The sequence below is a fragment of the Burkholderia cenocepacia genome, assembly GCF_900446215.1.
GTDB classification, from domain to species: domain Bacteria; phylum Pseudomonadota; class Gammaproteobacteria; order Burkholderiales; family Burkholderiaceae; genus Burkholderia; species Burkholderia cenocepacia.
The window spans coordinates 575,835-633,505 of record NZ_UAQZ01000007.1 but is presented as its reverse complement, the minus strand read 5'-3'; the positions used below and the strand labels follow the sequence as shown (position 1 = coordinate 633,505).

Genomic DNA, 57,671 nt, shown 5'->3' with positions numbered 1-57,671 from the left:
CCGCAAGGCGTGTATCGCGACGGCCGGCTGCTGCTCGCGGATCCCGGCCCGATCGAGACCCACAGCGACGCATATCGTCAGACCCTCGCGGACGTCGACGATCAGATCACGCTGCTCGAACGCGGGATCGAGCGCGGCGACGTGAAGCTCAAGCGCCCGGACGTGCAGATGCGTGCCGGCGGCGCGCCGCTGCCGAACCAGGTCAGCGCGTTCGCCGAACAGTCGGGCACGCTCGCGCAGCAGATGCGCCTGCTCGGCAGCGACCGTTCGCGCGTGAACGCCGCCGGCAAGCGTCCGGGCGGCGGCCGCTACACGCGCAAGGCGCTCGAAGCCGAGGCGAGCCGGCAGCTCAATGCGTTCGAGGCCCGCTACGACGTCGATCTCGGCAGTCGCGCCGACGCGCATCCGCGCGATGCGGGCGATCCGCCGAACGACCACGGCGGCCGCGACAAGCCGCGCGACGACGCGCCGCGCTCGATGCGCGAGATCCAGGCGCAGCGCGTCGCGTGGTCGCGCGCGCACGTCGAGCGCAACGCGTCGCCGTTCGGCGCCGCGACGCCGGCGCTCGACGCGCTGGGGCTCAGGCGACGCGGCCTCGTGTCGATGGATGAAGCCGACCGTCTCGCGATCGTCCATGCCGACACGCAGCCCGACGGCACGCTGCTCGGCCCCGACGGCCGGCCGATCGATCCGCACGGCTTCTCGCTGCTGTCGGATGCGCCGTACGCCGGCCAGCGCGTGGTGATCCTGGCCGCGCGGCACGCGAACGAAGGCGCGGCCGCGCAACTGGCGAACCTGTGGCAACGCCCCGTCTACGCGGTGCATCCGGACGCCGTCGGCGCAGACGGCGGACTGACCGACCTGTCCGGCATGAACCGCTACGTGCCGGCCGCTTACGAGCAGCCGGCGCTCGGCGAGCTGTCGGTCACCGGCGGCCAGCTGCACGTCGCGGGCGATCCCGCGCGCACCGTCGATCCCGCCGACCATCTCGGCCCGCTCGTCGGCTCGGGGCTCTACAAAACGGTATTCGACGGCGGCACGGGCCAGGCGATCGGCTTCTTCCGCGACACGTCGCCGGACGGCGTGGAAGTCGCGCACGAGGAAATCGGCGCCGAACAGGGCGGCCTGCGTGAACTGAAACGGCTCGACCTGCCCGTCAGCACGGTCGACGGACCGTTCTCGCACCTGGGCCGGGTCGGCGTCGTGTACAAGCCGGCGGCACTGCTGAGCAGCGCCGCGATGGAAAAAGGGCTCGGCCTGCCCGGCGTGGTCCGGCGCAGCGGTCTCGACGATCTCGCGAACATTCGCAACGTCACGCAGCGGCACGGGCTGCTGTACGACTTCCAGGTGCTGTTCGGCCGCCATGGCGAAGTGCTGCTGCACGACCCCGGCCAGGTACTGCACAAGGCGGACCCGGAAGGCGACGTCGTCGAGCGGATCGACGGCGTCATCGACACGATCCAGCGCGGCATTGCGACGGGCCGCATTCGCCTCGCCCATCCCGCCTACGCCGAAAGCGGCGCGTACGCGCAACGCCCGGGCATGCTCGGGCGCGTCGTGCAGCGGTTCCGCGGCCGCGTGCTGCTGATGCGCGCGCACGCGATCGCGCGACAGTCGCCGACCTTCCGCGCGCAGATGCGGCTGGCCCGCAGCGACGGCTGGACGATCCGCGTCGGCACGCCGGGCGGCGGTCATTACGCGGACGCGGACACGCGCACGATCGTACTCGACGGCAATACGCGCCGCGCCGGCACGCTCGTATTCGTGTGGGGCCACGAACTGCAGCACAGCGTCGATCTCGCGACCGGCGCGCTGGCCGCCGAGCACGCCAGCCCCGAAGCCGCCGTGGCCGCGCTGCTGAAGTCGGATGCGCGCGCGGAGGTCAACGCGTACACGATCCGCAACGAAATCCTCGCCGCCGGCGGGCCCGACATCGCGACCCACGCGACGTTGCCCGACGCGCTCGCCCGGGCGACCGAGCATGCGCTGACGAGCCGCGACCCGGCCGCGCTCGACGCCCTCGCGGACACGTTCGGCGACATGCGCACGTCGACGCCCGGCAATCCGACCTATCGCGAGTACTACGGCGAACAGGTTCGCGCGGCGGCCGGACGCCCCGTCGCGGCACGGCTCGCCGCGCCGGCACGCGCCCGCCATGCGGTCGACGGCCACGCGATGAAGCACGCACGCGCGTGGCTCGACGCGCGCGACATGCGCACGCTGACGCGCGCCGAAGGCCAGCACGCGCCCACGCTCGGGCACCTGGTGCAGCAGACCGGCACCGACACGGCGCTGCTGATCGCGCGGGCCGGCCAGCCGACGCCCGACGCGCCGCCGACGTTCGTCGCGACGGCGCACGTCGATGCGAATGGCGCGATCCAGCGCCTGCGCTTTCTCGGCAACGCGCTGAACGCCGAGGAGCGACAGGCGCTGAAGCAGGCGCTGTCGAGCGCGATGGAACGCAGCGATCCGGCCGGCACCGCCGCCGCGCGGCGCGCGTTCGATTTCCATGCGTCGCCCGTCACGCACCGCGAACTGGTCGCGCTCGGCGGCCCGGCGAAGGTCAAGCCCGCGCGTGAAGGCGAGACAGTCGAATTCACGCGGAACGGGCGCGTGCGCGACGCGTACGTCGATGCGATCGACGCGCTGTCGAATGCGCCGCATTTCGCACGCGCGAAACAGGCCGTCGCGGCGGCCGGCCACGCCGACACGATCTACGTCGTCGACAAGGCAACCGGCAAGATCGCCGGTCATGCGCGCTACGACTCGGCCACCGGTGTCTGGCAATACCGGGAAAACGCCCCGCATGCACGGACTCACGTGACGGAGCGGCCGCTCGCCGCCGCGTATCCGCAGCGCGGCCGCATCCGGTTGCGGCCGAACGGCAAACTGCACGGCGTGCCGCTCACGCGGGCCCGCACGCGCGGCATGACGTTCTTCGTCAGCAGCGTCGAACCGGCCACGCTGGCGCGGGTCGGCGACCGCTTCGACGCGCCGCGACCACCGAAGAAGGACAAGACGGAAGTCCTGCCGCGCCGCGGCCTGCACTATGGCGGCCATGTGGCGATCAGCGGCATGCACGGCCTGCGGCGCCGCTTCGCGTCGCTGACCGGCACGGGCGCCGCGATCGCACTGCGCCGCGCCCGCGCGATCGCGACGCTCGGCCGCGCATCGCCAGCCACGCGCCCGCTGCCCGCCGGCGGCACGCGCACGCCCGCGACCACCGCGCTGGCGCCGGCGCCCCGCGCGTTCGAAGCCGGGCTGCTGCCCGCCGCGTCCGGTCATGCGCTGGATTTCAGCGGTCACAACGTCGTGCACCTGCTCAGCCTCGCGAAAGCGCGCGGCCTGGTGCCCGGCAAGCATTTCATCTACGTGTATGGCGGCGGCGAGCGCATCGCGTACCGGCTCGGCAAGCCGCGCGCGGTGATCACGGCCAACGCGCAAGGCGAACTGACCTGGCATGACAACTGGCGCAAGCCCGACAGCCCCGGCGTGCCGCTCGACGCGTCGCCGATCGGCGGCGGCCCGTACGGCGGCGATACCCATCTGCTGCTGACCGAACTCGCGCCGGATGCGCTTGCGGAGCACGCGCGCGGCACCCGGCTCAAGACGCTCGAGACCCGCCTCGCAACCGTCGACGCATGGGCGAAAGACCCGTCGCCGCACATGTCCGACGCGCGGCGCGACTGGGGCGCGGCCGAGGCGCGGCGGCTGCGGTCGCAACGCCACGCGGCGCTGCAGTCGATCCGCCGCGCGAACGCCGCGGCCGCGCGCAACGGGCAAGCGGCATCCGGCCATCCGGTGCTCGACGTGCGCACCTATCAGCCGTCGCTCGTCAGCACGACGCAGGTCGAATCGCTGCAGCGCTATGGCGACGGCAACGCGTCGGCCCTGCTCGCGCACTACGACCGGATCGACGCGCTCGTGCAGCACGCGCGCGATCCGCGCGCCGCGCCGCTCGAACTCGACGATGCGGTCAACGGCGTGCCGCCCGCGATCATGGCCGACGCCCAGGCGTTGCGCGACACCGGCATGCCGCTGTACGTCGCGCGCGACTGGTCGGGCGGCGGCTCGCGCTATGCGCCGATCCCGCTCAGAAGAAAGGTGCTGAGCCGTTTCAGCACCGCGCTCGCGACCGATCGCGCGCTGCGCCGGCGCCTACTCGCCGCCGATCCCGCGTACCAGCAGCGCGTGGTGCCGATGAGCCGCGCGTTCCGGCTCTCCGACGATCCCGCGAAATTCGTCGCGCAGATCGAGCGGCACGGCGGCGTGATGCCGGCCGTGACGATCGTGATCGACCCGCACACGCTCGCGGCCACGCGCGGCGCGAAGCACGACCCCGCCGTCGTGCACGACGCGAAGTCGATCGGCGACCACAAGGACGCGACGATCGACTACTGGACCGGCACGATCACCGGTGCGAACGGCAAGTCGATGCGTATCGACGACCTGGCCGAGCAATACGTGCACAACTGGCTCGATGCGTCGTCGAAGGCCGGTTTCCTGCTGCGCTTCGAAATGGCGCCGGCGCGGGCGCTGGTGTCGTCCGTCGACCACCGGCATCAGCCCGGCTCCAACACCGGCTATCACGACCACGCGCGGCTCGGCGCGCTGCTCGAATCGTGGAACCGGACGCACCTCGGCCAGCCCGCGCCGCACGTGATGGTGACGTTCCACGGCTGGGATACGGTGCCGGAGCCCGCGTCCGGCGCGAGCCACCTGGAACTCGCGAAATCGCTGCTCGACCATCCGGCGCTGCCGTGGGTGCACGTCGGCCTGTCGTACGCGACGCATGGCTCGGACTTCGTCGCGAACCAGGAACTGACGACCGCGCTCGCGACGCTGCTCGTCGAGCGCGCCAGGGCCAACGACCCGACGCTCGCGCGACTGCACGGCGCCGACGCGCTGACGCGCGTATACGACCGCGTCGACCGCACGACGCTGATGAACCAGCACGGCCTGCTGCTCGCGGAAGTCGACCGCATCGGCCGGGCGCGCGGCATGTCGCCCGCGCGGCTGGCGGCGTTGCGCCAGCAACTGTACGAAGGCAACACCACGCAACTGCTGCATCGCGCCCGCTATGCGACGTCGCGCTTCGCGGCGGACCGCTGGGCCGCCGACCCGCGCCGCGCGCCCGCGGCCAGCGACGCCGCCCGGATGTTTACCGAACGATGGCTCACCGACGTCGGCGCGCGGCTCGCGGCGCCGGAACAGATCGTCACGACGGACGGCGGCGGCGCCGGTGTCGAACCGCTGCAGGCCTGGCGCGAAACCGTCCTCGCGCCCGCGCTCGTCGCGGCCGATACGCAGCCGATCAGCGAAAGCCGGCTCGTCAGCGCGCAGACGAACGAGCCGATGCGTCCGGACGATCCGCTCGCCGCGGCCGCGGAACTGCATGCGCTGCGCCTGCATCAGCCGGACAGCTGGATCGCCGCGCTGCTGAACCGCAAGAACCTGCTGTCGATCGCGATCGGCGCGGGGGCCGGCTTCGCGGTCCATCACTTCGGCCTGACGCCGGACAAGTTCAAGCAGGCCGCGAACGCGGCGTTCGTCGGCGTGCGGACCGGCCGGCTCGTGCAGGCCGTGCACCAGGACACCGTGCGCGCGCTGCAAAGCGGCGACCCGCGGCTGTTCGATCGCGTGATCGACCGCTTCGTCGACGGCCTGAACAATCAGCTCGACGCGCACCAGATGCATGCCGAGCAGCGCAACGCGTCGCTGATCCTGCTCGCCGAGAGCGCGCGGGCGAAGATTCATCTCCAGCTGGAATTGCACAAGGCCGCGTCGCTGCCGGCGGACAAGACGCTGGAATACACGAAGATGATCGCCAACGACATGCTCCAGCAGATGCAGGGCGTGCTCGCGGGCACCTCGATCCAGCAGCTGCATTACGGCAATCCGCGCCGCTTCATGGGCAAGGCCGGACGCGCCGCCGCGATCGCCGGCTATGCGAGCCTCGGCGAGCTGTCGCTGCATGCGCTGCTGCAGAATCCGTCGGTGGTGCCGGCGCTGGGCGCGGCCGGCGCGCTGCTCGGCATCACGTATACCGGCCTCGTGCAGGGCAGCGCGTTCGCGCACCTGAGCATCGAACGGCGTAGCCGCGTCGTGCGGGGCATCGACCTGATGTCGGATCTCGCGAGCATCGCCGGCGGTGCGATCGCGCCATTCGTCGGCCCGCATCCCGCGATCCAGTCGGACTTGCCGATCGCGATTTCGTCGCTGTCGTCCGCGACGCTGCTCGCGCTCGCGCGCATCGACACGCATTTCCCGAACCTGCCGAAGCGGCTCACCGGCTCGATTCCGACGTCGCTCATGGTCGCGCCGATCCTGATCTATGTCGGCAAGTGGATCTACACCGCGTTCGAGGACGACGACGGCAAGGCGCCGCCATCCGGCACGCAGCAGCCGGGCGGCGGGGCGACCCAGCACGCCGTCGCCGTCGAACGCCCCACAGCCCTACATCGTCGTCGATGGCGATTCGCTATGGGTGATCGCGGACCAGCATCGCCAGTCGCTGCTGGACGCCGCGCACGTATCGCGTGCCGACCAGCAGGCGATGACGCGCGGCGAACAGGATGCGCGTGCGCTGAAAGAAATCCTGCAGCTCAATCCATCGGCCGCGCGCGATGCCACGCACTTGCCGGTCGGCACGCCGCTGGTGGTCGGATGACGGTCGGCCCGCCGCGCGTCACGGCGGCGGGCACGACGATGCCGTCACGCCGCGCGCTGCGCCTCCAGCCACGCCTGGAACATCAGCACCGTCCACAACTGGTGCTGCCAGTTCATCCGGCCCGTCTGGTGCTGGCGCCACAGCCGCTCGACCGCCGCCGCATCGAAGAAGCCTTCTTCGCGCAGGCGCGACGGCCGCAGCAGCGCCTCGGCCCAGTCGCGCAGCGCGCCGCGCAGCCAGTGGTCGACGGGCGCGCAGAAGCCCTGCTTCGGCCGGTCGATCAGCGCGGACGGCACGTACCGGTCGAGCAGCCGGCGCAGCAGCGCCTTCGACTGCCCTTCGGGCAAGCGCACCGACGCCGGCACGCGCCACGCGAATTCCACGACGTGATGATCGAGGAACGGCATGCGCGTCTCGAGGCTCACGGCCATCGCCGCGCGATCGACCTTCGCGAGGATGTCGGTCGGCAGGTACGTGAGCGTGTCGATCGCCATCGCCTGCTCGGCGAAGCTCAGATGCGCGGGCCACGCGGACACCGTGTCGAGCGGCGTCGGCGGCTCCTGCCCCGACAGCGCGATGCGCTCCGGGTGATGCACCGACGACATCAGCAGCCGGTACAGCCCGATGCGGCTTTCGGCCGTCATCACATGGCCGAGCTTGTGCAGGCGATCGCCGATGCGCGACGTCGATTCGCGCGCCTCCACGCCGCCACCCCACGCGCCCTGCGCGACGGCTGCCAGCTGGTCCGCGTGGTCGGGCCGCAGCGCGTGCAACGCGGCGGCGATCCGCGCGCGCACGGCGCCCGGCACGCGATGCAGCTTGCGCCACAGGCGCGGCGTCAGGAAATAGCGCGTGTAGCCGCCGAACAGCTCGTCGCCGCCGTCGCCGGACAGGCTTACCTTCACGTGCCGGCGCGTCAGTTCGGAGACGAGAAAGGTCGGGATCTGCGACGCATCGGAGAACGGCTCGTCGTAGATCGACGGCAGCTTCGGCACGACGCCGAGCGCATGGTCGGCGGTCACGTAAAGCTCGGTATGGCGCGTGCCGAGATGGCGCGCGACGGCCTTCGCATAACCGGCTTCGTCGTAGCCGGCCTCGTGGAAGCCGATCGTAAACGTGTCGACCGGCGTCGCCGATTGCGCCTGCATCAGCGCGACGATCGCCGACGAATCGACGCCGCCCGACAGGAACGCGCCGAGCGGCACGTCGGCCTCCATCTGCCGCGCGACGGCCTGCCGCAAGATCGCGTCGAGCTGGCCGACGGCTTCGTCGGGAGTGCCTTCGAACGGCTGCGCGCGGCCCGCCTCGATCACCTGTTCGAGCGTCCAGTACGCGCGCAGGCGCGGCGTGTCGCGCGCATGTTCGAACTGGATGTACGTGCCGGGCGGCAGCTTGCGGATGCCGCGATAGATCGTGTAAGGCGCGGGCACGCTCGACTGGCGCAGGTACAGGCACAGCGCGTCGCGGTCGACCGTGCCGTCGAAGCCCGGGTAGCCGCGCAATGCCTTCAGCTCGGACGCGAACACCAGCGCGTCGCCGATCCGGCCGTAGTAGAGCGGCTTCTCGCCGATCCGGTCGCGTGCGAGCGTCAGCACCCGCGACGCGCGATTCCACAGCGCGAACGCGAACATGCCGGTCGCGCGGCGCAACGTGGCCTCGACGCCCCACGCGACGATCGCCGCGATCAGCACCTCGCTGTCGGAGTGGCCGCGCCACGCCGGTGCGCGCCCCGCACGCTCGAGCTCCGCGCGCAGTTCGCGATGGTTGTAGATTTCGCCGTTGAAGACGAGGACGTAGCGGCCGCACGCGGAAGCCATCGGCTGCCGGCCGTGCACCGACAGGTCGACGATCGCGAGCCGCCGGTGGCCGAGCGCGATGCCGGCCTCCGGGTCGACCCAGATCCCCTGCCCGTCCGGCCCGCGATGCGCGAGGCTCGCCGTCATTCGCGCGAGCGTGCCGCGCGCTGTCTCCTCATCGAAGGCGACGCTATTCAGAAAGCCGTCGATTCCGCACATTGATTTGTCTGCCCCTGTTGACCAGTTCCGTCACGCACCGCGCAACCTCGCGGCCCGCCGTCGGGCATGACGGTCGAGCCATATTACGAAGAAATAAATCAGCAATAATTCACCAGTGAATGTCGGCACCGTCCGGAAAAAAATGGACGTCAAGTGCCGCGTGCGGATGGTCGCGCAAGGGGCCATATCGAATCCGGTGAGTTGGCCGGCAAGCGTTGCGGATGAAAAAAGGGCCGTATGCCGACGGCAACGCCGCCACGCCACGCCGCCGTCAACCGGCGCCGGTCGCCCATTTCAGCAACTGCGCGACCTCGCGGAAATGCTGCGGCTGGATCGTGCCGTTCTCGGGCGTCGTCTCGTACAGCGCCTGCGCGAGCCCGACGTTCGCGAGCGTCGGGCGCAGCGCGTCGCGGGCGAGCCGCACGATCCGCTCGGCCGCGTCGCCCTCGCCGCGCGCGAGTACCCACGGCAGCGAACCCATCCCGCCGTAGTAGAGCGCGACCGCGACGCGCGGCGAATAGACGACCACCGACGCGTAGCCGATCCGGTCGGGCAGCGACGCGAACTGCACTTCGCGCGCGAGCTGGCGGCGCTTCGCCTGGATGTGCGGATCGCCTTCGTCCTCCTTGTGCTCGCGCCGCACTTCGTCGATCGACATCTTCATCTTCTGGTTGAACTCGTGCCGCTGGTGCACGATGTCGATCAACGCCATCACGATGTAGATCAGCGCGGCCCAGCCGAACAGCAGCATCAGCAGCTTCACGATCAGCGCGAGGATCGAGACCGGCCGCGTGAAGCCCGACTGCACCGACGGATCGAGCGACTCGACGATCAGCCAGCCGAGCGTCGCGACGAGCAGCGCCGTCTTCAGCAGCATCTTCGCGAGATTGACGAGGTTGCGCAGCGACCACAGGTTCTTCATCCCCTCGGCCGGGTTGAGCCGCGACAACTGCGGCACGAGGCGGCTCCACGCCATCACGCCGCCCACCTGCACGAAGCCCGCGAGCAACCCCGCCAGCAGCCCGGCCGCGACGATCTGCGCGGACAGCATCGCCCAGTCGCGCGCGGCGCCGTCGATCAGCGCCGCGAGCCGCGCGGCCGGATCGGCCGCGCCGACCGCGTCGAACACGAGCCGGAACAGCGCCTGCAACCGCGCGAACAGCGAACCGATGCCCACCGCGAGCGCCACGCACACGCCGACGAAGAACGCCGACGACACCGTTTCCGCGCTTTTCGGCACGTCGCCTTTCTCGCGCGCCTCGCGCAGGCGCTTCGCGGTCGGCTTCTGGTCCTTTTCGGCCATCGCGGCTCCCGCGCGCTCAGCCGCCGCCGTGCGCGGCGAACAGCGCGCGCAGCAGCGCCATCAACCCGCTGTCGGGGCTCAGCAGCGCATGCAGCGACGCGTACACCACCGGCAGGAACAGGATCATCATCAGCATCGCGAGCGCGCTCTTCAGCGGCTGCGAGAACACGAAGATGTTGAGCTGCGGCACCGCGCGCCCGACCAGGCCGACGCCGAGCTCGACGAGCACCAGCACGATCGTGACCGGCGCGGCGAGCTTCACCATCCATTCGAAGATCGTGTCGGTCTGCCGCACGATGAAGGTCTGCAGCATCGACGAGAAATCGGGGCCGAGCGAGCCGATCGGCCACCAGGCGTACGACTGCGCGAACAGTTGCACGAGCACCTGCAGCCCGCCGGCTGTCACGAACAGCGCGATCGCGACGAAATTCAGGAATCCGGAAGTCGGGCCGCCCTCGTGGCCACCCATCGGATCGAAGAACGCGGCGCTGCCGCTGCCGGTCTGGAAATCGATCAGGTAGCCGACGCCCTGGATCGCGAACAGCACCGCGCTGAACGCGCCCGCGAGCAGCATGCCGACCATCGCCTCTTTCGCGACCAGCAGGCACCACATCAGGAACGGCAGCGCGGCCACCTGCGCGGCATCGATCGTCGGCGCGACGAACGCGGCGATCACGACCGCGATCCCGTTGCGCACGAGGCCCGTGATGATCTGCTCGTTGAACACCGGCACGATCAGCATGACCGGCAACAGGCGCGGCATCACGTAGAGCAGCGGCCGCAGCATGCCGGCGACGTCGTTGAAGCCCGCGGCCTGGTCTAGCATCGGCGCTCCGCGGCGGCGGACGGGGCGGAATCGTCGGGCATGGCGGGTGCGTCCGATGTATCGGATGCATCGGCTTCAGCGGCAGCGGCGGCGCCCGTCTCCACGTCGGTCATCGCCGCATCGAACGCGGCGGCGGCCTCCGGCGGCGTGGACCCGTGACCGGCCGCGTCGCCCGCGCCGGCCACCCAGGTGCCGCCGGTCGCGAAGCGCCGCACCGCGTAGCCGTCCGCGACGTCGTCGGCGTCGCGCTCGACCCGCGCGGCGCGCGCGTGCAGCGCTTTCTCGCCGGCTTTCTCCAGCTTGTCCTCGGCGGCCTTCGCCTTGCGTGCGGCGCGCTGCAGGTCGGCGAGCGTCGCCTCGTGGCCGCGATGCACGTGCGCGGCCTCGCTCACCGACGCGTTCGCGGTGCCGATATGCCGGTCGAACGTGCGCGTATCGGCCGCCGCGTTCTGCAACGCGCGGGCTTCGCGCACGTCGTCGGCCAGGCGCGTCTGGATCGCGGCCTTCGCGGCGACCTGCTGCGCGAGCTGCGCCTGCGCGGCCGCCAGCGCGCGCCGGCTCTGCGCGGCGATGCCCTGCTGGCGCGCGGCCGCGACGCGCGCGATCTGGCTGCGCATCTCGCGCACGCGCTTCAGGCGGGCAAGCGTCGCGAGCACGAGGCGGTCGTCGGCTTCAGACATGATCGTTCGCCAGCTTCGTCAGTTTCGCGAGCAGCGCGTCGAAGCGCACGTCCTCGTCCGACGCCTGCGCGCAGAACGCGCCGATCGCGTCGCGCGCGCGCAGCGCGAGATCGCCGAGCCGGTCGCTGCCTTCGCGATACTCGCCGATCTGCACGAGCAGCTCGATCTCCTGGTACTTCGCGATCAACTCGCGCACGCGCGCGGCCGCATGCTGGTGCGCGCGGCTCGCGACGAGCGGCATCACCCGCGACAGGCTCGCGAGCACGTCGATCGCCGGATAGCGATTCGCGAGCGCGATCTTGCGCGACAGCACGATATGGCCGTCGAGGATCGAGCGCACCTCCTCGGCGATCGGGTCCGATTCCTCGTCGCCTTCGACGAGCACCGTGTAGAGCGCGGTGATCGACCCGTGCGCCCCCTGCCCCGCGCGTTCGAGCAGGCGCGGCAACACCGCGAACGTCGACGGCGGGAAGCTGCGCCGCGTCGGCGGCTCGCCGCTCGCGAGGCCGACCTCGCGCTGCGCGCGCGCAAAGCGCGTCAGCGAATCGACCAGCAGCAGCACGCGCTTGCCCGCATCGCGGAAGTGCTCGGCGATCGCGGTCGCGACCAGCGCGGATTTCACGCGCTCCATCGCGGGGCGATCGGACGTCGACACGACGACGATCGACCGCGCGCGCACTTCCGGCGACAAGCTGTGCTCGATGAATTCGCGCACCTCGCGGCCGCGCTCGCCGACCAGCGCGATCACGTTCACGTCGGCCTGCGCGCCGCGCGCGATCATCCCGAGCAGCGTGCTCTTGCCGACGCCGGACGGCGCGAAGATGCCGACGCGCTGCCCGATGCCGAGCGTCATCAGCCCGTCGATCACGCGCACGCCGGTCGGAAACGGCGTGTCGATCATCTTGCGCGCGAGCGGGTTCGGCGGGTCCTGCTGCGTCGACACCCACGCGGCGCCCGTCACCGGCCCGCGATCGTCGAGCGGCCGGCCGAGCCCGTCGAGCACGCGGCCGAACAGTCCTTCGCCCACCGGAAAGACATGTTCGCGCCCGGACGGCACGACGGTCGTCTCCGGCGACAGGCCGGCCACGTCGCCGAGCGGCGTGAGCAGCGTCGTCTGCCGCGAGAAGCCGACCACCTCCGCGAGCAGCGTCGGCTGGTTCGGCGTGCGCAGCTCGCAGATCTCGCCGAGCCGCGCGCGGATGCCCGTCGCGTTCAGGATCTGCCCGACCGCGTGGTTGACGCGGCCCTGCACCGAGACCGGCGAGAAGAACGCGAGCCCCGCGTCGAGCTCGCCGACCAGGCGGCCGCGATCGAACGGCGCGTCGTCGTCGCCGAACGACGGCGGATCGTCGAGCGGCGCGCTCATCGCGCGGCCCCTTTCAGCGCGTCGCGGCGGATCGCCTGGCGCAGCGCGTCGATCTGCAGGTCGAGGCTCGCGTCGATCCGCCCGGACGGCGTCTCGACCGTGCACGCGTGGCGTTCGAGCTGCGCATCCTCGACGATGCGGATCTTCTGCCGGTTCGACTGCCCGGCGAACGCGCCGTCGAGCGCGTCGCGCATTTCGTCCGTACGGCCGGGCGCGACGCGCACGATCAGGAACGCCTCGTCGCGCACGAGCGGCGCGATCCGCGCGAGCGCGGCCTCGTACAGCTTCTGCGTGCTCATCTCGCCGACGATCGCGCGCACGGCCTTCACGACGATATCGGCCATCGCATCCTTCATCGTCTCCATCGTGCGCGTCGCGGCGAGCGCCTGCGTGTAGGCCTGCGCGGCCTGCTCGCGCTGCGCGCGGCGCATGCCTTCGTCGTAGCCGGCCGCCTGGCGCTTGTCGAATTCGCGCTGCGCGTCGGCGACGATGCGCGCCGCTTCTTCATGCGCGGTCGCGATCACCGCGGACGCATCGAGCAGCGCCGCGTATTCGCGCTCCTTGAGCACCTTGCGCTCGGACAGCAGCTGCAGGTTGTCGCTCGTGATCAGAAAAGCCAGTCCCATGACGCAAGCCTCTCGGGAATCAGAAACAGGAACATCAGTTCGCCGAACTGGTCGCGCTGCGCGCGGTTCAGCCAGTACGGCGCTTCGTCGTCGATCGCGCGGTTGAATTTCAGGCGCACGCGCCGCGCCACCGCGTCGCCGGCCACGCCGATGAAATCGGCGAGCAGGCGCCCGCCGCGCGCGCGGATCACGACCGGCAGCGCGGCGGGGTCGGCGCGCCACGGTTCGAGCGTTTCGGCGAGCGCGCCGAATTCCGGCGCGCGTTCGAGCGCGAGTTCGAGCGCATCGCCGCCGAGCCGCGCCGCGACTTCCGCGCGAATGCGCCGCCCCGCCAGCGCGTCGCGCAGCCATGCGCGATGCAGTAGCAGCCCCGCATACGCGGCCAGTTGTTCGAGCGCCGCGCCGGGCAGCAGCGCAAGCCGCGCGCACGGGCTCGCGACGTCGAAGTCGTGCCGGTCGGCCACGCCGTGCAGGTCGAGCAGGTGCCGCGCGAGCAGCTTGCGGCCGGCCGCGCCGAACGCGTCCGGCGAACGATAGCGCGCGGGCCAGTCGGCCGGCACGCGCGTCACGTGCAAATAGCGGTCGGGCCGCAGGTTGAAGTCGCAGACGAGCGCATGAAACGCGGCAGCGCGCGCGGCGGGCGGCGGCGCGAGCGGCTGCAGCCACGGCAGCGGCGCCGCGTCGCCCGCCTCGCCCGGCGGCAGCGCGTGCGGGTCGCTCATGCGCCGTCGCGCGCGCCGTCCGGCGTACGCAGCCCGCCGCCTGCCTGCTGCGCGGCCGAACCACCGCCGTTCGCGCCGCGCGGTGCGCCGACCAGGCCCGCGAGGCGCGCGCCGAACATCCCGCGCCGGGCGGCCGACAGTGCGATCACCGCGCAGGTCAGCAGGATCAGCGCGAACACCAGCCAGCCGAGCGGCGAGCGCAGCCGCAGGATGTCCGACACAGCGCTGCCGATGCCGTCCACGCGCGTCGCGCGCGCGGCGGCCGGTTGCAGGAACAGCGACACGTTGTCGTACTGCAGCCCTTCGATGCTGTGCGCGACGAGATCCTTGACCATCGGCGCCATCGCGCGCAGGTCGACGCCCGGCCGGTAGCGGATGTACACCGCGGCCGACGACGGCTTGATCTTGTCCGCGAGCGGATCGTTCTCCGGAATCACGACCTGCACGCGCGCGACTACCACGCCTTCGATGTCCTGCAGCGTGCGCGACAGGTCCTGCGACACGCCGTACAGATAGCGCACGCGCTCCTCGGCCGGGGTCGACACGAGCCCCTGCTTCTGGAACAGCTCGCCGAGGCTCGCATAGCTCGGCTTCGGCAGCCCGTTCGCCTGCAGCACCGTGAGCGCCGCCTGCATGTCGCCGTCCGCGACGCTCACGAGCCACGCGTTGCGGTCCGACGTGTCGCGCGCATCGTTGTCCTTCGACGCGCTGATGCCCGCGTCGCCGAGCACCGCGACCATCTGGTTCGCATCGCGCTCCGACAGGCCCGAGTACAGCTCCTTCTGGCACCCGGCCAACAGCACGAGCAGCCCCGCGAGCAGCGCGCGCGCCGCCCGGCTGCGCCACGCATGCGTGCGCGGCGTCGAATCGATCGTCGTCATCGTTTGTCCGCTTCAGGGCGCGCGGCCGTTGCAGGCACACGCACCGGCTTTCGTCACTCCTGCGTCTTCAGCACCGTGTGCGTGAAGCCGTTCGCCGCCTGCGCAACCGACAGGCTCAACTGGTATTCCGAAATCGTGGTGGTTGCCGTCCACTGGAAATCCATCGCCTTCACCATCGTCATCAGCGGATCGCTGCGGCTGTCCGCCATCGACGTCAGCATCTCGCTGCGGTGCTTGTCGATGTTCGCGTACCGCGAATCGAGATCGTTGCCGTAGGTGCGCAATCGCTCGACGAGCGACGACTGGTTCGCCTGCGCGGGCGTCATCTGCACGGCCGGCGCCGCATCCGCCGGTGCGCGCGACATCGCGACACCGGACGAAGACGGGGGTGCGGCCGACGACGCGCCCGGCTGCATCAGCGCATCGAACTGGCGCACCTGCGCCGGATCGGACGTCGCGCCCGTTTGCTGTGCGGCACTCGCGAGCGCGGCTGCGCCCGGCGGCGCCGCGCCTACGCCTGTTACCGACATGATCGTGTCCTCCTTGACCGGCAGGGCCGGAAACGGGCCGGCCGGCACGCACCCACGCCGCACCGGGCGCCCGTCACGGGCGGCCCCGGCATCCGGCGTCGCGCGGCACGGCCGGCGACCGGCATCACGCGCGGCCGGCGGAACTCAGGTGTTGCGCGACCTGGGCGTTCGCCGTCCCCTCCTGCGCGGTCACTGCGTTGCTGGTTTCGAACGTCGCAGTCGATTGCTGAACCTGGAAGTTGATCTTCGTCAGTTCGAGCTGCGTCTTGGTCAGGTCGTCCGCCTGTTGCTGGACTTGCTTCGTGTCGGTTGCGCTACCGGTGGGGGCAGTCATGTTTCGCTCCTTTACGTGACGTTCACTTGCGTTGCCGGCGGCGGCCCCATGCCCCGCCGATGACGTGACGCGCCGCCTGCCGGCGACGTGTCGCGTGATGCGCGCAGCGCGATTCGCGCTGCGCCTGATTCGTCGCGACGCTAGTGCGCCGCCTCCTTCGTCGATACACCGGCCGCCGGCTCGCGCGGCAACAGCGTCGGCCCCGGCACCGGCTGCGCGACGCCCGCCGCCGCACCGCTCGCGAGCGGCGCCACGGGCGGCGCCGGCGCCTGCTCGGGCGCACGCGTCGACGGGCCGCCGAGCGGCATCGTGATGCGCTGGCCGTTGCGTTCGAACACGACCTCGTCCGGGCCGATCGACACGACGGTCGCGCCCTCCTTCAGCCGCGCGCCTTCGAAATAGCGGCTGCCGTCGACCGTCTCGATGTAGCGCTGGTCGCCGTCGCCGGCGAACACGGTCGTGATCTCCGGAATGCCCGCCGTGCCGCCGAGCGTCGTCGCCGTGCGCGGCGCGGCCGCATCGGCATCGCGCACGTGATCGACCACCTCGAGCGCCGGGCGCGCGTCCTTCATGTAGTTGCGGATGCGCGGCTCGATCTGCGCGCGCGCGGCCGTGCCCGTCAGCTCGATCCGGCCGCGGCCGAGATACGTGACCGTCAGCGCCGTGTCGCTGAAATAGGTCTGCGCGGTCGCCACGAGATCGCTGACCACGTAGATGTTGCCGAGCGCCGCGTTGTCGACGCCCGCGACGATCTGCGCGACGCGCTCGCGCGCGGCCGGGTCGCTCACGTAGCCCGACACGATCACGCCGTCGTCGCGCGGCGCGACCGCCAGCTCCGGATACGCGTGCAGCAGTTGCTGCAGCCGGTGCGTGCGCGCGAGCACCGATTCGTGCTGCCACGGCAGCCGCCCCGACCACGCGACGAAGCCGTAGCCGAGCGCGCCGAGCAGCACGCCGACCCACAGCGCGACCAGCGCGATCACGAGCCGCCGGCTGCCCAGCCGCCGTAGCCCGCCCGTGAGCCAGCCGAGCCACGCGGCTTCGCGCGCGGCGTCCGGCGCATCGGTTTCGTCGGGCACCGCGACGCTCGCCTGCGCATGCCGTGCGATGCCGAGCCGGATCGAGCCGACCGTCACGACGTCGTTCGGCGTCAACGAGCGGCGGCCGGTGCCGAGCGGCTCGTCGTTGAACAGCACCGGCGCGCCGGCGTCGCCGCCGTGGTTCTGCACCGTCACCGCGAGCGCGCCGACCTGCAGGCACACCTGTTTCGCGCCGATCTCGCGATCGGGCAGGATCACCTCGCAGTCGGCCGCCGTGCCGACCCAGTTCGCGCCGCGCGCGAGCGACATCGTGCGGCCGTACATCGGCCCGCTCAGGAAGCACAGGTTCCACGGCGACGCGAGCGCGGCGGCCGAGCCGGCTCCGCCCGCCGCGCCGCCGGGCAATGCGCCGTCGCCGTGCGGATCAATGATGCTCGTCGACATGCGTGACCACTCCTGCGGTCGTCGCCGCGGGCTGCGACGCCGCCGTATCCTTCGGCGGCGGCAACGCGGGCGGACCGAATTTCGTGCCGGGCAGCGGCTTCGGCGTCAGCGGCACCGTGACGTCGTTGTCCGGCGGGCGATACATCGACATCCCTTCCTGGTTCGCCGGACCGTCGACGCCCGGATTCACCGGCGAGCCGTCCGGCGCATACATCGACGCGCTCGTCACGACCCGCGGCGTCAGCAGGTAGAACCGCTCCATGTGGTTGCCCGACTTGTCGGTGTACTTGAACAGGTTGCCGATCAGCGGGATGTCGGACAGCCAGGGCACGCCGCTCTTGTTCAGCCGCACCTCGTCGTCGTTGAAACCGGCGATCAGGAGGCTCTTGCCTTCGTCGATCATCGTCTTGGTGACGATGTTGCGCTGCTGGATCACCGGCACATTCGACACCGCCTGCCCCGGCACGATGTTGCCGTCCTGGATGTCGATCGACATCATCACGCTCTGCGGGTTGCCCGACACGGCCGCCGCGTTGCGGATCGCCTCGTCGACGATCATCGGCGTCACCTTGATGCTGGTGCCGGTCGTCACGCTGTACAGCGACGAATCCTGATAGCCCGGCACCTGCACGTAGAACTGCGTGAGGTTCTCGAGGATCGCCTCGGTGTTGTCGAGCGCGAGCACCTTCGGCTTCGATCGCAGTTGCGCCTGGCCTTTCTGCGCGAGCGCGTTCACGCGCGTGAGCAGGTAGTTGCGCAGCGACCCGCCGATCGACGCGGTCAGCGCGATGCCGGTCGGCATGAAGGCGCCCGTCTGCCCGGTTTCCGACGTGCCGATGCCGAACGTCAGCGGCGGATTGCCGGCGCCGTTGTACTGCGTGTTGCCGTTCAGCGCGTTCTGGCCGTTGCCGATCTGCACGTCGCCGTGCGTCGTGTGCAGGCGCCAGTCGATCCCGAGGCTGTCGAGCGAATCCTCGTTGATGTCGATGATCGTCACGTTGATCTCGACGATGCGCGGCCGCTCGTCGAGCTGGCCGATCAGCGACTGGTAGCGGTACATGTTCTCCGGCAGGTCGCGCACGATCACCGCGTTGATCGCCGGGTCGGCGACGATCTGCGGCAGCGTGTCGCCGCCGCCGTTGTTCGAGAACGGCGAGAAGCCGCCGCCCATGCTGCCGTCCGCCCCGCCATAACCGCCCTGCCGCGGGCCGCCGGAAATGTCGGGAAAGTCGAGCCGCGGCACCGCGATCGTCAGCCCGGAGCCGAGCTTCACCTGGCGCGCGGCCTGCCCGAGCGGCGTGCTGGACGGCGCCGCGGTCGTGCCGCCGCCCTTGCCGAACAGCCGGCGCAGGATCGTCGCGACGCCCGGCACCGTCACTTCCTTGCCCGAGCGGTTGATCGTGAAGTCGGACGCCCAGCCGTATTTCAGCCGGAACGCGCGGATGTCCGCATGCGCGCCGTTCGCCGACGGATCGCCAACCGAGCCGACCGCCTGCCGCACGAGCTCGACATAGCGGCGCGGGCCGGCCACGTAAACGCTGTTCGCACGATCGTTGATCACCAGCGTGTAGCGCTTGTCCGGAATCTGCATCGCCTGCAGCGCGCGGCCGATTTCGCCGGACGCATTCGGCGGGATCGGGATCATCTGCGTCTGCGACTGGTCGGCCGGATCGACGTACAGGAACGAGCCGTCGTAGTACCACGTGAGCCCGTAGGTCGAGCAGATCGTGTCGAGCGTCTGCTGCGGCGTGCCGGAGAAGCGGCCGCTGATCACGCCGTCGACCTTCGGGTCGACCACCGCCGTCACGCCCTGCGACGACGCGAGCTCGCGGATGAAGTCGCCGATCTTCTTGCCGTTCGCGACGATCGTGAACGGCTTGTTGCGCCAGCGCAGGTCCGCGGCGCGCGCATGCTGCGCGGGCGCCATGCACAGCGACGCCGTGAGCAGCGCGGTCGCGCACACGGCAAGCGCGGCCCGTTGCAGGCTGCGCGGTTGAAACCGGATCGAGGCGACGCGTCGACGCATCAAAGGACTCCTGTGGAAGAAACGAACATGCGTTCCAGCGCCTGCTGCGCGAAGCGCAGCACTTCGCCGCCGAGCCAGCCCGACAGCAGCACGAGCGCGACCATCACGGCGATCAGCCGCACCGCGATGCCGATATTGGCGTCCTGCACCTGCGTGACGGCCTGCAGGATCGCGACGACGAGGCCCGTGACGGTCGCGATCAGCACGATCGGCAGCGACAGCAGCAGCACGAGCATCAGCGCCTGGCGCGTCAGGTCGAGGATCGTCGAGCTCGTCATTGCACGGCCCCCGGCGCGCGCACGTCGGCGCCCGCGCCAACCGTGCCGTCGTCCGGCGGGTTCTTCACCCAGCCGACCGTATGCAACTGCACGTCCTCCTCGACTTCCTGGTACGACAGCACCGCGAGTTCGGGCAGCACCGGCTGCAGGATCGTCTTCACGTAGCGGCGCGCGCCGAGCGCGACCATCACCGCGAGCCGCGCGCCACCCTGCGCGTTGCCGTGGCCGCCGGGGCCGGCCGCCTGCGCGGCCTGCACGATCGCGCGCACCTGTTCGCCGATGTCCTGCTTGACCGCGCTCGACAGCGCGAGGAAATTGCCCTGCTTGGTGCGCATCACCGCGCTCTCGATCCGCTCCTGCAGGTTCTGCTCGAACAGCACGACCCGCAGCTGGCGCGCCGTGCCCGCGTGACGATCGGTGATCATCCGGCGCAGGTCGACGCGCACGAGCTCGACCAGCGCGATCACGTCGTCGGGCTCGTTCGGCGCCCACGTGATCAGGCTCTCGAAGATCACGCGCAGGTTCCGGATCGGCACCTGTTCGGCCAGCAGCCGGCGCAACACTTCGGTCACGCGCTGCAGCGGCACGAGCCGCGTCAGTTCGCCGACGAGCTCCGGATGATCGCGGCGCACCAGATGCACGAGCGCCTGCGTCTCCTGGATGCCGAGCAGCTCGTCCGCGTGCTGGCGCACGATCTGCTCGACGTGCGCGGCCAACGCGCTCTCGCTCGACAGCCACTTGCCGTCCGGCGCCGCGCCGTCGGGCTTGATCCACAGCGCGGTCGCGAACGGGCCGAACGCTTCGGCCGGCTGGCGCTCCGCGCGCTCGGGCAGCGGCGCGACGCCGTCCCACAGCAGCCAGCCCGGCTTCAGCGCGCCGTGCGCGACGAGCACGTCCTGCAGGTAGATCCGGTACGTGCCGGCCGGCGCGCCTTCGTCGTCGTTCAGCGTGATACGCGGGAACACCGTGCCGATGTCCGCGTCGACGCGCGCCTTCGCGCTCGACAGCGCCGCCTGCAATTGCGCGAGGTTCAGGTTCGTGCGCAGGTCGTCGGACAGCGACACCGCGATCAGCGACGTGACGCCCGCCGCGTGCGACACCTTCGCGGGCTGGCCGTCGTCGGCCGCGCCCACGCGCCCCGCGACATGAATCAGGTTGAAGCTCGGCGCGGACGTCTTGCGCTTCAGTTGCGAGAACGCGAAGGCGCCGAGGCCGAGCGCGATCAGCGCGAACGACCATTTCGGGAAACCGGGCACGACGAGAAAACCGCTCAGCACGAACGCCGCGATCAGCAACGCGCGCGGATGCGCACCCAGTTGCTCGCCGAGCTGTTCGCCGAGCTGGCGCTGCCGCGCATCGCGCGTCGCGACGCGCGTCGTCACGATGCCGGCCGCGATCGACACGAGCAGCGACGGAATCTGCGACGCCATCCCGTCGCCGACCGTCAGGATCGCGTAACGCTGCAGCGCTTCGCCGATGTCCATCCCGTGCATCAGCGTGCCGACCGCGATCCCCGCGACGATGTTGATGAACGCGATCACGAGGCCCGCGATCGCGTCGCCCTTCACGAACTTCATCGCGCCGTCCATCGCGCCGTGCATCTGTGATTCCTGCTCGAGTTTCTCGCGGCGCTCGCGCGCTTCGTCGGCGCTGATGATGCCCGCGCGCAAGTCCGCGTCGATGCTCATCTGCTTGCCGGGCATCGCATCGAGCGAGAAGCGCGCGCCGACTTCGGCCACCCGCTCCGACCCTTTCGCGATCACGATGAACTGCACGACCGCGATCACGAGGAACACCACGCCGCCCACCACCACGTTGTTGCCGACCACCAGCCGCCCGAACGCGTCGATCACGTGGCCGGCGTTCGCATGCAGCAGGATCAGCTTGCACGACGCGATGTTCAGCGCGAGCCGGAACAGCGTCGTAAACAGCAGCAGCGCCGGAAACGACGAGAAGCTGACCGCCGACGGCACGTAGGTCGACACCGTCAGCAGCACGACGCTCGCCGCCAGATTCAGCGAGATCATCCCGTCGAGCGCGGCCTGCGGCAGCGGCAGGATGAACAGCGCGACGACCGCGACGATGAAGGTCGCGAGAAACAGGTCGGCGCGCGGCGACGCGCCCCCGAGGCGCCGTCCGGACACGCCGCGGCCGGCGGAAAACAACCGCTGCCAGTCGCGGGGGAGCGCCTTCGGTTCAGCCATCGTGCCGTCGTCCTGTCGTTATCGCCGGCTGGCACGGGCAACCCTTCCCCGTGCTGCGCGGACCGTTGAATGGGACGAGTGTAGCGACGGGAAACGGCCGAAAAAGAAGCGCGCCTCGTAGCGTGAAAGCGCGTTTTCCTCAGACGATCGAATCGGACTACGAAACCCGGCGGCCGGCTCGGGCACGCGCCGCCGGAACCGCTTCCATCGCGCGCGGGGCCGCCGACGCGCGCCTGCGGCAGGGGTCGGGTCAGGACGGCAGCCGGCGCGCGGCGAGGTACGCGAGCTGCGCGCGGTTCTGTACGTTGAAGAGTTTTTCGAGCGAGCGGATGTGGTGCCCGACCTTGTGCAGCGACGTGCGCAGCGCGCTCGCGATCTCCTGGTCGGACAGCCCGTGCACGAGCCGGTCGAGCACCTGCTGCTGCTCGTCGCCGAGCGCGAAGCCGCGCATGCGCGCGACCCGCGCCTCGAGGAACGGCAGCGCGACGCGATGCACGGCCAGACTGACCGACAGCGCGCCGCCGATCACCCGATCGTCGATCCATTCGGTGCCGTGCGTTTCCGACGTCACGTTTACCGCGACGCGCAGGTCGAGCCGCGGCGCCGACAGGCTGAAGATCACGCCGCTGTTCATTGCGTGCGCACGCAAGTGGCCGGCGAGCGCCAGCACCTTGCGGTCGCCGCTGCCGTGCGCGGCCGCCTCGATCTCGTCGAGCCGCCACGCGACCGGGAAGCCGCTTTGCCGCACCTGCGCGAAGCGCGGGTCGCTTTCGTACAGCATCCCTTCGATGAACGGCTGCATGAACGTCGCCGGCGCGAGGTCGCGCAGCAGATGCGCGCGCAGAATGCGCCGCCCGATCATTTCGTACGCGCCGTAACCGAGCGTACTGAATCCGATTTGCCGCAATCGCGCATGGCATTGCGCGAAATCGAATGACGCAAGGTCGGTTTTACCGGACGTGATTTGAATACCGGTAAAAACGTCACGCTCGATTGCGTGATATTCGTTCGAATAAGCGGCGGCGGCCGCTATATCGGCTTGTGAGAACCACTCGACGCGTGGTGCGCCGTCAGCATATGTCATGAGGAGCCCGCCCTTTCCCAATATGTGAAACTGCGCCCCGTCACGATCTGGTCTTTTCTTTATGATTTTCTGGTCGTCGTTATATGCGCACGAACATGAACCTTTCGCCGCAATTAGTATTACGGCATATTACCCACACACCGGCATTTTTGTACAATGCCCCCGCGTTTCGTCAGGGATGACGATCGGCGCATATCACAACGATGCTCGGTCGCACCGCCGCGAATGCCGTACACGATACGGCCGCCGCCAGGCGATGCGCGTCGATTCCGAGGGATGGCTCATGTCCGATATTGCATTGCATGAAGAAGCGGTCGCCCCAACCACCTTGTCCCGCTCGTCGCGCGGATTGAACGCCTGCGCGGACACGCTGCGCGAGCGCACCGTGCAGGTCGTCTGGTGCGACGACGTGAAACGCGGCGACGTCGCGCAGCCGCACGCGCCGAAGCTCGGCGTCGCCGATACGCTCGCGCACGCACAGAGCACGGCCGAGCGCAACCGGATCGTCACGAGCCTGCTGCATCTGACAGGCTTCTCGACGTTCGCGTACTTCGCCCTCGAATTCGCGCGCGAGCGCGTCGAAAGTCTCTACCTGCACGAAGCATTCACGCCGGCCACCTATCGCGGCGACTACGTGCGCCACAACCATCACGACGTCGATCCGCGCACGCTCGGCGCGCGCGTGTGCAACATGCCGATCGTGTGGGACCTGCAGCAATTGCGCCGCGAACACCGCGAGCGCGACGACGACTCGTGCGTGAGCCCGGCCGCGCTCGACGGCTTCCTGCAGACGATGCAGGACGACGGGATGTGCAGCGGCATCATGTATTCGATGGCCGTGCCCGGCACGCGGCTGCACGCGTTCATGAGCTTCACCGCGCCGCGCCGCACGCGCGAATGGATCACGCCGGCGACGATCGAGCAGGCGCTGTCGATCGGGCTGTCGGTACACAAGTTCGCGTCGCCGCAACTGATCTCGACGTCGCGCGAGCGCGCGGTCAACGGGCTCACGCCGTTCGAGCAGGAGCTGTTGCTCGGCATCGCCGAAGGCGCGTCCGACAAGGAGATCGGCCGGCGCCTCGACACCAGCGCGCACAACGTCGACTATCACCTGCGCAAGCTGCGCAAGCGCTTCGGCGTCGCGAACCGGATCCAGCTCACGTACCTGACGTCGAAGCTCGAGCTGATCTGACGCGCGGGCGACGGCGCGGCGCAGTTTCGTTTCGCCGATCGCGTAAACGCACATGCCGGCCTCGCGGGCCGGCATGTTTAGGGTGCGGCGCGGCGCCGGGCCGGCGCCGCTTCCTCGCGGACGGTCGCCGTTACTTCAGCAGCGTCATCTGCACGACCTTTACGATCACGAGCCCGACCGCAATCACCAGATAGCCGCGCAGCACGGCCATCCAGATCCGCGTCGCGAGCGTCATGTTCTGCGGCTCGAGCGTGTCGAGCGGCGGCATGCGCCACGTGTCGCGCAGCGAACGATCGACGGCCGGCTCGACGACGCGCTTGTTGCGGCGAATCAGCACCGTCGCGAGATAGCCGGCGATGGCGAGCACGGTGCCGCCCACCAGCACGTCGACGATCGCCTCCCCGCTGATGTCCGGATACATCACCGACGCGGTCAGGATGATCGACAGCAGCACCAGCACCCAGATCACCGCGCCCGTGAACACGTTGAGCTTCGTCGAGTTGACCCATGGCCCAAGCACCTGACGGTCGTTGCACAGCACGAGCAGGAACACCGTCGCGCTCGGCAGCAGCACGCCGGCCAGCGTCTGCACGGCTTCGGTCAACAGGCCGAGCGGGCTGCCCGGAATCAGCACGAGTGTGGCCGCCGCCGCGACGATGCCGAAGTAGACGAGATAGAAGCCCTTCGCGTCGGTCACGCCGCGGTGCAGCGAGTGACGGATCTTGAACACGTCGCCGATCGCGTACGCGGTCGACAGCGACACGGCCGCCGCGCCGATGATGCACGCGTCGAGCAGCGCGATCGCGAACAGCGTCGCGCTCGTGCGGCCCGCATACTTCTCGAGGCCGGCGATGATGCCGCCCGCGTCGGTGAAGTTGCCGGCTTCCGGATGGCCGCCGAACAGCGCCGAGCTGAAGCCGATCATCGCGACCGCGCCGACCAGCACGAACGCGATGCCGATCCAAAGATCGGCTTTTTCATACTTCATGAAGCGCGGCGTGATGCGCTTGTCGATCACGTAGCTCTGCTGGAAGAACAACTGCCACGGCGCGACCGTGGTGCCGACGATCCCGATCACGAGCAGCATCACGTCCGACAGCTTCGCGTGCGCGGGCCAGTTCGGCACGAAGAAATCGCGCGTCATCTGCGCGACGGGCGGGTGGATCGACACGAGCACCGGCACGAGCAGAAGGCTCAGCACGCACAGCCCGATCGCGAACCGCTCGAAGCGCCGGAAATCGCCGGTACTGACCGCGGCCATCGTCAGCGCGGCGGCCACGCACACGCCGGCCACCTTCGGCAATCCGAAGAAATCCAGCACGAACGTGATGCCGATGAATTCGGTGACGATGGTCAGCGCGTTGAGCAGGAACAGGTCGATCACGCTGAACGCGCCCCAGAACTTGCCGAAGCGTTCGAAGATCAGCCGCGCATGGCCGACGCCCGTGACCGCGCCGAGGCGCAGCACCATTTCCTGGTTCACGTACAGCACGGGCACGAGCAGCAGCAGCGTCCACAGCAGCGTCGTGCCGTAGTTCTGGCCGGCCTGCGTATAGGTGCCGAATGCGCCGGCGTCGTTGTCGCCGACCATCACGATCAGGCCCGGGCCGATGATCGCGAGCAGCGTACGCAGGCGCGCCCACCACGTGCCGCGTGCGCCGGTGTCGTGGTGCGGGATCGTGCCGAGCGCACCGCGGATGTCGCCCAGGTGGGCGTCGTCGAGCACGGCGCTGCGGTCGACCGCGATCGGTGGAGAGACGTTGGAGGGCGTGGACATGATGTGTTCCGTACGGCTAAGGGTTATGCGATTCGATGAGCGTGCGACCTTGGGATGCGCGCGGGACGGCCGCTCGAAGGCGGCCGCACGTGCGCATGCCGAGGCGCGCTCGGCGTGTCTCTTTCAGCGGATCAACGCTTTCAACTGGTTCAGCAGGCGGGAGAACACCCGCGGACGGGCGTCGAGCGTCAGCATCGCGTCGTAGTGGGGGCGCGATTCCGTGACGTGCGGAAGGGTCGACAGCAGAAGGCCGAAGTTCATGGTCTGGCTCCGTGCGGCGACGGCAGGCGTGCCGGCCGCGTCGTGGGCGCGGGGCCAGCCAGCGGCCTGAACGACGTGTCAGGCTAGTCGGCCGGCGTGTCCCCGCGACCCGGGTTCAAAAGGGTCTGCGTATGCAGCGGGCATAAGGGACAACTGTCACTGTCGTTCATGGCGGCTCCTGTACGGTGTTCCGGGGAACACGGTTGACCGCCGTCCGGCGTGCGGGCCGGCATTCGCGCGCCCGGGAAACGGATGCGCGAACGCGGCCGCCTGCCAGGCGGCGGTGAAACCGGACAACGCATGCGAGAACGCATCACGCTAACCGGCGCGAATCAGGGTGCACGTAGGGAGTTGCTGCGGAAATACTGCTGCGCGCACCGTTTGCCCGGGAGACAAACGGCGGCTTCGATGAGGCGCGGACGTCGGTCGCTCAGGCGGAAATTTCGTTCGAAGATCGACTACTGCAGGCGTCCAAGGCGGCGGCCCCAAGAGTGAAGATGGCGGATTCTATGGACCGCGCGAAAGTGAAGTCAACCCCTCGATACCCCGTTTTTCGAAATAAATTTCCCGCATGACGCAACTGAAAGATTTGCCCTCGAATTGACGTACCGAAACCTTTCAGCGGGCGATGACGCGATCGCGCGCCGATGCGTGCACGCAACGGTGCGGCGCAACGCGCAACCACCCGCTTTGCCGTTGCCGGGCGGGGGTGTGGCGGCCCTGGCCCGCCGCGACGCGCACACCACACGGCGCAACCGTCATGCGTTTTCTACTTGCGCCGCAGCAAAAGTCGCGACTACAATCCGCCCCAATTCATCACGGGAGTCCCTCCGTGGATACATGCTCTAGTTGCAGTTCGATGCCGGTCCAGGCCGGCCAAGCCATCGCGAGATAGCAGCCAGACGCATGTCTTTCGCCGCTAGCTCGCACTCGTCGGGTTAGCGCGCCTCCATCCGGGCCGGCCATCGCCGGTTCGGCAGTCGCACGCTCCGTTATGTTCCATCCTCCGATCGCAGGCCGCGTCACGCACCCGCGCTCGATCACGTCGTCCGGCGTCCGCCGGACGGAACGGAGGCAGCGTCATGTTCGTTCAATCGTTCGCGGTCAAGCTCAAGCGCGTCGTACACGTCGCGTGCGACCGCTCTTTTTCCGGCCGCTCGCCGCTCGCCCGGGCATTCAGCCGCTGGCGCGGCCGGGCCCTCGCCCACGTGCCGACGGCGCCCCGCCCGCTCGATTGCGTGCTGATCGCCGCGACGGCGGCCGCGCTCGCGCTCGCCGCGCTGCTGTGCTCGGTCGCGCCGCGCGTCGGCTTCGCGCAGGTCTGGCGTGTCGGCGGCTGGCTGCCGTAAGCCCTGCTCCGTGCGGGCCGTCTCGCCATGCGTCCCGCATCACGTTCCCGTTTCTTCAGCCAAACTAATCAAACTGCCAACGGAACCCAAATGAAGAATCACCTCGCACCCGTCCCGCGCAAGCGCCGCCTCGATGCGCTCACCGCGCTGCTGCTGTCGCTCGCCGCCGCGCCCGCATTCGCGCAGGCATCGTCGCCCGCCGCTGCCGAACCGGCAGCCGGCGCGAGCGATGCCGCCGCCCCCGCGCAACAGGCCGCCGATGCTGCCGCGCCCGCTCCGACCGGCTTCTGGGAGCGCTCGAACCTGCTCGGCAACATGGGTGGCCTGCGTGACGTGCTCGACGAGCACGGCGTCACGCTGAGCCTGCAGGAGACCAGCGAGTACCTGTACAACACGTCCGGCGGCACGGGTCGCGGCGGCGCATACCAGGGGCTCACGCAATTCGGTTTCAACGTCGACACCGGCAAGGCGGTCGGCCTGCCGGGCGGCACGTTCAACGTGTCGGGGCTGCAGATCCACGGCACCAACCTCACGCAGCGCTACCTGCAGACGTTGCAGACCGCCACCGGCATCGAGGCGAACTCGACCACGCGCCTATGGGAACTCTGGTACCAGCAGTCGCTGCTCGACGGCAAGGTCGACGTGAAAGTCGGCCAGCAGAGCGTCGACCAGGAATTCATGGTGAGCCAGAACGCGGCGACGTTCATGAACGCGACGTTCGGCTGGCCCGTGCTGCCGTCCACCGATCTGCCGTCCGGCGGCCCCGCGTACCCGCTGTCGTCGCTCGGCGTGCGGCTGCGCGTGAAGCCGGCCGATGCGTGGACCGCGATGGTCGGCGTGTTCGACGGCAACCCGGCCGGCCGCACCGACGGCGACGCCCAGGCGCTGAACGCACACGGCACCAACTTCAACCTGCGCAGCGGCGCGTTCGTGATCGGCGAGGTGCAGTACGCGCTGAACGCGCCGCCCGCCGACCCGAAGGCCCCGCAGCCGGCCGGCCTGCCCGGCACGTACAAGCTCGGCTTCTGGTATCACTCGCAGCACGCGGACGATCCGCGCTACGGCACCGACGGGCTGTCGCTCGCCGATCCGGCGAGCAACGGCACACCGGCCACGCATCGCGGCAACTACGGCTTCTATGCGGTCGCGGACCAGATGGTGTGGCGGCCGTCCGCCGACAGCCCGCGTTCGGTCGGCGTGTTCGCGCGCGTGATGGGTTCGCCGGGCGACCGCAACGTCGTCGATTTCGCGGCCAACGCCGGCGTGACGCTGAAGGCGCCGTTCGCCGGACGCGACAACGACGTCGCCGGCATCGCGATCGGCTACGCGAAGATCGGCTCGCATGCGCGCGGCCTCGACGGCGATACCGGCGTGTACACGACGCCCGGCTATCCGGTGCGCCGCGCGGAAACCGTCATCGAAGCGACCTACCAGTACCAGGTCGCGCCGTGGTGGCAGGTGCAGGCCGACCTGCAGCACTTCTTCCGTCCGGGCGGCGGCATCCCGAACCCGAACGCGGCCGGCGCGCGCATCGGCGACGAGACGGTGGTCGGCGTGCGCACGACGATCACGTTCTGACGCGCGCCGCATGAAAACGCGGGCCGGACGGCCGCTTGCGCGACGGTCCGGCCCGTGCGATTGCTCGCCGTGTGGGCACGCGGCCCGCGCCGCGCACCGCGCATTACTCGCCGTACAGCCCGAGCAGTTTCAGCGTGACGCCGTTGGTCCAGCCGAAGCCGTCCTGCAACGGATATTCGCCGCCGCCTCCGCCGCCCGTGCCGGTACCCTCGACCACGTACTTCTCGACGAGCTTGCCTTCGGTCGCATACACATGCTTCACGTCGGACAGGAAACGCGTGCCGATGTCCTTCGCGAGCGCCGGTTCGCCATAACGGCGCAGCCCGTCGATCGCGATCCACTGCAGCGGCGCCCAGCCGTTCGGCGCATCCCATTGCTGGCCCGTGTTCTCGGTCGTCGTCGCGAGACCGCCCGGCTGCAGCAGCGTCTTGCGCACTTCGCGCGCGGTCGCCTTCGCACGCTCCGGCCACGCGACGCCTGCAAACAACGGATACAGCGCGGCCGCCGTCACGCCGTCGCGCGGCTTGCGCAACTGCCAGTCGTAGTCGCCATAGTAGCCGCGACGGTTCCACAGGTAATGATTGATCGCAGCCGCACGCTTGCCCGCGCGCGCTGAAAAATCGGCCACGCATGCGATGTCGCGCGTGACCGCGCAGCCCTTCACGATCGTCGTCTCGAGATGGAACATCAGGCTGTTCAGGTCGACCGGCACGATCGACGTCGTGCGGATCGTCGCGAGCGTCTTGCCGTCGCCGAACCACCGCGAGCTGTAGTCCCAGCCGCTTTCGGCGCCCGCGCGCAGGTCGCGGTACACCTCGTTCGCCGGTCGGGACGGCACCGACTTCGCGGTCGTCACGTCCTCCAGATACGACTCGTCGCGCGGCGTATCGCTCGCATCCCAGTAGCGGTTCAGCACGGCGCCGTCGGGCATCGCGACCACGTGGCGCGCCGCCTGCCCGCGCGGCGTCGTGGTCTCGCCCTGCATCCAGTACGCATGTTCCTTGCGCAGCGCCGGCAGGTATTTCTGGTAGACCTTGTCGCCCTCGACCTGCGCGGCGAGCGTGACCATGTACGCGAAGAACGGCGGCTGCGAGCGGCTCGCGTAGTACGTGCGATTGCCGTTCGGGATGTGGCCGACCGTATCGATCAGGTATGCAAAGTTGTCGAGCATGTCGTCGACGAGATCCTCGCGCCCCGACACCTGCAACCCGAGCATCGTGAAATAGGTATCCCAGTAGTACCCTTCGCGGAAACGGCCACCCGGCACGACGTACGGCTTCGGCATCGGAATCAGCGAACTGTACTGGGGCACCGTGACGCTCGTGCGCGTGAGCTGCGGCCACAGCCAGTCGATGTGCTGGCGCAGCGTCTGGTTCGGCGGCGGCGTCACGCCGCCTGCCGGGGGCGGCGTGAAATGCTGGTCGACGAACGCCTTCAGCGAGAAGCCCGGCTGCGATTTCTGTTGCTGATACAACTGCACGATCGTCGCGGGGTCGGTATCGGGCGTTGCGTCGACGAAGGTCTTCTGGTCGGGATAGAGCTGCGCGGTCTGCACCGCGACGAACAGATCGCCGTAGAGCTGGCTCGGCGGCGGCGGCAGCGTGCCCGACGCGGGAGCGGCAGCCGCTGCGGTGGTAGCCGGTATCGCGGACTGGCCGACCGCTTGCGCGGCGGCCTGGTTCGCATTGTCGGCCTGCGCGGCGCAGCCGGCGACGGCGAGATACGCGATGGCCAGTGCGGCGGCCCAGCGCAGACGCGGCGCGGGCGGTGACTGACGCGACGAGAAGCGAGATGCAAGCGGTGCGGCACGACGTGACGTCATGGCGTGTCCCCTCCTTTCGATGGTGAGTGGATCGGCACGAGGTCTCGTTCGCGCGCGCGTTCGTCTCGATGGCCTTCGATCGATACGCGTCATGTTGTGGTGCGAATGGGTCCGACTGTCGCACGAAACATGCATCTCAAGCAAGTTTCGATTCGCGCGATTCCCGGAGATAACCGCGCACCGCCCGCCACGCCCGCGCTTCGAGCGCGTGCGCATCGGTTTCGCCGCGCGCGCCCGCCGCATCGACGATGCCTTTCACGATCGCGAGCAGATCGTGCGCAATCACGTCTGGCGCGGCGACGCGCGGCGCATCGCGCAACCCGAGCGCATGCAGCAAGGTCGAGTGGATGCGGTCGACGACGCGCGCGTTGCGCGCACCGAGCGGCAGCCGCGCCTCCTCGAAATCGATCAGCCGCGCGAGCACCGGCCGGCGCATCTGGTGCGCGACGGCCCCGCGCACCAGCGTGCGCAGCACGTCGTCGCACGACGACAGCGCGGCCGCCCGGTCGACGTCGTCGAGCAGATGCGCACTCTCGCGCTCGACAAGCGCAGCGGTCAGCGCATCGCGGTTCGGAAAGTATTGATAGAGGGAACCGATGCTCACGCCGGCCAGCGCGGCGACCGCATTCGTCGTGTAGCCGTCGAAGCCGTCGCGCTCCAGAATGCGCGCGGCGGCCTCGACGATCGCATCGACGGTGGCCACCGAGCGGCGCTGGCGCGGCGCCTTGCGGGGCGACAGCGGGATGCGCGAAGACGAGTCGGACATGGCGGGAATGCGAGTTTCGAATATGAGCAAACGCTCATATTCTAGAAACGCACCGCCACTCCGTCAAAAGGAATCGCCATACCGGGCAGACGTCGGTCCCGCTCATCGTGTTCATGCGCGTCGACACGCACGCCGAATGGCGAAAGCGTGGGCGACGCACCGCGCGGGAAGCCGTTCCCCGATCGCAATGTCGGGCGCGTCGACCGCCTGCCCGGCATCGAAAACGCACGCGCGCCCGGCAACGGCGATGCTGCGTCGTTCACCGGTCGGGCAACGCATTCGACACGCACGAGCAACGCGTCGCTTGCCCACGCGCAGTCGTTCTTTCCGCCCCATCCACAGGAAAAGACGACTGTTGCAACATGCGGAACAACTGTTGTCGTACGTGACGCAACGGTCACATTGTGGGCATAATGACGTCTTTACCGCGCGCCCAGCCCATGTCGCCCGTCTTTCTAGCACCGCTCATCGTTGCCTGTGCGTTGTTCATGGAAAGCGTCGACGCGAACATCATCGTCACCGCGCTGCCCGCGATGGCGAGGGACTTCGGGCACAGCCCCGTCACACTGAACATCGCGATCACGGCTTACGTGGTCGGCCTCGGCGTGTTCATCCCGATCTGCGGCTGGCTCGCCGACCGCTTCAGCGCGCGCGCCGTGTTCCGCACCGCGATCGGCATCTTCGTCGTCGGCTCGCTGATGTGCGCGGCGTCCAACTCCCTCGGCGTGCTCACGTTCGCGCGCTTCATACAGGGCGTCGGCGGCGCGATGATGGTGCCGGTCGGCCGCATCATCATCTTCCGCGCGGTGCCACGCTCCGATCTCGTGCGCGCGATGAACTACCTCGCGATTCCCGCGCTGTTCGGGCCCACGGTCGGGCCGCTCGTCGGCGGCTTCATCACGACCTATCTGCACTGGCGGATGATCTTCTTCATCAACGTGCCGATCGGCATCTACGGGATCTACCTCGCGAGCAAGCACATCGCGAACACGCACGAGCCCGATCCGGGGCCGCTCGACTGGTTCGGCTTCCTGCTGTCGGCCAGCGGCGCGGCGCTGCTGCTGATGGGCCTCACGCTGATCGACGGTTCGCTCACGTCGCGCTCGAACGCCATCCTCATGTGCGCGGCCGGCGCCGCGATGCTCGCGCTGTACGTGCCGTACGCGCGCCGCAAGGAGCGCCCCGTGCTCGACCTCAGTTTCCTGAAGATCCCGACGTACCACGCGAGCGTCGTCGGCGGGTCGCTGTTCCGCATCGGCCTCGGCGCGGTGCCGTTCCTGCTGCCGCTCGCGCTGCAGGAAGGGCTCGGCATGAGCGCGTTCCATTCCGGCCTGATCACGTGCGCGTCCGCGCTCGGCGGCGCGGTCAGCCGCTCGACGGCCACCCATACGCTGCGCCGCTTCGGCTTTCGTACCGTGCTGATCTACAACGCGGCGTTCGCGGGCCTCGCGATCGCCGCGTATGGCGTGTTCCATCCCGGCATGGCCACCTGGGCGATCTGGATGATCGTGCTCGTCGGCGGCATCTTCCCCGCGCTGCAGTTCACGAGCCTGAATTCGATGATCTATGCGGACATCTCGCCGCGCGACGCAGGCCGCGCGACGAGCCTCGGCAGCGTCGTGCAGCAGATGTCGCTCGGCCTCGGCGTGACGGTGGCCGGCCTCGTGCTGCACGTGTCGCACTGGCTCCAGGGCCATCAGGCGATGGTGTGGTCGGATTTCTGGCCGGCATTCGTGGTGGTCGGGCTGTGCTCGTTCGCATCGATTCCGATCACGCGGCGGCTGCCGCCCGGCGCCGGCGACGAGGTCGCGCGCGGCAAGCGGGCATAGGCGGCCAACGGCCGACGCAGCGAAATCGTTTTCGCCGCAATCGATCGTCCGCGTATTGCATCGCTTTTATTTTTCAATTCCGAAATTTATTCAATCGCGCGAAACGCACGAGGCACTCGCCGAATCCGCATGTCGAAATAACCTCGGCCCGAAGATCGACTGCGCATCACCGCTTTCGATATCGGCAGACGCGCCGCCACGCCTGCTCGGTCGCTTGCGCTGGCGCGTCCCGATATCGGGCATGCGAACGACTTGAAAATCCGAAATCCATTGATCAATAATGATCACTCGCATCGGCGCCGATATTGTCCCCGCGCCGAATTGCAGCAGTCGTCATAACCTCCCATCCGCTGTTTCACGTTTCGATCGCTATCTCGCCTCGAAGGGGTCTCCATGACTCAAGAGCTGATTCTGCGCGCGCCGGAAACATTCATCACCGACTCGCCCGCTGCACTGGATACGGCCCGGCCGCCATTGCCGACGCATCTCGCCGTCATCCTCGACGGCAACCGGCGCTGGGCGGACCGCCTCGGCCTGCCGGCCGCCGACGGCTATCGGGCCGGCGGGCGCAACGTGCACGCGCTGCTGTCGTGGTGCGAGGAAACCGGAATCCCGTTCGTGACGCTGTGGCCGCTGTCCACCGAGAATCTCCAGCGCGACGCCGGGGAATTGCGCGACCTGCTCGCGGTGATCGGCGACGTCTTCGACGAGCTTGCCGCCTGCGGCCGCTGGCGCCTGCACGTGATTGGCGACCTGACGCAGTTGCCGCCCGCCACCGCCGAGCGCATCCGCGCCGCGCAGCAACGCACGGCCCACGCGCGCGGGCTCGACGTGAACATCGCGGTCGCGTACAGCGGCCGCCTCGACCTGCTGCACGCGGTCCGCTCGCTGATCGCGGAGCATGTCGCCGCCGGCACCGTCGAGCAGTTGCTCGCGCAACTCAGCCCGGAGCTGATCGCGAGCCGGCTCTACACGGCCGGCCAGCCGGAGCCGGACCTCGTGATCCGCACGTCGGGCGAGCAGCGCCTGTCGAATTTCATGCTGTGGCAAACCGCTTTCTCGGAGTTCTATTTCACGCCGACGTGCTGGCCCGATTTTGGACGCGACGATTTCGAACAGGCCATCGATGCGTACGGCAAGCGCGCGCGCCGGTTCGGCAAGTAGCGCCGGACCGTCCTTCATGACACCCGTTGTCACCCGCCATCCGCGAGGCACGCCATGTCCACCGTTGAAACCGTTACCGCCGAAGCCGCCGCGCCCGCGCTCGTGCTGCCGCACCTGTTCCACCCGTTCGACACGCCCGTGCATCCCGACGCCGACCGCGCCGAAGCCGACCTGCTCGCGTGGATGAACGGCCATGGCTTGCTCGACGATCCGCGCTGGGCCAACGGCATCCGTCACGGCAAGGTCGGCGAATACTGCTCACGCGTCTATGCGCACGCGACCTTCGACGGCCTGTGCACGACGAGCCGCGCGTATGGCTGGATCTTCGCGATCGACGACGGCCTGTGCAGCCTGCACGGCGTCGCGCGCGCCCCGGGCGAGCTCGGCGCGCTCTACCTGTGGCTGTACGAAATGATCGCCGACCCGACCGGTCATGATCCGGCGCCGCTGCGCGCCGCGCTGGCGGGGCGCCTGCCGCACCTGGCCGCGTTCCTGCCCGCCCTGCAACGGGCGACGCAGGACATCTGCGCGCGTATCGCCGCTGCATCCACACGCGTGCAGTACGCCCGCTGGGTGGCGGGAATGATGACGTTCCTGTTCTCGACGCTATGGGAAACCGGCCGGTTCGCGACCGACGTCGTACCCGGCGAGGCCGAGTACCTGTCCGGTCGCACCTATAACGGCTGCGGCGAAGGCGCGTTCGCGCTGATCGACATCGCCGCGGGCTACGAAGCGCCCGCCGCGTTCTACGCAGACGAAGAAGTCGAGCGCCTGCGCAAGCTGTCCGGCCTGATCCTGTGCCTGTGCAACGACATCTTTTCGTATCCGAAGGAGGCCGGCGAATCGAGCAGCAATCTCGTCTGCGTCTTGATGCACGAACGCGGGCTCGCGCCGCAAGCCGCGCTCGACGCGGCGGCGGACATCCACAACGGCTATCTCGCGCGTTATCTCGATCTGGAAAAAAAGGTGCGTGCGCGCACCGACGATCGCGCGTCGCTGCGCCTGCTCGACGAGGCCCGCACATACATTCGCGGCAACTACGACTGGCACTTCGGTTCGCCGCGTTACGGTGCGGCGAAACACTACGACCTGTCCCGTGCGCTGCGGCCCGGACAGACGAGCGCCGCGACATGACCTGTCGCTCGGCGACGGATGAAAACCGGAAAAGCAAAAAAATCAGCGAACATCCACACGGGGCCGGTGCACAGCCGCGTGGATGTTCGCTCAGGGCTCCGGGTCTCCCGATGGGGGTTGAGAGTCCCGGATTCGCTTCCTGCGTGCCATGGACATATGTGCGTCGGAAGCGGAATCGTTGCGCGCACTTGTCGTCGCGCCATGAACTGCACTATAGGGAAACTTGCGAAACGCATCTGTCAACCATTGTCAGACGCGTTGCAGCCGCACGTCGCACGCGCGCGCCGCTTTCGCGCTAAAGTGGTTCCCGATCGCCACCCTCGACCGTCCTGCCGATGCTCACGCTCTCGCCCGCCGCCGCCCGCGCACTGCATCTCGCCGCACAGGGCCTGCTCACGCCGCCCCGCCGCAAGGCCACCAAGTCCGACGTGCTCGACACGATCCGCCGGATGGCGCAGTTGCAGATCGACACGATCCACGTCGTCGCGCGCAGCCCGTATCTCGTGCTGTTCAGCCGGCTCGGCAATTTCTCGCCGCAGTGGCTCGACGAACATCTCGCCGAGGCGCGCCTGTTCGAATACTGGTCGCACGAAGCGTGTTTCCTGCCGATCGAGCAGTTCGGGCTGATGCGCTACAAGATGCTCGATCCGTCGGGGATGGGCTGGAAATATGCGGCCGAATGGCATGCGCAGAATCGTCCCGAGATCGAACGGCTGCTCGCGCGGATTCGCGCGGAAGGCCCGGTGCGGTCGGCCGATTTCGCGCGCGAGGACGGCGTGAAGGGCAACGGCTGGTGGGACCGCAAGCCCGAGAAGCGTCACCTGGAAGTGCTGTTCACGACGGGCGACCTGATGGTGTCGGAGCGCCGCAATTTCCAGCGTGTGTACGACGTGCGCGAACGCGTGCTGCCCGGCTGGGACGATACGCGCGACCTGCCGCCGCGCGAAGCCGTGCTGCCCGCGCTGCTCGACTACACGTGCCGCGCGCTCGGCGTCGTGCGCGCGGACTGGGTGGCCGACTACTATCGGCTGCCGCGCCGCTCGTACCGCGCGGAGCTGGAACGGCTGGCGGAGGCCGGCGACCTGATTCCGGTGCAGATCGACGACTGGAAGGAACCGGCCTACGTGCATCGCTCGCTCGATGCGTGGCTGCCGGCCGCCGCGGCCGACACGTTGCGCTCGACGGTCACGACGCTGCTGTCGCCGTTCGATCCGGTCGTCTGGGACCGGCGGCGCGCGTCGACGCTGTTCGGTTTCGATTACACGATCGAGTGCTACACACCCGAGCACAAGCGGCGCTACGGCTATTTCTGCCTGCCCGTGCTGCATCGCGGCCGGCTGGTGGGCCGCGTCGATGCGAAAGCGCATCGCACGCTCGGCACGTTCGAACTGAAGGCCGTGCACGTCGAGCCGGGCGTGCGCTTCGGCACCGGGCTCGCGGCCGACGTCGCGAAGGCCGTGAAGAAACTCGCGGCGTGGCACGGCACGCCGGAGGTGACGGTCAGGCATGCACCGCCGGAACTGGTGAAGGCGCTGGCCGACACGTAACGCGCACAGGTTCGCGCGGCCGGCCCGCGCGGCGGCGTACGCGCCGCCGGCCGCGGATCAGTCGCGCAGCTTGCGAAAACGCGGCGTGCCGTCTTCGAGATTGCCGTTGAACATGGCTTCCGGCCGCACCCACAGCCCGCGCGCATGCGGCCACAGATGCTCGTAGACGACCACCGATTCCTCGGTTTCGGAATGGCGGGCAACGCCGATGTAGCGGTACAGGCCGCCCTTGTAGTGGCGGTGCGTCGCGAGCTGTTCGGCTTCCTGTTCGGTCATGGTGTGCTTCTCTTCGGCAAAAAGGGAAAGCGCGTATTGTATGCGCTGCGCCGCCCGTCAGCGTGTCGTGTAGATGTCGGGGCGGCGGATCTCCATCAGCCGCTCGGGGTTCGCCGGCGGACCGAAACCGACCGGCCGGTACAGCGCGTGCGCATCAGTCGTCGCGAGCATGATGCGGCGCAGCCGCCGCACCATCTCCTGCGCGAATATATGGTCGATCAGCGCGCGGCCGTAGCCGTTGCCGCGTTCGGCCGGCAGCACGAACACGTCGCACAGGTACGCGAACGTCGCCTGATCGGTGACGAGCCGCGCGAACCCGACGAACCGGTCGCCGACGTACGCGCCGAAGCACAGCGAACCGTCGATCGCGCGCTCGACCACGTCGCGCGGAATGCCCTGCGACCAGTACGCGTCGCGATGCAGGAAATCGAAGATCGCGTCGATGTCGAGTTCGCGCTTGTCGGTGGAAAATCTCAGCGTGGCGGGGGTGGCTGCGGGCACGTCTGTTCTCCGGTCGGGACGGAAGGCGGAGCATCGACGATACCGCGCTGGCGAGTGGCGGACAAGGGGCGCAACGATCCACCGCGGACGAACGGTCGTACTCTGCCGGCTTCGATTCGGTGACAATGTCATCGCCCGATAAACCTGCCACGCTGCATCATGACCTACCGCCTCATCGCCTTCGACTTCGACGGCACGCTCGCCGATTCGCTCGACAGTTTTCTCGCCGCGCTGTCGGAAGCGTCGCGCCTGCACGGCTTTCGCGACGCCACGCCCGAACTGCGCCCGGCGCTGCGCGGCATGTCGGCGCGCGACATCATCCGCGCGCTCGACGTGCCGATGTGGAAAGTGCCGCGCGTGACGATCGACATGCGCCGCCTGATGCAGCCGCGTGTCGCGCACGTGCGGCTGTTCCCCGGCGTCGACGAAACGTTCGACGCGCTCGCCGCGCGCGGCATCCGCATCGCGATCGCCACGTCGAATACCGAGGCGATCGTGCGCGACCGGCTCGGCCCGCGCGCCGGCGCGCGCGTCGACCATTTCGCATGCGGGATTCCGCTGTTCGGCAAGGCGCGTCGTCTGCGCGCGCTCGTTCGCGAGGCCGGCGTGCGCGCCGACGAAGTGCTGTACGTCGGCGACGAAATCCGCGATGCCGACGCGGCACGGCGTGCACGGATCGCGTTCCAGGGCGTCGCGTGGGGCTATACGGCGCCCGACGCGTTGCAGGCGCATTGCGCGACGCCGTTGCTGCCGCGCCTCGACGCGCTGCTCGAACGCGTGTAACGCGTTCGCCGCGCCACGCGCGCATGCAGCCACGGCAGCCGCCACGACAACATCACGTCGATGAAATGCGGATGACACGCACCTGCATCTCATGCATTGCATGCGCCACGCGCGCGCAAAAATTGCCGCCACCGCACGCGCATCAGGTACGCGCTACCTGCCTGCGCGCATGCCCATCGATTCGTCTTACCAACCGTTACACAAGCCACAGCACGGTTGCACCTGCTACCCGAGCGCTCTCCTAGAATCAGTCGGGCCGGGAAACACTTCGAACGCCGCCGCGGCAGAGTGGCCATCGAATCCGGCCCGGGCGCGCCCGGTCTCTCGCACAGCGACGGATCACACGATCCGTTTTTCAACCAGAGCCCCGATCGAAAGGAGGTCCCATGAACCGCTTTCCCCCCATCTCGCGCCTTGCCTTGTCTGCCGCCGGCCTGCTTCTCGTCGCCGTGACGGCGACCGCGCAAACCGCGCAACCGGCCCCCGCCGCGTCCGCCGCGCCGGCTGCCACCGCGACGCGCATCCACGAAGCCGACCAGACCTTCATCACGGACGGCACGAAAACCGTGTCGACCCAGCACGACGCCGCGCGCATCGCCGATTCGCGCACGTCGGACAGCCAGGTCAAGGCCTTCGCGCAACGCGTGTCGACCGACGATGCGAAGATCATCCAGGCGATGCGCGCGGCGAGCCCGCGCGGCGTCGACGTGCCGGCCAACGACCCGGACACGACCGTGCTGAACAGCATCAAGAGCTTGCGCGGCGCCGACTTCGACAAGGCCTACATCGAACAGGTCGCGCTCGCCGGCCAGCAAAAGGCGATCTCGGCATTCCAGGCCGAAATCGCATCGGGCCGCGACACCAAGCTGAAGGAAGTCGCACGCCAGGCGCTGCCGATCCTGCAGGCGCACTATGCAGACGCGCAGAAGCTCGCGCAGCGTCATCACCTCGCATCGGCGCAGTAACACGATGCAGCGCCGCGCATCGTGCGCGGCGCACCGCCCCCTGTCGCGTCGCCGCCTCCCCTGCCGGCGGCGCGGCACACGTTACGTCGCCAGCTTCGCGTCGAGCCGCGCACGCACTTCCGGCCATTCGTCGTCGATGATGCTGAAGCGCACCGAATTGCGCTTGCGGCCGTCCGGCATGATCCGTTCGTGACGCACGATGCCCTCCTGTTTCGCACCGAGCCGCAGGATCGCCGCGCGCGATTTCTCGTTCAGCTCGTCCGTCGTGAACTGCACGCGTACGCATCGCATCGTGTCGAACGCATAGGTCAGCAGCAACCACTTCGCTTCGGTATTCGCCCGCGTACGCTGCGCCGATTCGCTCAACCACGTATGGCCGATCTCCAGCTTGCGATTCGTGCGATCGATCTTCCAGAAGCGTGTACTGCCGATGGCGCGACCCGATGCGCGATCGACGATCACGAACGGCATCACGGTGCCGGCCGCGCGGCCCTGCAATGCCGTATCGATGTAGGCGTCGACCGTCTGCGCGCCCGGCACGACCGTGACCTTCAGGTTCCACAACTCGCCGTCGGCTGCAGCGTCCAGCAGCGCTTGCCGGTCGGACACGTCGAGCGGACGCAGGACGACACGTTCGCCGACGAGGGTCGGTTGTTCGAGGGAAGACGATGCGTCGGTCATAACGGGATTCCGGAAAATGAGGACGATGGCGGCAAAACGCCCATCATACGGTGCCGCTAGCCGAGGTGCGCGGCGAGCCGGCGGCGGATCGCCTTCGCTTCGCCGCGCAATGCATCGGCGAACGCATCGACGAGCAGGCTCTTCGGCCGGTGCTCGGGCACGATCACGCTGACCCGGTACGGAAACGACCGCGTCAGCGGCCGCACGTGCAGATCGCGGCCGACGAAATCGAGCGCCGTGAGCGGGTTGACGATCGCGGCGCCGAGCCCTTGCCGCACGAACGCGCACACCGACACCGCCGACGGCGTATCGACCACCGAGCGCGGCGCGACACCGAGTTGCGCGAACGCCTCGTCGATCAGGATGCGGTACGGATCGTTCAGCGACAGGCTCACGAACGGGCGGTCGGCGAGATCGAGCAAATCGATCGCGTCCTGCGCGAGCAGCGGATGGCCGTCGGGCAACACGCACACTTCATCGACTTCGAGCAGCGGCGTGAGCACGGTGCCGGCCGGCGCGACGTCGTGCTCGGTCAGCCCGAGGTCGTAACGCTGCGCGGTGAGCCACTCCTCGAGCACCGGCGACTCCTGCGTCGCGACCGACACGCTGACACCCGCATGCGCGTCGTGAAAGCGCCGGCACGCGCCGGGCAGGATCGCGTGCGAGAACGCCGGCAGCGCGATCACCGACAATTGCCCGTCGCGGAATTCGCGCAGGCGCGCGGCCGTCGCCGCGACGCGTTCGAGCCCCACATACGCGAGCCGCACGTCGTCGAACAGCGTGAGCGCGGCCATCGTCGGGCGCAGCCGGCCGTGCGCGCGTTCGAACAGCGCGAAGCCGACGACCTGCTCCATCCGCGCCAGTTCGCGGCTGATCGTCGGCTGCGACGTGTACAGCATCTCGGCCGCGCGCGTCGTGCTGCCGGTGACCATCAGCGCACGGAACACCTCGATATGACGGTGCGTCAGCATGATCATATATATCAGGAATGAATCGAATGAAGATAAATCGGCATTTTACTGTATAGACGATCAGGCGCATCATCCCGCTATCCGTTCATTCCATCCGGTTCATCCGCCATGTCTCTCGATTCCCGCCAGCTCGCGACGCTCGCGCAGCAATACGGCACCCCGCTGTGGGTGTACGACGCCGACGTCATCCGCGACCGCATCGCCCAACTGCGCCAGTTCGACGTGATCCGTTACGCGCAGAAGGCGAATTCGAACGTCCATATCCTCAAGCTGATGCGCGAAGAAGGCGCGTGCGTCGACGCCGTGTCGCTCGGCGAGATCGAGCGCAGCCTCGCGGCGGGGTTCAGCCCGGCAGGCGAACCGGAAGGCGTCGTGTTCACGGCCGACCTGATCGACCGCCCGACGCTCGCGGCGGTGCTCAAGCACGGCGTGACCGTGAACGCCGGCTCGCTCGACATGCTCGCGCGCATCGGCGAGCACGCGCCCGGCCACCGCGTGTGGCTGCGCGTGAATCCCGGGTTCGGCCACGGTCACAGCAACAAGACCAACACCGGCGGCCCGCAGAGCAAGCACGGCATCTGGATCGACGACGTACCGCGCGCGATCGAGATCGTGCGCCAGTACGGGCTGAAGCTGGTCGGCATCCACATGCACATCGGTTCGGGCGTCGACTACGGCCACCTGTCGCAGGTGTGCGATGCGATGGTCGATCTCGTCACGTCGCTCGGCCACGACATCGATGCGATCTCGGCCGGCGGCGGCCTGTCGATCCCGTATCGCGACGGCGAACCGCGCGTCGACGTCGGTCACTACTTCAGCCAGTGGGACGCCGCGCGCAAGCGGATCGAACGGCATCTCGGCCACCCGGTGCGCATCGAGATCGAACCGGGCCGCTTTCTCGTCGCCGAAGCCGGCACGCTCGTCACCGAGGTGCAAGCCGTCAACCGTCGGCCGAAGCACGATTTCGTGCTGATCGACGCGGGCTTCAACGACCTGATGCGCCCGTCGATGTACGGCAGCTATCACGCGGTGTCGGTACACGCGCACGATGGCGCGCTGCCCGCCGGCCGGCCGCTCGTCGATCTCGCGATCGCGGGGCCGCTGTGCGAATCGGGCGACGTGTTCACGCAGGATGCAGGCGGCGTGGTCACGCACCGCAAGCTCGCGCAGCCGCAGATCGGCGACCTGCTGTTCCTGCACGACGCGGGCGCGTACGGCGCGTCGATGTCGTCGAACTACAACAGCCGGCCGCTCGCGCCGGAAGTGCTCGTCGATCGCGGCACGCCGCGACTGATCCGCCGCCGGCAGACGATCGGCGAATTGCTCGCGCTGGAAACGTTCGAGTAACCCGCGCCCGGCGTGACGAACGCCCAACGGCCAGGCTTGCCGCTACCGGCAGCCTGGCCGTTTTGCCTTGGGCCGCGTCATCGGGTGCAGGATCGAGCGCATGTCGCGATCATGCGCATCGGTGGCAATCGGCTTACGGCCAGCCTCGCACCGGAGGGCGTCGGCCTGATGCGCGGCACGCCGCTGCGCCTGCGTCACCCCGCACGCTGCACGGGCGCCATCTTCGAGAAGTACTTCGCGCCCGCCACGCAGCCGACCACGACGACCGTCACGACCACCATCGACGGCGGCACCGTCTCGTGCAGCAGCCCGGCCGCGAGCAGGAGGCCGAAGAACGGCTGCAGCAGCTGCAACTGGCCGACGCCCGCGATCCCGCCGAGCGCCAGCCCGCGATACCAGAACACGAAGCCGATCAACATGCTGAACAGCGACACGTACGCGAGCCCCCACAGCGCGGCGGCGTCTACTCCGTCGAACGACGCGGGCCAGGTCAGCCACGTGAGCGGCAGCATCAGCGGCAGCGACAACACGAGCGCCCACGAGATCACCTGCCAGCCGCCGAGCTGGCGCGACAGGCGCGCGCCTTCCGCATAACCGAGCCCGCACGCGACGATCGCGGCCAGCATCAGCGCATCGCCGACCACCGACGCCTGCCCGCCGTTACGCAGCGCGAACGCGGCCACCGCGCCGCTGCCGACGATCGAGAAGATCCAGAACGGCAGCCGCGGCCGTTCCCCGCCGCGCCACACGCCGAACAGCGCGGTCGCGAGCGGCAGCAGCCCGACGAACACGATCGCGTGCGCCGACGTCACGTGCTTCAACGCAAGCGCCGTCAGCAACGGGAACCCGACCACGACACCGAGCGCGACGATGGCCAGCGACACGGCCTCGGCGCGCGACGGCCGCCGCTGCTTCAGCACGACGAGCAGCAGCAGGCCGAGCGCACCGGCGATGGTCGCGCGGGCGAACGTCAGGAACAGCGGGTCGAGCCCTTGTACCGCGACACGCGTCGCGGGCAGCGAGCCACTGAAAATGATGACGCCCAGCAGGCCGCTGAGCCATCCGTCGGTCGTCTTTTGCACGGTCGATCCTGAATGGGGAAATGGATGATGGATGACCGATGATCCGCCGCCGGCGAAAACGGCGTAAGCTACAGCCCAATACAATTCAGACAAACTGTACTGGACAACCGGCCGTACAGTTCATTGTTCGCCATGAGCCATTCCGCCCCGATTCCCGCTCCGCCCGCGCCGTCGCGCACGCGCGTGGAAACCGTCATGGATACGTTGCGCGCGCGGATCTCGAGCCGCGCGCTGATGCCCGGCGCGCGCGTGCCGTCGATCCGGATGATGGCCGATGCGCTCGGCGTATCGAAATCGACGGTCGTCGATGCGTACGAACGGCTCGCGAGTGAAGGCGTGCTCGTCGCCCGACGCGGTTCGGGCTTCTATGTATCGGGGCACGCACCGCCGCTCGCGCTCGCGGAACTCGGCCCGCGCCTCGATCGCGCGCTCGATCCGCTGTGGCTGTCGCGTCAGTCGCTCGAAGCGGCGCCGACGTCGGTGAAGCCCGGCTGCGGATGGTTGCCGTCGTCGTGGCTGCCCGACGAAAGCCTGCGGCGCGCGTTGCGCGCCGTGTCGCGCGACGAAGCCGATGCGCTGACCGACTATGCGACCCCGCTCGGCCTGCCCGCGCTGCGCCAGCAGCTTGCGTGGCGGCTCGCGCAGCACGGCGTCCACGCGGAACCCGCGCAGATCATGCTGACCGACGGCGGCACGCACGCGCTCGACCTCGTGTGCCGCCTGCTGCTGGAGCCCGGCGATACGGTCGTGCTCGACGATCCGTGCTACTTCAACTTCCAGGCGCTGCTGCGCGCGCATCGCGCACGGATCGTCAGCGTCCCGTTCACGCCGAACGGCCCCGATCTCGTGCGCTTCGAGCAGGTACTCGCCGAGCACCGGCCGCGCCTGTACATCACCAACGCCGCGCTGCACAACCCGACCGGCGCGACGCTCGCACCGCCCGTCGCGCACCGGCTGCTGACGCTCGCGGCCGAGCACGGGCTGCTGATCGTCGAGGACGACATCTTCGCGGATTTCGAGAGCACGCCCGCACCGCGCCTCGCGGCGTTCGACGGGCTGTCGCGCGTCGTGTCGATCGGCAGCTTCTCGAAGACGCTGTCGGCCGCGATCCGCTGCGGCTATGTCGCCGCGCGTCCGGAATGGATCGACGCGCTCGTCGACCTGAAGCTCGCGACGTCGTTCGGCAATGCACAGATCGGCGCGAACGTCGTGCACCGGCTGCTGATCGACGGCACGTACCGGCGCCATCTCGACAGCCTGCGCGCGCGTCTCGCGGACGCGATGGGCGAAACGATCCGGCGCCTCGCGCGGGCCGGGCTCGGGATCTGGACGGAGCCGCGCGGCGGGTTGTTCGTGTGGGCGCAATTGCCGGACGGGCTCGACGCCGCGCGCGTCGCGCGTCATGCGCTGGACCATGACGTGGTGCTCGCGCCCGGCGACGTGTTCAGCGCGTCGCGCAGCGCGACGTCGTACATGCGCTTCAACGTGTCGCGTTGCAAGGGTCCGGCGGTGTTCGATGCGCTGGCGCGGGCGATGGAGGCGGTGCGGGTGGTGGAGCGCGGCGGCGCGCCGGCGAATGCCGGCAGCCGTGTACTGGCCGGCAAGTGACGCGAACCTGCCGCGCAGCGGCGGGATGGCCCGCCGCCTGCGTCACACCTCCCCCGCATGCGCCCTCGCCCGGACCTCGGCGAACGACGTATCGACGAGCAAACGCCCGGTGTCGAACACCGTCTCGAGCGCCTCTTCCCATTCGCCTTCCAGCACGCGATCATCCCACGCGACCGGCAACGTCACCGTCCGATACTCGCCGGTGCGCCAATTGCGCAGCAACGTCAACCGCCCCTGCTTCGAGCGCTTGCCCCGATCGGTGACCGGATCCTTGCGAACGTCGTGCCATACGCCATCACGCCGGATGGCCGAACACTTCATCGCGAAGCGCTGCGTATCGCGGTTCACGCGCTGCAACAACGCACCGCCCATGCCGAACACCACGTTGCCGGCCGCATAGCCGGCATCGTCGAGCGCGGCGAGGATCGCCTCGATCGACTGCTCGTCGACACCGTCGCCCTGGATCACGCGCACGCGGTTCAGCACGCGCCGCCCCTTGCCGTTCACGGTCGAACCGAACGACGCGTCGAGCGCGCGCACGGTCTGCAACACGATCGTCACCGGATCGCCGGAATCGGGACGCACGACGAGCGTCGCGCCCGAATCGAGCACCGCCTGCCGCAGTTCGCCACCCCACAGATCGAGCGCGGCGAACAGATCATAGGAGTCCGACACGACCGATACGATCGCACCCGGCAAACCGAAGCGCCTGATCATGTTGCGGTACGCATCGGCCTCGCCCTCGCGCCCCCACGACGTGATCGTGCTGTGCTCGGCCGCCGGCACCGAGTAGGCGGCCATCGGCTCGCGATAGAAGCGGTTCGCGGCCAGCACGCCGAGCACCGTGTCCGAGCCCATGAAATTCACGAGGTGCGCGGCGCCGCCGATCGCGGCCGATTCTGCGCTCGACACGCCGCGCGCGCCGAAGTCGTGCAGCTTGAACGGCAGTTGCGCGAGATCGTCGTCGGTCCGTTCGAGGAAGCGGCGAATCGTCTGCCGCAGGTGCCAGCTGCGGGTCGCCACCGTCACCGGATACCAGATGCGCAACAGCATCGTCTCGAGATACGACGCGAGCCAGAACACCTGCGGATCGTCGCATTCGACCGTCATCAGCACGTTGTTCACCGGCACGATCGAGCCTTCCGGCACCGCGCGGATCCTCACCGGCAGGTAACCGTCGTAGTGCTCGACGACATAGCGCCATCCTGCTTCGTTGAACGGCTCGCCGTGCACCGTGAAGAAATCGCGCGCGTCGTCGATCATCGCGTGCGTCACCGGCTTGCACAGGTACTGCTTCAGCAGCATCTGCAGGCCGAAGAACAGCGTGCGGTCGTAACGGCCGCCGCGCGATTCGACGTACGAGAACATCGCCGATGCGTCCGGCGGATACTGCAGGAAGTGGGAAGCCTTGTACGAATCCGTGTTGAGAATCGGATTGGCGAGAACCGCGGCAAAGCCGCCGGGATCGTTTTGCATGGCTAGAGCTCCTCTAGGCCGTTGAAGTGCCGCCGCGTCTGTCGCGGCGGACCGATGCGGGGAATCAGCGCGTCACAGCTTCCCCAGGAAGTGATACGCGATGTCGAAGTGATCCTCGAACATCACGTTGCGCATCTGCGCGAATTCGTTGAGCGGGACCCAGCGCGCCTTGTCGGCGTCGTCGCTGCCCTTCACGCGCGGCAACTCGCCGGTCGGGAAGTTGAACAGGCACGCATGCGTGATCGTGCGGCCACGCAGCGAACGCGTCGGGTGATCGAACACCTGGCGATCCTTGATCGAGCCGCGCAGCACGGGTTCCGGCAGCTTGAGGCCGGTTTCCTCGCGCAGCTCGCGGATGCACGCCGCATCGAGCCGCTCGTCCTGGTTCACGAAGCCGCCCGGCAGCGCCCACAGGCCGCGGCCCGGTTCGCTGCGGCGGCGCACGAGCAGGATATGGCCCGAGTGCACGACCACCGCGTCGACCGTCACGAACGTGACGGGATACGGCGCGGCCGCCCACGCCTTGCGATACGCGGCGATGAATTCGGCTTCCGACTTCAGTTGCGCGAATTCCGGCTGCGTGCGAAAACGCTCGAGCCAGCCGAACACGGGTTCCGGCACGGCCCACTGCACGAAGCTGTTGGTGCGTTCGGCGAAATACTGGTCGCGGATCTCGGTGGCGGAAATGTCTTCCGTCGCGTCGACGTCGACGAGCTCCCATTGCGGGAACATCCGCAGGTAATACGAGGTGGCGTCCTTCTCGTGGCCGATCAGCCCGACCTTGCGTTGCGCGACGTCGCCGAGCACGACGGCCACCGCATCCTGCACCCAGCGCACCCAGTCGCCGTCGTTGTAGGTCGAATCCTGCAGCGGTGCGATCGTCACGCGATCGCGCTCGGACGCGTCGAGCAGCGAAGCCAGCATCTGGCGACGCTCGTCGAACGAGAACGGATCCTTGATGGTGCGGGGCTTGTCGGTCGATCCGATCAGCACGCACACGCGCTCGGCCCGGCTCAGTGCCGACTTCAGCACGTTCAGGTGACCACGATGCGGAGGCTGGAAACGACCAATGAAAACGAGCGCGTCGAAGCGCCGGTTCTGTTGCGTACTCATGAGGCTCCCTCAAGAGATTGAAACGCTCCGGGTCTGTCCCGAAGGGTTGAGATGAATCCTAGGGGAATTCCCGAGGGACGTCAATCGAGCCGATTCGAGCCTGCGCTCGACTTGACGAAGTCTGACGAAACACGCGTTATTGGCGAGTTACACTCGATTTCATCCCAATCCGCGCCACGGCGCCCGCCCTCATGAGGATCTCCGTCAGCCGGACCGTCGGCGTCGATCGCAGACGCCTGTTCACGTGGTCGCAGGACTACGGGCGGCGGCTCGTCTGGGACAACTTCCTCATCGATGCCTATCTGCTCGACGGCACGACCGCCGACGTCGGCGTCGACGCGTTCTGCCGCAGCCAGTCGGGCGCGACGATGGTGTCGCGCTACATCTCGTACCGTCCGCCGCAGGTCGCCGCCGTCGAAATGGTCGAAGGGCCGAAGGTGCTCGAACGCTTCAGCGGCAGCTGGAACTTCACCGAGCGCACGGCCGGATCGACCGAGGTGAAGTTCACGTACCACTTCCGCGCCCAGCCGTCCTGGCTGCGCTGGCTGCTCGAACCGCTGATCGGCGCGTTCTATCTCGTGCAGACCCGCCGGCGTCTCGATTCGTTCAAGCGCTGGGCCGAAGCCGAAGCACTGCCGCGCTGACCGGCGTAAGCCGGCTGCGCCATCGGCTATTTGCCAGATTCGCCGAAGCCGGGGAAACGACAGGCGGCCGCCATCCCGCCGCGCGCCACCTGCTGCCGGACCTGCGCGTGCGTGCCGAGCGCCGCGGCGATCGCATCGACCGCGTCGGCGGCACGCGCCGCGCCGCACATGAACGCATCGACGGCCGCGAAGCGATGCTCGGGCCACGTGTGGATCGTGATGTGCGACTCCGCCAGCAGCACGACGCCCGTCACGCCATGCTCGCCGCCGAAATGATGGAAATGCGCGCCGATCACGCGCGCGCCGGCCCGTTGCGCCGCGTCGGTGAGGATTGCTTCGAGCCGCGCGGCGTCGCGCAGCAGCGCCGCATCGATGCCGGCCAGGTCGGCCAGCACGTGCGAGCCGAGCGTCGCGTCCGGCGACACGCTCCCGTCGCGTGCGGTCATTTGTGCGACCCGTACGACGAGTAGCCGCTGCGCGCCGACGAACTGCCCCACCCGCCGCCGCCCGAACCGCTGCCGCCGATCGAAGAACAACTGAACAGCGTGACGACGATCAGGCCGTAGATGCCGTAGAGAATGTACCGGATCACGCGTTGCCCCCGTCCGGCGCAAACCGTTTCCACAGCCATTCCGGCAGCCACAGCACCAGCAGGCCGACCAGCACGTAGACGGAGCGGCCGGTGAACGAGAACAGCGAGCCCATGTTGAAGATCACGAGCAACGCGCTGAACATGAACGGCAGCGGCGCGAAACTGTGCGGCCCCTTTCGGCCGAACAGGCCCATCGATTCGGTGGCGCCGGCGGCCGCCGGCGTGGCCGCCGCGAGCGCGGGCGTGCCGAAGCGCTCGGCGAGCGCGCCGGCCGACAGCGGGCGCGCGCGCGACCAGACGATCTCCGCGTCACTGCGCTCGCGCGTGAGCTTGTCCTTCTGCCAGCCGTAGTCGATGATCGACGTGCGATCGCCCGCCTGCACGCGCCAGTTGAATGCACCGACCACGTAGACGACCTCCGATTCGTATTCCTCGCGCAGCCGGTAGGTCTTGCCGTCGTCGGTCACGTTGCCGGATTCGCCGCCGATCGTCGGCCAATGGTCGAGCACCTGCACCCGTTCCCAGCGCCCGTCGCTCTGCACGAGCCACAGGAAGCCGCGTTTCGGGTTCAGCAACAGGTACTCGTCCCACGTCTCGTCGTCGCCCGGCACGCGGCAGCGCATCATGCCGATCACCGTGTACTTCACGCCGTCGAACGTGCCGATCGCGCCGAGTTCGAGCGCGCCCTTCACCGATTCGAGCTTGCGCCGCGCCGCGAACACGGTCTGCTGCTCCGCCGTGCACCGCACGCCCGCGTGACAACTGCCGCACACGACGTAGTCGGCCACGTTCGGTGCATACGACAGCGGCGCGCCGCAGCTCGGGCACGCGAACGGCACCAGCTCCGCGCCGCGCTTGTCGCGCGTATCGTTTTCGGTGTCGCGCAACCCGGTGAACGCGAGCGCGTCGAATTCCAGCGCCTCGCCCACATAGACGGCCGGGATGCCGCCGTTCGGTTCGGCGTCGGAATAGTCGTAGGTCGCGAATGCATTGCCCGTGCGCAGGTCGGCGACGCGCGCCTCCCAGCCGGCATCGACGCGAAACGGCAGCTCGCCGTCGCCGCCCGTGCAGCGCGCGGTGCGCACGTCGGACACCAGATACGCGCGGCCGCCGTGGTCGATCCGCATGCCCGGTTCGAGCGTGTCGAATGCGGGCCATGCGCGGCCCGACGCATCGTCGGGTTCGCGCACCGTGATCGCGTACTGGCCCGACGCATCCGACAGCCAGCCGAACGCGCCGTCGTCGAACACGACGTACCACTCGCTCCATGCACCGGCGTCGTAGGTCATCTGGATGCGCCCGAGCACCGTAAACGCGCGCTTGTCGTAGCGGCCGGCCGTGCCGATCTGGATCGGCGACGCATCGTCGAGCACCGTGGCCAGTTCGCCGATGCGCTCGACGTCGGCGCCGCGCTTGAGCAGCGTGCTGCGACAGAACGCGCAGACGGCCATCACCGCCGCGGCCGAGCGAAACTCGACCGGCGCGCCGCACTGGGGGCACGAGGTACGGAACATGCGCGACGCTTACCGGGTGAGCTTCGCGAGGATCTCGGCCTTCGCGCGCGAATATTCGTCTTCGGTCACGAGGCCCTTGTCGAACAGCGCCTTCAATTGCTCGAGCCGCTGCACATAATCGGTGCTCTCGGTCGGCGAGGCGGCCACCGGCGCGGCAGCGGGCGCGGGCGGTGCGGCCTGTGCCGATTGCGCGGCGCCCGCGATCTGGCCGGCCATCGCCTGCCCGATCGCCGCGCCCGCGGCGAGCCCCGCGCCGACCCCGGCGATGCCGCCCGGGTTTTGCGCGGCGAGCGGAATCGCCTGAGCGGTCTGGTATTGCGTGGCGCGCGCGAGATCGCCGGCCATCCCGGCACCGATCCGCAGGTCGAGCGCCTTCTGCAGTTCGGCCGGCAGCGACACGCTCTCGACCGCGAACGCGTCGAGCGCCAGCCCGTAGCGCGTGAACACCGGCACCAATGCCTCGGCGACACGCTGCGACAGCAGCGACTGGTTCGCGGCCATGTCGACGAACGGCACGTCGGCCGAGCCGAACGTGGTGCTCATCGCGGTGACGACCAGGTTGCGCAGTTGCTGCTCGAGATCGTCGACCGTGTATGCCGCGCGCGTGCCGCTGACCTCGCGATGGAACGCCGCCGCATCGACGATCCGATACGAGTAGATGCCGAACGCGCGCAGCTGCACGAAGCCGAATTCGCGGTCGCGGATCGTCACCGGCTGCGCGGTGCCCCAGCGCCGGCCCAGCTGCAGCCGCGTGCTGAAAAAGTAGACGTCCGACTTGAAAGGCGACTGAAAGAATTTGTCCCAGTTCCTCAGGTTCGTGAGCACCGGCAGCGTGCGCGTTTCCAGCGTGTAGAGGCCCGGCTGGAACACGTCGGCGACCTTGCCTTCGTTGACGAAGATCGCGACCTGCGTTTCGCGCACGGTCAGCTTGCCGCCGTACTGGATTTCCTGGTCTTCCATCGGATAGCGCCAGGCCAGCACGCCGTCGGTGTCTTCCGTCCATTGCAGGACGTCGATGAACTGCTTGCGGATGAATGAACCCAGACTCATGTCGGTCTCCTCGGAACGCGTGGCGCGTCAGGTCAGGCAGGCGGCATTGATGATGCCGACGACGAGCGACGCGGTGCCCATCAGGCCGCCCATCGCGACGTTGCGATCCTCGATCGCATGATTCATGCCGGGCATCACGCGCGTCAGCACCGCGTAGGCGATCAGTTGCACGATCATCGCGCCGATGGCCCAGATCACGACTTCGCCGAGCGTCGCGTTGTGCGCGATGCTGGACGCGAGCGTCAGGCAGAAACCGATCAGTGCGCCGCCGAACGACAGCGTCGCGGCCGCGTTGCCGTCGCGGATCAGCGCCAGTTCGTCGAACGGGGTGACCTTCAGGTACACTGCCGCGAACACGAGAAGCAGCACGAACGCCGACAGTAAATGAACCGCATAAAGATAGGCACTATTCATTCTTTTCCTCGGATTTTGTGCTCGGTTCGCCGCCCCGTCGCCGGCCGGCCCGCACGGGGCCGCCAGACGAAAATCCGCGCCAGTATATCCACATTGCCGAACACTGCACAACGGATGCGCGATGCTGCATAAGCGCGCGCTCGTCCTGTCGATTCTCGTGCTCGCGTCCTGCGGGCTCGGCTACGAACTGATCAGCAGCGCGCTGTCGAGCTACCTGCTCGGCGACTCGATCCTGCAGTTCTCGTCGGTGATCGGCTGCTACCTGTTCGCGATGGGGATCGGCTCGTGGCTCGCGAAGTTCGTCGAGGACGACGACGTGCTCGACCGCTTCGTCGACATCGAGCTGCTCGTCGGCCTGCTCGGCGGCGTGTCGGCCGCGCTGCTGTTCGTCGTGTTCGCCTGGCTCGCCGCGCCGTTTCGTGCGGCGCTTTACGCACTGGTGCTCGCGCTGGGCCTGCTGATCGGGATGGAGATTCCGCTCGTGATGCGCGCGTTCCAGCAGCGGCGCCAGGCGTTCCGCCATACCGTCAGCGAGGTGCTGACCTTCGACTATCTCGGCTCGCTGGCCGTGTCGCTGATCTTCCCGCTCGTGCTCGCGCCGCGTCTCGGCCTGCTGCGCACGAGCTTCCTGTTCGGGCTCCTGAACGCACTCGTCGCACTGTGGACCACGCACCTGTTCCGCGACGAGATCCGCAACGTGCGCGGCAAGCTGATGCGCGCATCGCTCGTGATCGGGCTGCTGGTCGCCGGATTCGCGCTGTCGGACCGCATCACGCATTGGGCCGAGCACGGCGTGTACGGCGACGAGACGATCTATTCGGAAACGACGCCGTACCAGCGCATCGTGCTCACGCAATGGCACGACGACATGCGGCTGTACCTGAACGGCAACCTGCAATTCTCGTCGCGCGACGAGCACCGCTATCACGAAGCGCTGATCCACCCGACGATCGAGGCGCTGCCGTGGGCGAAGCGCGTGCTCGTGCTCGGCGGCGGCGACGGCCTCGCGGTGCGCGAACTGCTCAAGCACCGCAACCTCGAACAAATCACGCTCGTCGATCTCGACCCCGCGATGACGAAGCTGTTCTCGACGTCCGTGCCGCTCGTCAAGCTGAACCAGGGCGCGCTGAAGGACCCGCGCGTGCACGTGATCAACGACGACGCGGTGCGCTGGCTCGAATCGAATGCCGACGTGTACGACGCGATCGTCGTCGATTTCCCCGATCCGACCAACTTCGGGCTCGGCCGCCTGTACTCGGTGCCGGTGTTCCGGCTGCTGGCGCGCCACCTGTCGGAGAACGGCTACACGGTGATCCAGTCGACCTCGCCGTACTTCGCGCCGCACGCGTACTGGACCATCATCGCGACGCTGCACGAAGCCGGGCTCAACACGTGGCCATACCACTGCTACGTGCCGTCGTTCGGCGACTGGGGTTTCGTGATCGCCGGCAAGCGCCGCAACTTCACGGTGCCGACGCATTACTCGGTGCCGACGCGCTGGCTCGATACGCAAACGGCCACCGAGATGTTCCACTTCCCGGCCGACATGCCGGCGCTGTCGATGTCGCCGAACGAACTCAACGACCAGCCGCTCGTGCGCCGCTTCGACGACGACTGGAAGCACGTGCTGCGCTGATGGATCGCCGCACGTTCCTCGTCGCATCGGCGGCCGCGTCGCTCGCCGCATGCGGCCGCACCGGCTGGATCGAGACGACGCCGCGCGTCGACTACCCCGGCATGCGCGAAGGCCATGCGCTGCGCGACCATGCCGCGCTGCCCGCGCCGTCCGGCACGATCGACACGGATGTCGCGATTCTCGGCGCCGGCGCGGCCGGGCTGTCGTGCGCATGGCAGCTCGCGCGCGCGGGCCATACGCGCTTCACGGTGCTCGCCGGCCCCGAATTCGGCGGCAACGCGGCCGGCGGGCGTTTCGGCGTGCTCGGCTATCCGAAGGGCGCGCACTACCTGCCGCTGCCGTCGCTCGAATCCGCGCATCTGCGCGACATGCTCGCCGATCTCGGCGTGATCGAATCTGCGCCGTTCTCCGCGCGCCCCGTGTACGACGAGCGTGCACTCGTCCACGCACCGGATGAACGCCTGTTCATCGATGGACAGTGGCAGGACGGCATCGTGCCGGCCACCGGCCTCGACGCCGACGCGCTCGCGCAGCAGGCGCGCTTCTTCGCGTACACGGACGGGCTGCGCACCGCACGCGGCGCCGACGGCCGCAAGGTGTTCTGCATCCCGATCGCGGAATCGTCGCGCGACCCGCGCTGGCGCGCACTCGACCGGCGCTCGTTTCGCCAGTGGCTGCACGACGAGGGTTACACCGCGAAGGCGCTGCACTGGTATCTGAACTACTGCTGCCGCGACGATTACGGCGCCGGCTACGAGCATGTCTCCGCCTGGGCCGGCCTGCACTATTTCTCGTCGCGCGGCGGCCATGCGGGCGATGCGAGCGACGGCGCGGTGCTGACCTGGCCCGACGGGCTGCACACGATGGTGACGAAGCTGAGCGAGTCGATCGCCGCGCGCACCGGCTCGAACACGTGGTCGCGCGATGGCTTCGCGGTGCGCGCGACCGAACGCGCGGGCGGCGTCGACGTGCTGTGCGCACGCGTCGGTCACGACGGCACGCTGTCGACGTTCACGCTGAAGGCGCGCCGTGTCGTATGTGCGATGCCGCTGTTCGTCGCGGCGCGCGTATTCCCGCAACTGCTTGCCGCGTATGGCTTCGAGCCCGCGCGCGACTTGCCGCCGCGCGCGCCGTGGCTCGTGTCCAACTTCCTGCTCGACGGCATGCCGGCCGAGGAAGCGGGCGTGCCGCTCGCGTGGGACAACGTCGTCTACGACGGCGCCGGGCTCGGCTACGTCGTGTCGACGCACCAGTTGATCCGGATGTCGCCGCCGACGCGCTCGGTGTTCTCCGCCTATCAGGCATTGAGCACGCAAACGCCGGACGATACGCGCCGCTGGCTCGCGCAGGCGAAGCCGGACGCATTGCGCGAGCAGGCGGCGATCGACCTGCAGGCCGTGTACGGACGCGAGCTGTGGAAGCATGCGACCGCGCTCGAGATCACCGTCCGCGGCCATGCGATGGCCACGCCCGACGTCGGCTTCCTGAGCCGGCCGGGGCTGCTCGCGCTGCGCGATGCCGACGGCCCCGTCGTGTTCGCGCATGCCGACCTGTCCGGACTGTCGCTGTTCGAGGAAGCGTCGTACTGGGGCATGCTGGCGGCACATCGCGTGCTCGCCTGACAACCGTCGCGCGTCATTGCGGCGTCGCCGCCACCCGCTATAATCGCGCGACATTCCGACTGCATTGAGCAGGCCGACGGCGGCGCGCCGTTCGATGCGCCGTCCGCCCTCTCGACAACAACAATGACGAACCGAACCTTCCGACGCCTTCGCCCGCTCGTGCGCGCCGCCGCGCGCATGCTCGCGTGCGCCCCGCTGCTCGGCGCGCCGCTGGCGCTGCACGCGGCCGACACCGCCGCCACGATCGTTACCGAGCCCGCGTCCGGCCGCTACATCGTCGTCGACACCGGCCATACGCCCGCGCATCCGGGCTCCACCGGCGCCAGCGGCCGCGTCGAATATCTGTACAACCTCGACCTGTCCGGCGCCGTCGCCGACAAACTCGCCGCGCACGGCGACCGCGTGCTGCGCACGTCGGCGGACGGTCGCGAGATCGCGCTCAATCAGCGCTCGACGCAGGCGCCCGACGCGAACCTGTTCGTGTCGATCCATCACGACTCGATGCAGCAGCAGTTCATCGACGCGGGCCGGCAGCGCGAATTCCGCGGCTTCTCGGTGTTCGTGTCGGAGCGCAATCCGCACTATGCGGAGAGCCTGCGTTGTGCGAAGGCGATCGCCGAGCGGCTGGTCGCGGCCGGCGAACGGCCGTCGCTGTATCACGCGCAGCCGATCCGCGGCGAGAATCGTCCGCTGATCGACCCGCAACTCGGCATCCACCGCTTCGACGATCTCGTCGTGCTGCGCACCGCGCCGATTCCGGCCGTGCTCGTCGAAGCCGGCGTGATCGTCAATCCGGACGAAGAAGCGCGGCTCGCGCGCCGCGAGACGATCCAGCGCCTGTCCGCCGCGATCGCGGGCGGCATCGACGCGTGCACGACGCCGCAATAACGACGGTCTCGCCCGTCGCGTTCAACGGTTTTCACCCAGTCAGGAGCATCACCATGAAGAAAAAGAATCTGCTCGCAGCCTGCGCGTTGCTCGCGCTCGCCGTTCCGTTCGCCGCGCACGCGGCCGGCTGCGGAAAGCCGCGCAGCGCGTTCGACCAGGTCTATTGCACGAGCACGCAGTTCTCGCAGTCCGACCGCGATCTCAACGACGAATACGGCCGGTTGCGCAAGCAACTGAGCGGCGACCAGCAGGCGACGCTGAAGGCCGGCCAGCTCGCGTGGCTGAAGCAACGCGATGCGCAGTGCAGCGAAACGCGCGGCAGCAGCTACCTCGTCGACATCCAGTGCGCGAACGACATGACGCAATCGCGACTGTCGTTCCTGCGCGAGCGTGAGCGCGAATGCTCGAGCACCGGCTGCGTGACGTCGAAGCTCGGCGAATAAGGTCGCCACGCGTGCCGTGCCGCGAAGCACGTCGCGGCACGGCACGCTGCTCGAAAGGAACGACGATGCGGCATCAATTCGCCGAAGTCCTCAACGATCTGATCGACTACTTTCTCGTCGGCGATCTTCTGCTGCTGAAACGCTACAAGGACGAACACGGGCTGCCGGACGACGTCGCATCGGCGTTCACGACCGGCGACAGCGGCGACCAGGCGGTGCTCGAAGGCATCGTCATTCCGCTGGCCGGCATCGAGAATCATCCATATACGGTCATCTTCACGCTGGACGACGGCACGCCCGAACTGTTGAAGACAGGCAGCCGCCTGCAGCATCGACGCGGCGGGTACGTATTGCGCGTCGCGCATCGTGCGGTGATGCTCTACACGTGGCGCATTCTCGAACGTTTCACCGACGACACGGTGAATGCGCTGCTTGCGCGCTATCGCGAACCAGGCAGGCCCGTCATTGAAATCGACAACGGCTGGTACGACGTCGAGATCCTCGGCGGAGAAATCGCACGCGACGGCTGGTTCGAACCCGCGTTCGAGTTCGTGCTGAAGAAAACCGACGCACCGGGCAACGCATCACACGTGGACATCCACTACCGTTTCGCCATC

At 68.8% G+C, this 57,671-nt stretch carries 48 protein-coding genes (2 of these 48 cut by a window edge); 18 read left to right on the top strand and 30 right to left on the bottom strand.

Features of this window, described 5'->3' with window-relative positions:
• Positions 1–8,688: the 3' portion of an LWXIA domain-containing protein gene (locus DTA15_RS38600; RefSeq protein ID WP_321175898.1), read on the top strand. Its footprint begins 4,587 nt before the window's first position; 8,688 of the gene's 13,275 nt are visible here — the last part of the coding sequence; its start codon lies beyond the left edge, outside the window; it ends in the stop codon at positions 8,686–8,688.
• Positions 8,689–8,956: 268 nt separating this feature from the next.
• On the opposite strand, the gene DTA15_RS16775 is transcribed toward DTA15_RS38600, so the two are convergent.
• From DTA15_RS16775 to DTA15_RS16710, 14 genes are all read right to left on the bottom strand, one after another.
• Positions 8,957–9,988 carry an EscU/YscU/HrcU family type III secretion system export apparatus switch protein gene (locus DTA15_RS16775; protein ID WP_006489707.1) on the bottom strand — a complete coding sequence of 344 codons (1,032 nt, stop codon included), beginning with the start codon at positions 9,986–9,988 and terminating at the stop codon, positions 8,957–8,959.
• Between the two features lie 16 nt (positions 9,989–10,004).
• Positions 10,005–10,814 (bottom strand): type III secretion system export apparatus subunit SctT, encoded by an 810-nt coding sequence (gene sctT, locus DTA15_RS16770; protein WP_006489708.1) that lies wholly within the window; start codon positions 10,812–10,814, stop codon positions 10,005–10,007.
• Positions 10,808–11,494, bottom strand: coding sequence for a hypothetical protein (locus DTA15_RS16765; RefSeq protein ID WP_012493469.1), 687 nt, complete (start codon positions 11,492–11,494; stop codon positions 10,808–10,810). Before DTA15_RS16765 ends, sctT begins: the two co-directional genes overlap by 7 nt.
• Positions 11,487–12,860 (bottom strand): type III secretion system ATPase SctN, encoded by a 1,374-nt coding sequence (gene sctN / locus DTA15_RS16760; RefSeq protein ID WP_006487564.1) that lies wholly within the window; start codon positions 12,858–12,860, stop codon positions 11,487–11,489. The genes DTA15_RS16765 and sctN overlap by 8 nt, the downstream gene beginning before the upstream one ends.
• Positions 12,857–13,486 carry a type III secretion system stator protein SctL gene (sctL, locus tag DTA15_RS16755; RefSeq protein WP_006487566.1) on the bottom strand — a complete coding sequence of 210 codons (630 nt, stop codon included), beginning with the start codon at positions 13,484–13,486 and terminating at the stop codon, positions 12,857–12,859. Before sctL ends, sctN begins: the two co-directional genes overlap by 4 nt.
• Positions 13,468–14,208, bottom strand: coding sequence for a SctK family type III secretion system sorting platform protein (locus DTA15_RS16750; RefSeq protein ID WP_012493470.1), 741 nt, complete (start codon positions 14,206–14,208; stop codon positions 13,468–13,470). Before DTA15_RS16750 ends, sctL begins: the two co-directional genes overlap by 19 nt.
• Positions 14,205–15,089: a type III secretion system inner membrane ring lipoprotein SctJ gene (gene sctJ / locus DTA15_RS16745; protein ID WP_012493471.1), complete on the bottom strand. Its 885-nt coding sequence runs from the start codon at positions 15,087–15,089 to the stop codon at positions 14,205–14,207. The genes DTA15_RS16750 and sctJ overlap by 4 nt, the downstream gene beginning before the upstream one ends.
• A 53-nt stretch (positions 15,090–15,142) precedes the next feature.
• Positions 15,143–15,619 carry a hypothetical protein gene (locus DTA15_RS16740; protein WP_012493472.1) on the bottom strand — a complete coding sequence of 159 codons (477 nt, stop codon included), beginning with the start codon at positions 15,617–15,619 and terminating at the stop codon, positions 15,143–15,145.
• A 124-nt stretch (positions 15,620–15,743) separates the two neighbouring features.
• Positions 15,744–15,953: a hypothetical protein gene (locus tag DTA15_RS16735; RefSeq protein WP_006486267.1), complete on the bottom strand. Its 210-nt coding sequence runs from the start codon at positions 15,951–15,953 to the stop codon at positions 15,744–15,746.
• Positions 15,954–16,093: 140 nt separating this feature from the next.
• A complete protein-coding gene (sctD, locus tag DTA15_RS16730) occupies positions 16,094–17,437 on the bottom strand; it encodes a type III secretion system inner membrane ring subunit SctD (protein ID WP_006498991.1) in 1,344 nt (447 codons plus the stop codon).
• Complete coding sequence (gene sctC / locus DTA15_RS16725; protein ID WP_006487858.1) at positions 17,418–19,463, bottom strand: type III secretion system outer membrane ring subunit SctC; 2,046 nt, start codon at positions 19,461–19,463, stop codon at positions 17,418–17,420. The genes sctD and sctC overlap by 20 nt, the downstream gene beginning before the upstream one ends.
• Positions 19,463–19,741 (bottom strand): type III secretion system export apparatus subunit SctS, encoded by a 279-nt coding sequence (gene sctS / locus DTA15_RS16720; protein WP_006480854.1) that lies wholly within the window; start codon positions 19,739–19,741, stop codon positions 19,463–19,465. The genes sctC and sctS overlap by 1 nt, the downstream gene beginning before the upstream one ends.
• Complete coding sequence (sctV, locus tag DTA15_RS16715) at positions 19,738–21,945, bottom strand: type III secretion system export apparatus subunit SctV (RefSeq protein ID WP_006487865.1); 2,208 nt, start codon at positions 21,943–21,945, stop codon at positions 19,738–19,740. Before sctV ends, sctS begins: the two co-directional genes overlap by 4 nt.
• A gap of 250 nt (positions 21,946–22,195) precedes the next feature.
• A complete protein-coding gene (locus DTA15_RS16710) occupies positions 22,196–23,029 on the bottom strand; it encodes a helix-turn-helix transcriptional regulator (protein ID WP_006487859.1) in 834 nt (277 codons plus the stop codon).
• Between the two features lie 283 nt (positions 23,030–23,312).
• On the opposite strand from DTA15_RS16710, the gene DTA15_RS16705 reads away from it, so the two are divergent.
• Positions 23,313–24,221, top strand: coding sequence for a helix-turn-helix transcriptional regulator (locus DTA15_RS16705; protein ID WP_034178602.1), 909 nt, complete (start codon positions 23,313–23,315; stop codon positions 24,219–24,221).
• Between the two features lie 130 nt (positions 24,222–24,351).
• Here DTA15_RS16705 and DTA15_RS16700 read toward each other — a convergent pair whose 3' ends face one another.
• Positions 24,352–25,998, bottom strand: a complete 1,647-nt coding sequence (locus DTA15_RS16700) for an Nramp family divalent metal transporter (RefSeq protein ID WP_006487872.1) — start codon at positions 25,996–25,998, stop codon at positions 24,352–24,354.
• 123 nt (positions 25,999–26,121) lie between these two features.
• Entirely contained in the window at positions 26,122–26,259 is a 138-nt protein-coding gene (locus DTA15_RS38595) for a hypothetical protein (protein ID WP_006487867.1), read from the bottom strand.
• Between the two features lie 1,082 nt (positions 26,260–27,341).
• Between DTA15_RS38595 and DTA15_RS16695 the strand changes: the two genes are divergently transcribed.
• The gene (locus tag DTA15_RS16695) at positions 27,342–27,608 is read left to right on the top strand and encodes a hypothetical protein (RefSeq protein WP_006487869.1); all 267 of its coding nucleotides are present in this window, start codon (positions 27,342–27,344) and stop codon (positions 27,606–27,608) included.
• Positions 27,609–27,698: 90 nt separating this feature from the next.
• Entirely contained in the window at positions 27,699–29,186 is a 1,488-nt protein-coding gene (locus DTA15_RS16690) for a carbohydrate porin (RefSeq protein WP_006493642.1), read from the top strand.
• 103 nt (positions 29,187–29,289) lie between these two features.
• Here the strand turns inward: DTA15_RS16690 and treA are convergent, their stop codons facing one another.
• Positions 29,290–31,008 (bottom strand): alpha,alpha-trehalase TreA, encoded by a 1,719-nt coding sequence (treA, locus tag DTA15_RS16685; protein WP_006491211.1) that lies wholly within the window; start codon positions 31,006–31,008, stop codon positions 29,290–29,292.
• 136 nt (positions 31,009–31,144) lie between these two features.
• A complete protein-coding gene (locus DTA15_RS16680; protein WP_006491203.1) occupies positions 31,145–31,774 on the bottom strand; it encodes a TetR/AcrR family transcriptional regulator in 630 nt (209 codons plus the stop codon).
• 440 nt (positions 31,775–32,214) lie between these two features.
• On the opposite strand from DTA15_RS16680, the gene DTA15_RS16670 reads away from it, so the two are divergent.
• The 4 genes from DTA15_RS16670 to DTA15_RS16655 all read left to right on the top strand — a co-directional run bounded on the left by DTA15_RS16670 (position 32,215) and on the right by DTA15_RS16655 (position 37,448).
• The gene (locus tag DTA15_RS16670; RefSeq protein WP_006491205.1) at positions 32,215–33,603 is read left to right on the top strand and encodes an MFS transporter; all 1,389 of its coding nucleotides are present in this window, start codon (positions 32,215–32,217) and stop codon (positions 33,601–33,603) included.
• Positions 33,604–33,996: 393 nt separating this feature from the next.
• Complete coding sequence (gene uppS / locus DTA15_RS16665; protein WP_006491193.1) at positions 33,997–34,767, top strand: polyprenyl diphosphate synthase; 771 nt, start codon at positions 33,997–33,999, stop codon at positions 34,765–34,767.
• Between the two features lie 54 nt (positions 34,768–34,821).
• Positions 34,822–35,901 (top strand): terpene synthase family protein, encoded by a 1,080-nt coding sequence (locus DTA15_RS16660; protein WP_006491212.1) that lies wholly within the window; start codon positions 34,822–34,824, stop codon positions 35,899–35,901.
• Positions 35,902–36,236: 335 nt separating this feature from the next.
• On the top strand, positions 36,237–37,448 hold the full coding sequence (locus DTA15_RS16655) for a winged helix-turn-helix domain-containing protein (RefSeq protein WP_006491213.1): 1,212 nt from the start codon (positions 36,237–36,239) through the stop codon (positions 37,446–37,448).
• 57 nt (positions 37,449–37,505) lie between these two features.
• Here the strand turns inward: DTA15_RS16655 and DTA15_RS16650 are convergent, their stop codons facing one another.
• Together DTA15_RS16650 and DTA15_RS16645 are read right to left on the bottom strand one after the other, a co-directional pair.
• Positions 37,506–37,724, bottom strand: a complete 219-nt coding sequence (locus DTA15_RS16650; RefSeq protein ID WP_006480837.1) for a DUF1653 domain-containing protein — start codon at positions 37,722–37,724, stop codon at positions 37,506–37,508.
• 57 nt (positions 37,725–37,781) lie between these two features.
• Positions 37,782–38,225: a GNAT family N-acetyltransferase gene (locus tag DTA15_RS16645; protein ID WP_006491201.1), complete on the bottom strand. Its 444-nt coding sequence runs from the start codon at positions 38,223–38,225 to the stop codon at positions 37,782–37,784.
• Between the two features lie 159 nt (positions 38,226–38,384).
• On the opposite strand from DTA15_RS16645, the gene DTA15_RS16640 reads away from it, so the two are divergent.
• Both DTA15_RS16640 and DTA15_RS16635 read left to right on the top strand, forming a co-directional pair.
• Positions 38,385–39,008 (top strand): HAD hydrolase-like protein, encoded by a 624-nt coding sequence (locus DTA15_RS16640; RefSeq protein WP_006491197.1) that lies wholly within the window; start codon positions 38,385–38,387, stop codon positions 39,006–39,008.
• 386 nt (positions 39,009–39,394) lie between these two features.
• Positions 39,395–39,973 (top strand): DUF4142 domain-containing protein, encoded by a 579-nt coding sequence (locus DTA15_RS16635; protein ID WP_006491198.1) that lies wholly within the window; start codon positions 39,395–39,397, stop codon positions 39,971–39,973.
• A gap of 81 nt (positions 39,974–40,054) precedes the next feature.
• Here the strand turns inward: DTA15_RS16635 and DTA15_RS16630 are convergent, their stop codons facing one another.
• Both DTA15_RS16630 and DTA15_RS16625 read right to left on the bottom strand, forming a co-directional pair.
• On the bottom strand, positions 40,055–40,654 hold the full coding sequence (locus DTA15_RS16630) for a GNAT family N-acetyltransferase (RefSeq protein ID WP_006491209.1): 600 nt from the start codon (positions 40,652–40,654) through the stop codon (positions 40,055–40,057).
• Positions 40,655–40,710: 56 nt separating this feature from the next.
• A complete protein-coding gene (locus DTA15_RS16625; RefSeq protein ID WP_012493476.1) occupies positions 40,711–41,625 on the bottom strand; it encodes a LysR family transcriptional regulator in 915 nt (304 codons plus the stop codon).
• Positions 41,626–41,733: 108 nt separating this feature from the next.
• On the opposite strand from DTA15_RS16625, the gene lysA reads away from it, so the two are divergent.
• Positions 41,734–42,972: a diaminopimelate decarboxylase gene (gene lysA / locus DTA15_RS16620; protein WP_006491202.1), complete on the top strand. Its 1,239-nt coding sequence runs from the start codon at positions 41,734–41,736 to the stop codon at positions 42,970–42,972.
• A 194-nt stretch (positions 42,973–43,166) separates the two neighbouring features.
• Here the strand turns inward: lysA and DTA15_RS16610 are convergent, their stop codons facing one another.
• A complete protein-coding gene (locus DTA15_RS16610; protein WP_006491199.1) occupies positions 43,167–44,054 on the bottom strand; it encodes a DMT family transporter in 888 nt (295 codons plus the stop codon).
• 132 nt (positions 44,055–44,186) lie between these two features.
• Here DTA15_RS16610 and DTA15_RS16605 point away from each other — a divergent pair, with 132 nt between their 5' ends.
• Positions 44,187–45,662 carry an aminotransferase-like domain-containing protein gene (locus DTA15_RS16605; protein ID WP_021033516.1) on the top strand — a complete coding sequence of 492 codons (1,476 nt, stop codon included), beginning with the start codon at positions 44,187–44,189 and terminating at the stop codon, positions 45,660–45,662.
• Positions 45,663–45,704: 42 nt separating this feature from the next.
• Here DTA15_RS16605 and DTA15_RS16600 read toward each other — a convergent pair whose 3' ends face one another.
• The gene (locus tag DTA15_RS16600) at positions 45,705–47,138 is read right to left on the bottom strand and encodes a nicotinate phosphoribosyltransferase (protein WP_006491207.1); all 1,434 of its coding nucleotides are present in this window, start codon (positions 47,136–47,138) and stop codon (positions 45,705–45,707) included.
• Positions 47,139–47,210: 72 nt separating this feature from the next.
• Complete coding sequence (locus DTA15_RS16595; protein ID WP_006491208.1) at positions 47,211–48,251, bottom strand: bifunctional nicotinamide-nucleotide adenylyltransferase/Nudix hydroxylase; 1,041 nt, start codon at positions 48,249–48,251, stop codon at positions 47,211–47,213.
• A 191-nt stretch (positions 48,252–48,442) separates the two neighbouring features.
• Between DTA15_RS16595 and DTA15_RS16590 the strand changes: the two genes are divergently transcribed.
• The gene (locus DTA15_RS16590) at positions 48,443–48,895 is read left to right on the top strand and encodes an SRPBCC family protein (protein ID WP_006491214.1); all 453 of its coding nucleotides are present in this window, start codon (positions 48,443–48,445) and stop codon (positions 48,893–48,895) included.
• Between the two features lie 26 nt (positions 48,896–48,921).
• Here the strand turns inward: DTA15_RS16590 and speD are convergent, their stop codons facing one another.
• The 5 genes from speD to DTA15_RS16570 are packed head-to-tail and all read right to left on the bottom strand — an operon-like array spanning position 48,922 to position 52,465.
• Positions 48,922–49,341: an adenosylmethionine decarboxylase gene (gene speD / locus DTA15_RS16585; protein ID WP_006491200.1), complete on the bottom strand. Its 420-nt coding sequence runs from the start codon at positions 49,339–49,341 to the stop codon at positions 48,922–48,924.
• The gene (locus tag DTA15_RS38590) at positions 49,338–49,487 is read right to left on the bottom strand and encodes a hypothetical protein (RefSeq protein WP_006491192.1); all 150 of its coding nucleotides are present in this window, start codon (positions 49,485–49,487) and stop codon (positions 49,338–49,340) included. The genes speD and DTA15_RS38590 overlap by 4 nt, the downstream gene beginning before the upstream one ends.
• Entirely contained in the window at positions 49,484–51,001 is a 1,518-nt protein-coding gene (locus DTA15_RS16580; protein WP_012493477.1) for a DUF4178 domain-containing protein, read from the bottom strand. The genes DTA15_RS38590 and DTA15_RS16580 overlap by 4 nt, the downstream gene beginning before the upstream one ends.
• A gap of 9 nt (positions 51,002–51,010) precedes the next feature.
• Positions 51,011–52,051, bottom strand: coding sequence for an SPFH domain-containing protein (locus tag DTA15_RS16575; protein ID WP_006492911.1), 1,041 nt, complete (start codon positions 52,049–52,051; stop codon positions 51,011–51,013).
• A gap of 27 nt (positions 52,052–52,078) precedes the next feature.
• Entirely contained in the window at positions 52,079–52,465 is a 387-nt protein-coding gene (locus DTA15_RS16570) for a DUF350 domain-containing protein (protein WP_006490342.1), read from the bottom strand.
• Positions 52,466–52,586: 121 nt separating this feature from the next.
• Here DTA15_RS16570 and DTA15_RS16565 point away from each other — a divergent pair, with 121 nt between their 5' ends.
• From DTA15_RS16565 to DTA15_RS16545, 5 genes are all read left to right on the top strand, one after another.
• Positions 52,587–54,101 (top strand): polyamine aminopropyltransferase, encoded by a 1,515-nt coding sequence (locus tag DTA15_RS16565; protein ID WP_006490298.1) that lies wholly within the window; start codon positions 52,587–52,589, stop codon positions 54,099–54,101.
• A complete protein-coding gene (locus tag DTA15_RS16560; protein WP_006490256.1) occupies positions 54,101–55,723 on the top strand; it encodes an FAD-dependent oxidoreductase in 1,623 nt (540 codons plus the stop codon). The genes DTA15_RS16565 and DTA15_RS16560 overlap by 1 nt, the downstream gene beginning before the upstream one ends.
• Positions 55,724–55,846: 123 nt before the next feature.
• Positions 55,847–56,611, top strand: coding sequence for an N-acetylmuramoyl-L-alanine amidase family protein (locus DTA15_RS16555; RefSeq protein WP_006490270.1), 765 nt, complete (start codon positions 55,847–55,849; stop codon positions 56,609–56,611).
• A gap of 53 nt (positions 56,612–56,664) precedes the next feature.
• A complete protein-coding gene (locus tag DTA15_RS16550) occupies positions 56,665–57,054 on the top strand; it encodes a lysozyme inhibitor LprI family protein (RefSeq protein WP_006490376.1) in 390 nt (129 codons plus the stop codon).
• 65 nt (positions 57,055–57,119) lie between these two features.
• Positions 57,120–57,671 carry the 5' portion of a hypothetical protein gene (locus DTA15_RS16545; RefSeq protein ID WP_006490280.1) on the top strand. Its footprint extends 27 nt past the window's final position, so 552 of the gene's 579 nt are visible here — the first part of the coding sequence; the start codon lies at positions 57,120–57,122; its stop codon lies off the right edge, out of view.

Excerpts from the sequence above, each read along its gene's own strand:
- DTA15_RS16575 (WP_006492911.1), bottom strand. The coding sequence starts at position 52,051 with ATGAGTCTGGGTTCATTCATCCGCAAGCAGTTCATCGACGTCCTGCAA.
- sctD (WP_006498991.1), bottom strand. The coding sequence starts at position 17,437 with ATGTCGACGAGCATCATTGATCCGCACGGCGACGGCGCATTGCCCGGC.
- DTA15_RS16570 (WP_006490342.1), bottom strand. The coding sequence starts at position 52,465 with ATGAATAGTGCCTATCTTTATGCGGTTCATTTACTGTCGGCGTTCGTG.
- DTA15_RS16580 (WP_012493477.1), bottom strand. The coding sequence starts at position 51,001 with ATGTTCCGTACCTCGTGCCCCCAGTGCGGCGCGCCGGTCGAGTTTCGC.
- DTA15_RS16775 (WP_006489707.1), bottom strand. The coding sequence starts at position 9,988 with ATGGCCGAAAAGGACCAGAAGCCGACCGCGAAGCGCCTGCGCGAGGCG.
- DTA15_RS16680 (WP_006491203.1), bottom strand. The coding sequence starts at position 31,774 with ATGTCCGACTCGTCTTCGCGCATCCCGCTGTCGCCCCGCAAGGCGCCG.
- DTA15_RS16735 (WP_006486267.1), bottom strand. The coding sequence starts at position 15,953 with ATGACTGCCCCCACCGGTAGCGCAACCGACACGAAGCAAGTCCAGCAA.
- DTA15_RS16640 (WP_006491197.1), top strand. The coding sequence starts at position 38,385 with ATGACCTACCGCCTCATCGCCTTCGACTTCGACGGCACGCTCGCCGAT.
- DTA15_RS16700 (WP_006487872.1), bottom strand. The coding sequence starts at position 25,998 with ATGTCCACGCCCTCCAACGTCTCTCCACCGATCGCGGTCGACCGCAGC.
- sctS (WP_006480854.1), bottom strand. The coding sequence starts at position 19,741 with ATGACGAGCTCGACGATCCTCGACCTGACGCGCCAGGCGCTGATGCTC.
- DTA15_RS16670 (WP_006491205.1), top strand. The coding sequence starts at position 32,215 with ATGTCGCCCGTCTTTCTAGCACCGCTCATCGTTGCCTGTGCGTTGTTC.
- DTA15_RS16635 (WP_006491198.1), top strand. The coding sequence starts at position 39,395 with ATGAACCGCTTTCCCCCCATCTCGCGCCTTGCCTTGTCTGCCGCCGGC.
- DTA15_RS16695 (WP_006487869.1), top strand. The coding sequence starts at position 27,342 with ATGTTCGTTCAATCGTTCGCGGTCAAGCTCAAGCGCGTCGTACACGTC.
- DTA15_RS16655 (WP_006491213.1), top strand. The coding sequence starts at position 36,237 with ATGCTCACGCTCTCGCCCGCCGCCGCCCGCGCACTGCATCTCGCCGCA.
- DTA15_RS16750 (WP_012493470.1), bottom strand. The coding sequence starts at position 14,208 with ATGAGCGACCCGCACGCGCTGCCGCCGGGCGAGGCGGGCGACGCGGCG.
- DTA15_RS16690 (WP_006493642.1), top strand. The coding sequence starts at position 27,699 with ATGAAGAATCACCTCGCACCCGTCCCGCGCAAGCGCCGCCTCGATGCG.
- speD (WP_006491200.1), bottom strand. The coding sequence starts at position 49,341 with ATGACCGCACGCGACGGGAGCGTGTCGCCGGACGCGACGCTCGGCTCG.
- sctV (WP_006487865.1), bottom strand. The coding sequence starts at position 21,945 with ATGGCTGAACCGAAGGCGCTCCCCCGCGACTGGCAGCGGTTGTTTTCC.
- DTA15_RS38595 (WP_006487867.1), bottom strand. The coding sequence starts at position 26,259 with ATGAACTTCGGCCTTCTGCTGTCGACCCTTCCGCACGTCACGGAATCG.
- sctC (WP_006487858.1), bottom strand. The coding sequence starts at position 19,463 with ATGCGTCGACGCGTCGCCTCGATCCGGTTTCAACCGCGCAGCCTGCAA.
- DTA15_RS16705 (WP_034178602.1), top strand. The coding sequence starts at position 23,313 with ATGTCCGATATTGCATTGCATGAAGAAGCGGTCGCCCCAACCACCTTG.
- sctL (WP_006487566.1), bottom strand. The coding sequence starts at position 13,486 with ATGGGACTGGCTTTTCTGATCACGAGCGACAACCTGCAGCTGCTGTCC.
- DTA15_RS16625 (WP_012493476.1), bottom strand. The coding sequence starts at position 41,625 with ATGCTGACGCACCGTCATATCGAGGTGTTCCGTGCGCTGATGGTCACC.
- DTA15_RS16565 (WP_006490298.1), top strand. The coding sequence starts at position 52,587 with ATGCTGCATAAGCGCGCGCTCGTCCTGTCGATTCTCGTGCTCGCGTCC.
- DTA15_RS16710 (WP_006487859.1), bottom strand. The coding sequence starts at position 23,029 with ATGACATATGCTGACGGCGCACCACGCGTCGAGTGGTTCTCACAAGCC.
- DTA15_RS16765 (WP_012493469.1), bottom strand. The coding sequence starts at position 11,494 with ATGTCTGAAGCCGACGACCGCCTCGTGCTCGCGACGCTTGCCCGCCTG.
- DTA15_RS16660 (WP_006491212.1), top strand. The coding sequence starts at position 34,822 with ATGTCCACCGTTGAAACCGTTACCGCCGAAGCCGCCGCGCCCGCGCTC.
- uppS (WP_006491193.1), top strand. The coding sequence starts at position 33,997 with ATGACTCAAGAGCTGATTCTGCGCGCGCCGGAAACATTCATCACCGAC.
- DTA15_RS16740 (WP_012493472.1), bottom strand. The coding sequence starts at position 15,619 with ATGTCGGTAACAGGCGTAGGCGCGGCGCCGCCGGGCGCAGCCGCGCTC.
- DTA15_RS16560 (WP_006490256.1), top strand. The coding sequence starts at position 54,101 with ATGGATCGCCGCACGTTCCTCGTCGCATCGGCGGCCGCGTCGCTCGCC.
- DTA15_RS16550 (WP_006490376.1), top strand. The coding sequence starts at position 56,665 with ATGAAGAAAAAGAATCTGCTCGCAGCCTGCGCGTTGCTCGCGCTCGCC.
- lysA (WP_006491202.1), top strand. The coding sequence starts at position 41,734 with ATGTCTCTCGATTCCCGCCAGCTCGCGACGCTCGCGCAGCAATACGGC.
- sctT (WP_006489708.1), bottom strand. The coding sequence starts at position 10,814 with ATGCTAGACCAGGCCGCGGGCTTCAACGACGTCGCCGGCATGCTGCGG.
- DTA15_RS16600 (WP_006491207.1), bottom strand. The coding sequence starts at position 47,138 with ATGCAAAACGATCCCGGCGGCTTTGCCGCGGTTCTCGCCAATCCGATT.
- sctN (WP_006487564.1), bottom strand. The coding sequence starts at position 12,860 with ATGAGCGCGCCGCTCGACGATCCGCCGTCGTTCGGCGACGACGACGCG.
- DTA15_RS16555 (WP_006490270.1), top strand. The coding sequence starts at position 55,847 with ATGACGAACCGAACCTTCCGACGCCTTCGCCCGCTCGTGCGCGCCGCC.
- sctJ (WP_012493471.1), bottom strand. The coding sequence starts at position 15,089 with ATGACGACGATCGATTCGACGCCGCGCACGCATGCGTGGCGCAGCCGG.
- treA (WP_006491211.1), bottom strand. The coding sequence starts at position 31,008 with ATGACGTCACGTCGTGCCGCACCGCTTGCATCTCGCTTCTCGTCGCGT.
- DTA15_RS16595 (WP_006491208.1), bottom strand. The coding sequence starts at position 48,251 with ATGAGTACGCAACAGAACCGGCGCTTCGACGCGCTCGTTTTCATTGGT.
- DTA15_RS16590 (WP_006491214.1), top strand. The coding sequence starts at position 48,443 with ATGAGGATCTCCGTCAGCCGGACCGTCGGCGTCGATCGCAGACGCCTG.
- DTA15_RS16630 (WP_006491209.1), bottom strand. The coding sequence starts at position 40,654 with ATGACCGACGCATCGTCTTCCCTCGAACAACCGACCCTCGTCGGCGAA.
- DTA15_RS16650 (WP_006480837.1), bottom strand. The coding sequence starts at position 37,724 with ATGACCGAACAGGAAGCCGAACAGCTCGCGACGCACCGCCACTACAAG.
- DTA15_RS16605 (WP_021033516.1), top strand. The coding sequence starts at position 44,187 with ATGAGCCATTCCGCCCCGATTCCCGCTCCGCCCGCGCCGTCGCGCACG.